Annotated in this window: 50 protein-coding genes and 1 tRNA gene (2 of these 51 cut by a window edge); 27 read left to right on the top strand and 24 right to left on the bottom strand. The window is 65.4% G+C overall.

Annotated features, from left to right (window positions below; genetic code table 11):
- The 4 genes from OPU69_RS01850 to OPU69_RS01835 all read right to left on the bottom strand — a co-directional run.
- Positions 1 to 354: the beginning of a VPS10 domain-containing protein gene (locus OPU69_RS01850; RefSeq protein ID WP_498509083.1), read on the bottom strand. It extends 2,868 nt beyond the left edge of the window; 354 of the gene's 3,222 nt are visible here — the first part of the coding sequence; the start codon lies at positions 352 to 354; its stop codon lies beyond the left edge, outside the window.
- A gap of 4 nt (positions 355 to 358) precedes the next feature.
- Positions 359 to 1,120, bottom strand: a complete 762-nt coding sequence (locus OPU69_RS01845) for a hypothetical protein (protein ID WP_498509082.1) — start codon at positions 1,118 to 1,120, stop codon at positions 359 to 361.
- Positions 1,121 to 1,238: 118 nt separating this feature from the next.
- A complete protein-coding gene (locus tag OPU69_RS01840) occupies positions 1,239 to 2,609 on the bottom strand; it encodes a sensor histidine kinase (RefSeq protein WP_498509081.1) in 1,371 nt (456 codons plus the stop codon).
- Positions 2,606 to 3,328, bottom strand: coding sequence for a response regulator (locus tag OPU69_RS01835; RefSeq protein ID WP_498509080.1), 723 nt, complete (start codon positions 3,326 to 3,328; stop codon positions 2,606 to 2,608). Before OPU69_RS01835 ends, OPU69_RS01840 begins: the two co-directional genes overlap by 4 nt.
- A 121-nt stretch (positions 3,329 to 3,449) precedes the next feature.
- On the opposite strand from OPU69_RS01835, the gene OPU69_RS01830 reads away from it, so the two are divergent.
- Together OPU69_RS01830 and asnB are read left to right on the top strand one after the other, a co-directional pair.
- The gene (locus tag OPU69_RS01830; RefSeq protein ID WP_498509079.1) at positions 3,450 to 6,065 is read left to right on the top strand and encodes a TonB-dependent receptor domain-containing protein; all 2,616 of its coding nucleotides are present in this window, start codon (positions 3,450 to 3,452) and stop codon (positions 6,063 to 6,065) included.
- 186 nt (positions 6,066 to 6,251) lie between these two features.
- Complete coding sequence (asnB, locus tag OPU69_RS01825; RefSeq protein ID WP_498509078.1) at positions 6,252 to 8,120, top strand: asparagine synthase (glutamine-hydrolyzing); 1,869 nt, start codon at positions 6,252 to 6,254, stop codon at positions 8,118 to 8,120.
- On the opposite strand, the gene OPU69_RS01820 is transcribed toward asnB, so the two are convergent.
- The 9 genes from OPU69_RS01820 to mutY form a co-directional block, all read right to left on the bottom strand.
- The gene (locus tag OPU69_RS01820) at positions 8,108 to 8,881 is read right to left on the bottom strand and encodes a formyltransferase family protein (protein WP_498509076.1); all 774 of its coding nucleotides are present in this window, start codon (positions 8,879 to 8,881) and stop codon (positions 8,108 to 8,110) included. The genes asnB and OPU69_RS01820 overlap by 13 nt on opposite strands.
- Complete coding sequence (locus OPU69_RS01815; protein ID WP_498509075.1) at positions 8,878 to 10,035, bottom strand: prenyltransferase/squalene oxidase repeat-containing protein; 1,158 nt, start codon at positions 10,033 to 10,035, stop codon at positions 8,878 to 8,880. Before OPU69_RS01815 ends, OPU69_RS01820 begins: the two co-directional genes overlap by 4 nt.
- A gap of 89 nt (positions 10,036 to 10,124) precedes the next feature.
- On the bottom strand, positions 10,125 to 11,399 hold the full coding sequence (locus OPU69_RS01810; RefSeq protein ID WP_498509074.1) for a glycosyltransferase: 1,275 nt from the start codon (positions 11,397 to 11,399) through the stop codon (positions 10,125 to 10,127).
- A 736-nt stretch (positions 11,400 to 12,135) separates the two neighbouring features.
- Positions 12,136 to 14,301 (bottom strand): catalase, encoded by a 2,166-nt coding sequence (locus OPU69_RS01805; RefSeq protein WP_498509073.1) that lies wholly within the window; start codon positions 14,299 to 14,301, stop codon positions 12,136 to 12,138.
- A gap of 91 nt (positions 14,302 to 14,392) precedes the next feature.
- A complete protein-coding gene (locus OPU69_RS01800) occupies positions 14,393 to 14,830 on the bottom strand; it encodes a PA2169 family four-helix-bundle protein (protein ID WP_498509071.1) in 438 nt (145 codons plus the stop codon).
- A gap of 297 nt (positions 14,831 to 15,127) precedes the next feature.
- Positions 15,128 to 15,201, bottom strand: a tRNA-Gly gene (locus tag OPU69_RS01795).
- 117 nt (positions 15,202 to 15,318) lie between these two features.
- Positions 15,319 to 16,203: an NAD(+) diphosphatase gene (nudC, locus tag OPU69_RS01790; RefSeq protein ID WP_498509070.1), complete on the bottom strand. Its 885-nt coding sequence runs from the start codon at positions 16,201 to 16,203 to the stop codon at positions 15,319 to 15,321.
- Between the two features lie 21 nt (positions 16,204 to 16,224).
- Positions 16,225 to 17,523, bottom strand: a complete 1,299-nt coding sequence (locus OPU69_RS01785; RefSeq protein ID WP_067511823.1) for a serine hydrolase domain-containing protein — start codon at positions 17,521 to 17,523, stop codon at positions 16,225 to 16,227.
- A gap of 45 nt (positions 17,524 to 17,568) precedes the next feature.
- The gene (gene mutY, locus OPU69_RS01780; RefSeq protein ID WP_498509069.1) at positions 17,569 to 18,666 is read right to left on the bottom strand and encodes an A/G-specific adenine glycosylase; all 1,098 of its coding nucleotides are present in this window, start codon (positions 18,664 to 18,666) and stop codon (positions 17,569 to 17,571) included.
- A gap of 14 nt (positions 18,667 to 18,680) precedes the next feature.
- Between mutY and OPU69_RS01775 the strand changes: the two genes are divergently transcribed.
- The 8 genes from OPU69_RS01775 to OPU69_RS01740 all read left to right on the top strand — a co-directional run bounded on the left by OPU69_RS01775 (position 18,681) and on the right by OPU69_RS01740 (position 27,986).
- Positions 18,681 to 19,346, top strand: coding sequence for a DUF721 domain-containing protein (locus OPU69_RS01775; RefSeq protein ID WP_060979921.1), 666 nt, complete (start codon positions 18,681 to 18,683; stop codon positions 19,344 to 19,346).
- The gene (locus OPU69_RS01770; protein ID WP_060979922.1) at positions 19,343 to 20,065 is read left to right on the top strand and encodes a thioredoxin domain-containing protein; all 723 of its coding nucleotides are present in this window, start codon (positions 19,343 to 19,345) and stop codon (positions 20,063 to 20,065) included. Before OPU69_RS01775 ends, OPU69_RS01770 begins: the two co-directional genes overlap by 4 nt.
- A 74-nt stretch (positions 20,066 to 20,139) precedes the next feature.
- Positions 20,140 to 20,886 (top strand): thioredoxin domain-containing protein, encoded by a 747-nt coding sequence (locus OPU69_RS01765; RefSeq protein WP_060979923.1) that lies wholly within the window; start codon positions 20,140 to 20,142, stop codon positions 20,884 to 20,886.
- A gap of 110 nt (positions 20,887 to 20,996) precedes the next feature.
- A complete protein-coding gene (gene smc, locus OPU69_RS01760; RefSeq protein WP_498509068.1) occupies positions 20,997 to 24,440 on the top strand; it encodes a chromosome segregation protein SMC in 3,444 nt (1,147 codons plus the stop codon).
- A gap of 148 nt (positions 24,441 to 24,588) precedes the next feature.
- Positions 24,589 to 24,861 (top strand): BrnT family toxin, encoded by a 273-nt coding sequence (locus tag OPU69_RS01755; RefSeq protein WP_081096893.1) that lies wholly within the window; start codon positions 24,589 to 24,591, stop codon positions 24,859 to 24,861.
- Positions 24,821 to 25,108 carry a BrnA antitoxin family protein gene (locus OPU69_RS01750; protein WP_060979947.1) on the top strand — a complete coding sequence of 96 codons (288 nt, stop codon included), beginning with the start codon at positions 24,821 to 24,823 and terminating at the stop codon, positions 25,106 to 25,108. The genes OPU69_RS01755 and OPU69_RS01750 overlap by 41 nt, the downstream gene beginning before the upstream one ends.
- 143 nt (positions 25,109 to 25,251) lie before the next feature.
- Positions 25,252 to 25,695, top strand: a complete 444-nt coding sequence (locus OPU69_RS01745) for a hypothetical protein (protein ID WP_498509067.1) — start codon at positions 25,252 to 25,254, stop codon at positions 25,693 to 25,695.
- Positions 25,695 to 27,986, top strand: coding sequence for a GAF domain-containing protein (locus OPU69_RS01740; protein WP_498509066.1), 2,292 nt, complete (start codon positions 25,695 to 25,697; stop codon positions 27,984 to 27,986). Before OPU69_RS01745 ends, OPU69_RS01740 begins: the two co-directional genes overlap by 1 nt.
- Before the next feature lie 50 nt (positions 27,987 to 28,036).
- Here the strand turns inward: OPU69_RS01740 and katG are convergent, their stop codons facing one another.
- The 6 genes from katG to OPU69_RS01710 form a co-directional block, all read right to left on the bottom strand.
- Positions 28,037 to 30,268, bottom strand: coding sequence for a catalase/peroxidase HPI (gene katG / locus OPU69_RS01735; protein ID WP_498509065.1), 2,232 nt, complete (start codon positions 30,266 to 30,268; stop codon positions 28,037 to 28,039).
- A gap of 111 nt (positions 30,269 to 30,379) precedes the next feature.
- Positions 30,380 to 31,426 carry a tRNA preQ1(34) S-adenosylmethionine ribosyltransferase-isomerase QueA gene (gene queA / locus OPU69_RS01730; protein ID WP_498509064.1) on the bottom strand — a complete coding sequence of 349 codons (1,047 nt, stop codon included), beginning with the start codon at positions 31,424 to 31,426 and terminating at the stop codon, positions 30,380 to 30,382.
- A 137-nt stretch (positions 31,427 to 31,563) separates the two neighbouring features.
- A complete protein-coding gene (locus tag OPU69_RS01725) occupies positions 31,564 to 32,184 on the bottom strand; it encodes a peptidylprolyl isomerase (RefSeq protein ID WP_060979950.1) in 621 nt (206 codons plus the stop codon).
- A 474-nt stretch (positions 32,185 to 32,658) separates the two neighbouring features.
- A complete protein-coding gene (gene coaD, locus OPU69_RS01720) occupies positions 32,659 to 33,159 on the bottom strand; it encodes a pantetheine-phosphate adenylyltransferase (RefSeq protein ID WP_060979926.1) in 501 nt (166 codons plus the stop codon).
- A gap of 34 nt (positions 33,160 to 33,193) precedes the next feature.
- Positions 33,194 to 34,099 (bottom strand): polyprenyl synthetase family protein, encoded by a 906-nt coding sequence (locus OPU69_RS01715; RefSeq protein ID WP_060979927.1) that lies wholly within the window; start codon positions 34,097 to 34,099, stop codon positions 33,194 to 33,196.
- Positions 34,100 to 34,162: 63 nt separating this feature from the next.
- The gene (locus tag OPU69_RS01710; RefSeq protein WP_498509063.1) at positions 34,163 to 34,411 is read right to left on the bottom strand and encodes an exodeoxyribonuclease VII small subunit; all 249 of its coding nucleotides are present in this window, start codon (positions 34,409 to 34,411) and stop codon (positions 34,163 to 34,165) included.
- Positions 34,412 to 34,612: 201 nt separating this feature from the next.
- Here OPU69_RS01710 and OPU69_RS01705 point away from each other — a divergent pair, with 201 nt between their 5' ends.
- From OPU69_RS01705 to eda, 9 genes are all read left to right on the top strand, one after another.
- Entirely contained in the window at positions 34,613 to 34,909 is a 297-nt protein-coding gene (locus OPU69_RS01705) for a hypothetical protein (protein WP_060979929.1), read from the top strand.
- A 120-nt stretch (positions 34,910 to 35,029) separates the two neighbouring features.
- Positions 35,030 to 37,255, top strand: coding sequence for a phosphoribosylformylglycinamidine synthase subunit PurL (gene purL, locus OPU69_RS01700; RefSeq protein ID WP_498509061.1), 2,226 nt, complete (start codon positions 35,030 to 35,032; stop codon positions 37,253 to 37,255).
- 33 nt (positions 37,256 to 37,288) lie between these two features.
- Positions 37,289 to 37,696: a hypothetical protein gene (locus OPU69_RS01695; protein ID WP_498509060.1), complete on the top strand. Its 408-nt coding sequence runs from the start codon at positions 37,289 to 37,291 to the stop codon at positions 37,694 to 37,696.
- Complete coding sequence (locus OPU69_RS01690; RefSeq protein ID WP_498509059.1) at positions 37,693 to 38,553, top strand: S1/P1 nuclease; 861 nt, start codon at positions 37,693 to 37,695, stop codon at positions 38,551 to 38,553. The genes OPU69_RS01695 and OPU69_RS01690 overlap by 4 nt, the downstream gene beginning before the upstream one ends.
- 184 nt (positions 38,554 to 38,737) lie before the next feature.
- Positions 38,738 to 40,186 carry a glucose-6-phosphate dehydrogenase gene (zwf, locus tag OPU69_RS01685; protein WP_060979933.1) on the top strand — a complete coding sequence of 483 codons (1,449 nt, stop codon included), beginning with the start codon at positions 38,738 to 38,740 and terminating at the stop codon, positions 40,184 to 40,186.
- Positions 40,179 to 40,817 carry a 6-phosphogluconolactonase gene (locus OPU69_RS01680; RefSeq protein WP_498509057.1) on the top strand — a complete coding sequence of 213 codons (639 nt, stop codon included), beginning with the start codon at positions 40,179 to 40,181 and terminating at the stop codon, positions 40,815 to 40,817. Before zwf ends, OPU69_RS01680 begins: the two co-directional genes overlap by 8 nt.
- The gene (gene edd / locus OPU69_RS01675; RefSeq protein WP_060979935.1) at positions 40,814 to 42,640 is read left to right on the top strand and encodes a phosphogluconate dehydratase; all 1,827 of its coding nucleotides are present in this window, start codon (positions 40,814 to 40,816) and stop codon (positions 42,638 to 42,640) included. The genes OPU69_RS01680 and edd overlap by 4 nt, the downstream gene beginning before the upstream one ends.
- Before the next feature lie 172 nt (positions 42,641 to 42,812).
- Positions 42,813 to 43,781 (top strand): glucokinase, encoded by a 969-nt coding sequence (gene glk, locus OPU69_RS01670; RefSeq protein ID WP_498509056.1) that lies wholly within the window; start codon positions 42,813 to 42,815, stop codon positions 43,779 to 43,781.
- Positions 43,778 to 44,395, top strand: coding sequence for a bifunctional 4-hydroxy-2-oxoglutarate aldolase/2-dehydro-3-deoxy-phosphogluconate aldolase (gene eda, locus OPU69_RS01665; RefSeq protein ID WP_060979937.1), 618 nt, complete (start codon positions 43,778 to 43,780; stop codon positions 44,393 to 44,395). Before glk ends, eda begins: the two co-directional genes overlap by 4 nt.
- A 2-nt stretch (positions 44,396 to 44,397) precedes the next feature.
- Here eda and OPU69_RS01660 read toward each other — a convergent pair whose 3' ends face one another.
- On the bottom strand, positions 44,398 to 45,624 hold the full coding sequence (locus OPU69_RS01660; RefSeq protein ID WP_060979938.1) for a pyridoxal-dependent decarboxylase, exosortase A system-associated: 1,227 nt from the start codon (positions 45,622 to 45,624) through the stop codon (positions 44,398 to 44,400).
- Positions 45,621 to 47,156: an acyl-CoA ligase (AMP-forming), exosortase A system-associated gene (locus OPU69_RS01655; RefSeq protein ID WP_498509055.1), complete on the bottom strand. Its 1,536-nt coding sequence runs from the start codon at positions 47,154 to 47,156 to the stop codon at positions 45,621 to 45,623. Before OPU69_RS01655 ends, OPU69_RS01660 begins: the two co-directional genes overlap by 4 nt.
- 45 nt (positions 47,157 to 47,201) lie before the next feature.
- On the opposite strand from OPU69_RS01655, the gene OPU69_RS01650 reads away from it, so the two are divergent.
- The 4 genes from OPU69_RS01650 to OPU69_RS01635 are packed head-to-tail and all read left to right on the top strand — an operon-like array spanning position 47,202 to position 50,097.
- On the top strand, positions 47,202 to 48,236 hold the full coding sequence (locus OPU69_RS01650; protein ID WP_498509054.1) for a GNAT family N-acetyltransferase: 1,035 nt from the start codon (positions 47,202 to 47,204) through the stop codon (positions 48,234 to 48,236).
- Positions 48,237 to 48,296: 60 nt separating this feature from the next.
- Positions 48,297 to 48,581, top strand: coding sequence for an acyl carrier protein (locus OPU69_RS01645; protein WP_023837935.1), 285 nt, complete (start codon positions 48,297 to 48,299; stop codon positions 48,579 to 48,581).
- The gene (locus tag OPU69_RS01640; RefSeq protein WP_498509052.1) at positions 48,578 to 49,273 is read left to right on the top strand and encodes an alpha/beta hydrolase family protein; all 696 of its coding nucleotides are present in this window, start codon (positions 48,578 to 48,580) and stop codon (positions 49,271 to 49,273) included. Before OPU69_RS01645 ends, OPU69_RS01640 begins: the two co-directional genes overlap by 4 nt.
- Positions 49,270 to 50,097, top strand: coding sequence for a hydrolase 1, exosortase A system-associated (locus OPU69_RS01635; protein WP_060979952.1), 828 nt, complete (start codon positions 49,270 to 49,272; stop codon positions 50,095 to 50,097). Before OPU69_RS01640 ends, OPU69_RS01635 begins: the two co-directional genes overlap by 4 nt.
- Before the next feature lie 177 nt (positions 50,098 to 50,274).
- Here OPU69_RS01635 and OPU69_RS01630 read toward each other — a convergent pair whose 3' ends face one another.
- The 3 genes from OPU69_RS01630 to trxB all read right to left on the bottom strand — a co-directional run bounded on the left by OPU69_RS01630 (position 50,275) and on the right by trxB (position 53,140).
- Complete coding sequence (locus tag OPU69_RS01630; protein WP_208598091.1) at positions 50,275 to 50,979, bottom strand: CPBP family intramembrane glutamic endopeptidase, BDIM_20840 family; 705 nt, start codon at positions 50,977 to 50,979, stop codon at positions 50,275 to 50,277.
- 82 nt (positions 50,980 to 51,061) lie between these two features.
- Complete coding sequence (locus tag OPU69_RS01625; RefSeq protein WP_498509051.1) at positions 51,062 to 52,150, bottom strand: AraC family transcriptional regulator; 1,089 nt, start codon at positions 52,148 to 52,150, stop codon at positions 51,062 to 51,064.
- A 24-nt stretch (positions 52,151 to 52,174) separates the two neighbouring features.
- Complete coding sequence (gene trxB, locus OPU69_RS01620; protein WP_498509049.1) at positions 52,175 to 53,140, bottom strand: thioredoxin-disulfide reductase; 966 nt, start codon at positions 53,138 to 53,140, stop codon at positions 52,175 to 52,177.
- Positions 53,141 to 53,334: 194 nt separating this feature from the next.
- On the opposite strand from trxB, the gene OPU69_RS01615 reads away from it, so the two are divergent.
- The 4 genes from OPU69_RS01615 to rpiB form a co-directional block, all read left to right on the top strand.
- Entirely contained in the window at positions 53,335 to 54,366 is a 1,032-nt protein-coding gene (locus OPU69_RS01615; RefSeq protein ID WP_498509048.1) for a type III polyketide synthase, read from the top strand.
- On the top strand, positions 54,363 to 54,920 hold the full coding sequence (locus OPU69_RS01610; protein ID WP_498509046.1) for an isoprenylcysteine carboxyl methyltransferase family protein: 558 nt from the start codon (positions 54,363 to 54,365) through the stop codon (positions 54,918 to 54,920). Before OPU69_RS01615 ends, OPU69_RS01610 begins: the two co-directional genes overlap by 4 nt.
- Before the next feature lie 56 nt (positions 54,921 to 54,976).
- On the top strand, positions 54,977 to 56,437 hold the full coding sequence (locus OPU69_RS01605) for a S41 family peptidase (RefSeq protein WP_498509045.1): 1,461 nt from the start codon (positions 54,977 to 54,979) through the stop codon (positions 56,435 to 56,437).
- A 307-nt stretch (positions 56,438 to 56,744) separates the two neighbouring features.
- Positions 56,745 to 57,110, top strand: partial view of a ribose 5-phosphate isomerase B gene (gene rpiB / locus OPU69_RS01600; RefSeq protein ID WP_060977534.1) — the 5' portion only. It continues 81 nt past the right edge of the window; the window shows 366 of its 447 coding nt (coding positions 1–366); the start codon lies at positions 56,745 to 56,747; its stop codon lies off the right edge, out of view.

Raw genomic sequence — 57,110 nt, 5'->3', positions numbered from 1 at the left:
GCGCGTCCAGCTCTCGCCGGTGCCGACCCAGATCGTGGCGGGGTTCGACGGATCGATCGCCACCGCGCCGATCGACTGGACCGGCTGCTTGTCGAAGATCGGACGGAACGTGGTGCCGCCGTCTTCGGACTTCCATACGCCGCCGGACGCGGCGCCGACATACATGGTGACCTTGCCGTCCTTGCCCTGCACGGCATCGATCGCGGCAATGCGACCCGACATTTCGGCCGAGCCGATATTGCGGATGCCAAGGCCCGAAATTCCCGAAGCGGCGGGAGGGGTGGCGGCGTCCTGGCCAAAGGCAGGAGCGGCGATTGCCAGCATGGTGCCGGCGAGAAGAAGGGTGCGGCGCATCGGATCAGTTCCCCTTCGGCGCGGCGGCCGGGCTGGCGGGCAGAGCGAAAAGGCTGGCAGGCGCAGGCACGTTGGCGGTGCCCGATGCGATGATCGTGCGTTGCCGGTTGTTGCCCTGCCCCGCCGCCCAGCTTTCGACCGACATAGGGAAATAGACCCCGGCCACCTTTTCATAGTCGCCGAATTCATATTCGAAGACTTGCTGCGCGCCCCGGATCCGGCGCGTCTCGACCATCTTCACCTCGAGCATGGTATCGGGGTCGAGCAGATAGACGAACTCGTCGCCATCCTTTTCGGTCACCTTGAGCTTGTAGGTATCGGTCCCGTCGAAATCCTCGCGCCCCAGATAGGTGACGGTCGAGCCCTGCGCCGCCGCGCGCTGCAGCGGCCCGCGGATCGAACCGGTATCGGCCAGCGAGCGCGCTTCATCATCGCTCATCCGCTCGGCGTCCTTGCGCCCTTCGAACGGATTGATCCGCCAGCCGGTCGTGCCGTCCCAGCCCTGCACCAGCGTCAGCCCCTGCAGCGCCATATCGACGCGAACGTCTCCTGCTTTGGTGCGGACCTCCTCATAGGTCAGCTGAAAATCACCGGGAAAGATGACCGTGCCGTCGAACTTGACCGATTGGATCGCATCGATCGCGGCGGCCCCGCCCCGCGCGGCGAGATTCTGCGCCACCAGTTCGTCGGCCGTCTGCGCGATTGCCGGTATCCCGGCCAACGACAGAATGCCCAGCATGACGGCTGCGGACCGAAGCTTGATCATCCGACGACTCCCCCCAAAACACCCTTTTGGCAGAGGTTATCAACCCGGTTTGCGAAGGCAATTCCGAAAGTCGCAAAGGGCATGATTCATCGACGAACTGCAATCTACCCGAAGCGGCTCAGACGCGCGGCAGGCGCAGGATTGCGATCACGCCGCCGCCGGGCGCATCGGACAGGGTGAAATCGCCGCGATTTTGCGCCACGAAGTCGCGCACGATGCTGAGGCCCAGGCCTGCCCCGCCTGTCCCCCGGTTGCGCGATGCATCGCCGCGCTCGAACGGGCGCATCAGCCGCTCGCGATCGGTCGCAGGGATGCCCGGGCCATTGTCGCTGACCGATATCCGCACTTGGCGCTCGTCCTGCTCCAGCGCGATCACGCCGCCGCCAGCATAGTCGATCGCATTGCGGACCAGATTCTCGATCGCGCGCCGGAAGGCGGGCTCAGGCACCCGGACGGTCGGAGTGTCGCTCGCCAGAAGCCGTATCGGGGCATCCGGCTGCGACATTTCCGCCGCGATGCTGGCGAGCAGCGGGCGGACATCCACGATCTCGGCAGGTGCAGCAGCGTCGCGCGCAAAGCTGAGGACTTCGTCGATCATCGCCTGCATCCGCTCGACATCCGCCACCATGCGCGCGCGCTGCGGCTCTGGCGCGGACTCGATGCGGAGGCGCAGACCGGTGAGCGGCGTGCGCAGGTCATGCGCGATGGCAGTCAGCATCCTGGCACGCTCCGCAGCCTCGATGGCGAGGCGGTTCTGCATCGCCGCGATCGCCGCCGCCGCTTCGCGCAATTCGCGGGGCCCCTCTTTGGGTATCTGCGCCGCATGATCCTCAAGCGCGCCTGCCAGCGCGCGGAACGGGCGCGTCAGCCGCCGCGCGAAGATCCATGCCAGCGGCGCAAGCAACAGCAGGCTGACGGCGAGCGCGATGAGGATGCTGCGCTGCCAGCCGCCCAGAAAGGGCTGAACCGGCTCGATCACGAGCCAGCGTCCGTCTGCCTGCCGCACGCTGGCGGTATAGGCCGGCAGTGGCATAGCCAGCAGGGCCGCACTCAACGCGCCATCGATCGCACCAGGATCGACGATCTCGATCTTTCCCGTCCGGCTCTGGCGCAGAATGAAAGGGGAAGGCAGATTGGTTGTCGCATTCGGCGCCTTGGAGGGTCGAGGCACCATCTGAAACCGGATCGATACCGGCTCGGCACTGTCGAGGCGCGTCACGCGCACATCGTGGGCGGGCTTGCCCAGGCGAGACGCGATCAGCAGCTCGACCATGGAGATGCGGGTGCCTGTCGGCGGGGCGGAATCGACCCTGCGTTCGAAGCCGTCAACCGGCTGGCGCAGCGCCGAGATCGCATCGATCGCCGTCATGCGTATCGATGGTGGTGGCGGAGCCGCCAGCACGATCGCGGCCGTGGTGGCCACGCTCAGCGCGGCGACGGCAACCCCGAAGCCGCCGATGGCCACCAGCGCGCTAGGTGCCCGCTTCATGCCGGACGCACCGCCGGAACGAACCGGTATCCCACACCGCGCACGGTTTCGATCAGCACCGTCTTGTCGGCCTCGGCCAGCTTGCGGCGCAGGCGGCTGACAGCAATATCGATCGCGCGGTCATAAGGCGCCGAATCAATTCCCCGTGTAAGGTCGAGCAGCGTATCGCGGCTGAGGATACGCCCCGGGCGGCGCACGAAGGCCGCGAGCAGCGCATGCTCGCCTTCGGTCAGCATCAGGGCCCGTCCTGCCGGGTCGCGCAGACGCCGCTGCTCGATATCGAGCCACCAGCCGGCAAAGGTCAGCCCCTGGGCCGTTTGGGGCTGGTCCGACCAATCGGCAGACGGCCGACGTAACAATGCCCGCACCCGCGCCAGCAATTCGCGCGGTTCGAAAGGCTTGGTCATGTAATCCCATGCGCCGACTTCCAGCCCGACGATCCGATCGGTCACGGCATCGAGCGCGCTCAGCATGAGGATCGGCGTGTCCCCACCGCCCAGGCGGCGGCACAGCGAAAGCCCGTCCTCGCCCGGCATCATGACATCCAGGATGATGAGATCGGCCGGTGCCTCGCCCAGCGCGCGATCGCAGGCAGCGGCATTCGCAGCGGCACGCACCGCATAGCCGTGCGCACCGAGAAAATCGGCAATCGCGTCGCGAATGCTGGCGTCGTCGTCGACGACCAGGATGCTGCTCATGGGATCGGTCAGTGGCTCCATCTCCGCGCTCCTAGCACGGCTTTGTAGCATTCGCGTATCAGCACCGGCTACGCGCGAGCCATCATCGCGTTACCCGGAGGTGCTTCTCCTCGCTCCTGCTTTGGCAAGCCGGAGAACCAACATGAAAGCACCCGCAACACCCCTTCTCGGCCTATGGGTCTGTACCCTCGCAGGCGCGCTCGCTGCGCAACCGATCAGCGCGAGCGACGCACTGAGCGCACCGCCTAGCGATGGGGCTCCATCCAAACCTGTCATCATGGGTGGTGACGGCAAGTCGCTTCCACCAGAGTTGCTGCGCCAGATCGAGGAGCAACTGAAAGCGGAAGCAGAAAAGAGGCCGGACGGCGCGAAGCCACCGGCACCTCAGATCAGGATTCTCGGTGCCGATGGCAAGCCGGTCCCTCCCGAGGTTGCGCGCCGGTTGCAGGAGCAATTCAAGGACCTGGTCCCGCCGGCGCCTGACAAGGACAGCGGGTCGGATCAGCTTTCTCCGAGAGAACCGGTCGACAAGCAGCCGATCGTCGTCTCCTCTCAGCGGCCTCGCGGTGCCATCGAAAGCGATGTTCCGGCGGAACGGACCTTCAACCAGCTGGATATCCGGGCGCTCGGCGCGGAGAACATCGCCGCCGTGCTCGACACGATCGGATCGCAAACGGCCAGCAACCGGGGTCGCGGGGACAGCGCGCCGGTGACCTTGCTGAACGGGCGCAGGGTTGCAGACTTTGCGGAAATCGCACGCATCCCGGCCGAAGCCATCGAGCGCATGGAGATCTTTCCGGAGGAAGTGGCGCTGCAATATGGCTTTCGGGCCGATCAGAAGGTCGTCAACATCGTCACCTTCGCGAATTTCCAGTCGCGCGTCGGCCAGGCCAGCGCGCTGGTCCCAGGCGAAGGCGGACGGGACAGCTGGATCGCGAATGCCGATTACCTGAAGCTTGCTGGCGACACGCGGATCGCGCTGGGCGCAACATACAGTCACGCCGAGCAACTGCTCGAAAGCCAGCGCGATATCCGCCAGTTTGCCGCCGCGCCGGACCTGGGAACAGCGCGCACCCTGCTGCCCGAGAGCGAGAGCCTTGCCCTGACGGGCGTTCTGAGCGGGCATGTGCTTTCCGATGTGGCGGCGACTCTCAATGGCCGGATTGATGTCAGCCGCAACGACAGCCTGCTCGGCGCAGACGGCACGCGGGCGCTGCAGCGCGACAGCGACCGCTCGCTCGTGCATTTCGGCACCACGATCAGTGGCCAGAGCGGCCGCTGGCAATGGTCGGCGCTCGGCAATTTCGACCGCATCGAGAGCGAGATAGTGACCGACAGGAGCGGCATCGGCTCCCGCCGCGATGCCGCACGATCGACCGATACGCTGGCCAATGTCGATCTGCTCGCCACCGGTCCGCTTGCAACCCTGCCTGCCGGGCCGTTCACCGCCAGTCTGCGTCTGGGGGCCGAATTCAGGGAGTTTTCGAGCCGGGCAGAATTCGCGGCAAACGAGGTTCGATCCGACCTTGCGCGCGATCGGGGGGCAGCGCAGATCAATCTTGGCCTGCCCTTGCTCGGCGATGCCGGTGGCAAGGCCTCGCCGCTCGGCCATCTCGCCCTGAACGGCAACGCCGCGTTCGAGCGCCTGTCCGACGCCGGGTCGCTATGGACCTATGGGTTCGGCCTGAACTGGTCGCCCGCGAAGGGGATAGACCTGGTGGCATCGGTGACGCACGAACAGGGCGCGCCCAGTCTTGAACAGCTGGGCGGCCCGGTTCTGGTGACGCCGAATGTCCGCACCTTCGACTTTGCCCGCCGCGAGGTCGTCGATCTCACCCGGATTTCGGGTGGCAACGCGGCACTGCGCAACGACGACCGGCGGCTTGTTCGGCTCGGCCTCAATCTGCACCCGCTCGCCAGAACCGATCTGACGTTCAGCATCGATTATGTCCGCACCCGCACCGACGATCCGATTGCCGCCTTCCCCATCGTCACCCCGCAGGTCGAGACCGCATTTCCCGAACGCTTTGCCCGGAGTAGCGATGGCCGATTGCTCGGCATCGATGCGCGTCCCGTCAATTATGCCGCCGCGCGCCAGCAGCAGCTGCGCTGGGGGGTGAACTTCACCCGTCCGCTCGGCGAGGTGCCCGACTTCATGCGCGATGCCCAGGTCCGCGTCGTCACCAGCGAGGCGGAGGCGCGGCGCCTGTTCCCCAATGCCGAAATGGTGCGCGCGCAGCCGGGAAGCGCCACGTTTCAGGGCGCCTCCAACCTTACCAGCCGCTTCTTTGTCAGCCTCTATTACAACTGGTATCTCGAGGACGAAATCGCGCTGCGGCCGGGTGTCCCGGTCCTCAACCTGCTGGAGGATGGCGCGGTCGACTTTCTGGGTGGTCGCCGTCGTCATGAGATCGATCTTCAGGCGGGTGTCTTCAAGCGCGGGCTCGGCGCACGCCTGACCGCAAGCTGGCGAAGCGGCACCCGCATTGCCCAACAGGGCTCGGCAGCGGGCGATCTGCGCTTCAATGATCTGGCGGTGGTCAATCTCGCCCTGTTCGCCAACCTTGCCGAGCGCTTCGGAGGCGAAACCGCACCGCGCTGGCTCAAGGGGATGCGGACGTCGATCGGGATAACCAACCTGTTCAACACCCGGCCGCAAGTCCGCGATGCTGCCTGGACAGTGCCGCTCAGCTACCAGCCGGCCTATCTCGATCCTCTGGGCCGGACATTCAGCTTCAGCCTGCGGAAACTGTTCTGATCCGGCGCATGCTTTGCCGGGCGAACCGTCGTCCAAAGGCGTCTGACTTGCCAACGACAGCCAACTGCGTCGCGGCTGCGAGATAACGGATCGGCTATCATTGCCAGGTGCACATTCCTATTTGAGCCGCGCGGGACATCGATGGAATAGCGCTTTGCTAACTCTTTCTGTGGTATTTTCCGGACGATGTGCGGCATTGTTGGACTGATTTGCGCTGACCCTCCCGAGCAACTGGCGCGGCGCGTGGCAGCCATGAACGGAGCGATCCTGCATCGCGGTCCCGACGATGATGGTGTGCATCTCGCGCCCGGGCTGGCGCTCGCGATGCGGCGGCTGGCGATCATCGATCTGAGCACCGGGCACCAGCCGATGAAGACCCCCGATGGCGTCACCATCGTGTTCAACGGCGAGATCTACAATTACCGGGCATTGCGCGCCGAGCTTGAAGCCAAAGGCTATGCCTTCCACACGCGTTCGGACACCGAGGTGATCCTGAACCTCTATCATGCCGAAGGCACCGCGGCCTTTGCGCGCCTTAACGGCATGTTCGCGGTGGCCATCCACGATGCGCGCAGCGACGAGCTCATCCTCGCGCGCGATCAGATCGGCATCAAGCCGCTCTATATCGCGGAGCATCAGGGCGAATTCCTGTTTGCCAGCGAGATCAAGGCGATCCTGGCCGCCCTGCCCGGCCGCCCCGCAATCGACCCGCAGGCGCTGTGGGATTATCTCTCGATGCGCTTCATGGCGCCCGACCGCACGATCTGGGCCGGCATCGGCAAGCTGGGGCCGGGGCAGCTGCTGCGCCGCAAGCTTAGCGATGGCCACCAGACCATCGAGACCTACTGGCGTGCCGACCTGACCCCTGGCGTCTTCGATCCGTCGCGCGATTATGCGCGAGAATTTGCCGACCAGTTCCTCGCGGCGGTCGACAGCCATATCGTGGCCGCCGACGTGCCCGTTGGCGCATTTCTTTCGGGCGGGCTCGATTCCGGGGCGATCGTGGCTGCGGCGAGCGAGCTTGGCCATCGCGATCTGCACAGCTTCTCGATCAGCGGCGATGGCGCTGGCGCCGATGACGAACTGCCGCTGGCGCGCGCCGTGGCCGAGCGCTTCGGCACCCGGCATCATGAAATCCGCATGGCGCAGGCCGATTATTTCGACGCGCTGGACGATGTGGTACGCGCCTTTGACGAGCCCTATGGCGATGCGACCGGCGCTGCGCTGTATCTGCTGTCGCGCAAGGCCAGCGAGCATGTGAAGGTGGCTATGTCGGGCGAAGGGTCGGACGAGCTGCTGCTAGGCTATACCCGGCCAGCCGATCTAGCGACCCTGGCCAAGGTCGCGCGCCGTTATGGTCATGTGCCCCGTCCGCTGCTGCGGCTGGCCGCGCGGCTCGTTTCGTCCGATCGCGCCTCGATCTTTCGCGCCATGGCCGAAGGCGGACCGGGCGCCTATCGCCGGGGCATGGCCGCGCATATCGGCTGGACGATCAGCGACGCGGAAAAGGCTGCGTTCTGGCGCGGGCCGGACATGGTACCCAGCTACGATCTGGTGCAGGGCTGGTACACGCTTGCCGACTCCGTCAACCCGCTGGCGCAGAGCCAGCAGGCCGATTTCGGCACCTGGCTGGTCGAGGACCTGCTGATGAAGGCCGACAAGATGGCGATGGCAGCGTCGCTGGAAACGCGCGTGCCCTTTCTGCACCTGCCACTGGTCGAATGGTGCCAGTCGACCCCGATCGAGGCCCGGATCGGCCTGCCGGGACAGTTCCGCACCAAGGCGGTGCTGCGCGATTTTGTCGCCACCCGCCTGCCCGATGCGGTGCTGAAGGCGCCCAAGCGGGGCTTCCCGCTGCCGATCTTCCCCTGGTTTGCCGAGCGGCTGCGCGATGCAGGCGGTTATGTTCCGGTCAGCCGCGAATTCCACAACTGGATATCGCTGGAAGGCCTGCAGCCGATCGTCGCGCGCGCCTGCAGGAACGAGCGGCGCGCGCTGGAGCAGCTCTGGGGCATCGCGATGTTCGACCGCTGGTGCGCGGTCTATGCCGATTGAGCGAGCCGCTGCTCGAGCAGCTGTGCGATTTGCGGGTGCATGGTGAAATACTGGCGGCCATCCTCGCGCCGCTGCGGTTCGGCCGTCGGTGCCTGACCGCTCGCCACCATCTCCGCGACCAGGTCGGCTAGAGCGGCTGCCTGCGCCTCGTCCACTGCCTTGCGCAGGGCAGCAATATTGCCGATGCCCTGGCGCGCCACCGGGACGATGCGGATGATCCGCCCGGTATCGATGCCCGGGTCGATCCAGTGCAATGTCGCCCCCAGCGGGCCGCCCTCCCAGGCCGCCCATTCGGCGACATTCATCCCGCGATAGCGCGGCAGCACCCCCATATGCGCATTGAGCACGCCGAGGCGCGGGATGCCGAGCAGCGGCGCGCGCAAGATGCCAGCGCCAGCATGGATCATCAGGTCGATGGCTTCGCCGCGCAGCCGGTCGAGCGAGGCGGCGGAAACCAGATCGGGCAGGTCGAGACACACGATTCCGTGCTGCGCCGCATAGCCTGCGGCATCGCGCATTAGGCCCGATGCGCTCGCCTGCGGCTGCTCTGCTTGGGGCTTGCCGCCCAGCCTGGAGAGCAGCTTGTCGGTCAGCGCCCCGGGCCCGCGCTCCAGGATCAGCGCGCGCAGCCGCGCCGTGGCTGGCGCAATCTGGGGCTGCTCGCAGACGATCAGCGCTGGCCGAATTCCGCGCGCCGCCAGCGCCGAGGCGACCACCGCGCCCTTGCGCGAGTGCCGGTGGGTGAGCAGCGCGATCCTCACGGGTTCGAAGCGGCCTCCTGAAGAAGCCTGCGCTTTTCGAGCAGGCCGTCGATGAAATATTTCGCGGCCCAATTGGGCAGCGCCTTGGGAATATAGCTGCCCCAGACCGGGTCCGATCCGCCGATCCCACCGGCAAGGCCAGGGTTTACATTGTCGCGAAGCTGCGCATGCTTGACCAGGTCGAGCGCCTTGAACCCGGCATTGGCAAAGCGCCAGTCGCCGTCAGCCCTTGTCAGCGCAAACCAGATCAGCGCCATCTGGGCGTTGCCGGTCAGGCATTGCGGATGTTCGACCTCGCGCCAGCGCCAGTCGAGCACGCCGGGCAGCCGCCGCGACAGTTCCAGCCGGCGCATGATCCCTTCGGCGGCCTGTCGCGCCGCGGCGATGCCGTCTTCGCGCTTCAGGATCAGGCTGGTCGTCAGCACGCCAGCCACCGTATAGGCGATGGTGTGGGTATAGGCGTTGCGGTCGCGATGCTGGTCCTCGGTAAAGCCCGCCAGATCGAACCAGCCGGTCGCCTTGTCCTGCCGTGCGAGCACCCAGTCCAGGTGCCGTTCCGCGCTGGCCAGCGCCGCGCTGTCGCCAAAGGCATCGCCATATTCGGCGAGCCAGCAGCTCAGGTGCGCGGCATAGGTTGCAGCGACATCGAGATAGAAATGGCGGCGATAGGCACCATCCGCATCCTGCACCGATATCAGCCACGCCGCGCAGCGGGCAGCGGCGGCAGCAGCCCGGCCGTCGCCTGTGCTGCGCGCCCAATGGGTGAGGCCATGCAGGATCTGCGCGCTGTTGAAGGGCGATGGTCTGGAGCGGTTCTCCAGCACCTCGCCTCCGGGAAAGGCTCCATCGGCCAGTTGCAGGCCGAGCAGAAAATCGATCGCGCGCGCAGCACGATCACGCCATTGCGGCTCGCCCCAATGGTCTGCCAGCTTGAGCAGCGTGGGGATGATATAGCCCGTGGTTTCGGGATAGCTGGACGACCATCCGCTCGCCAGCTTGTACCGCCCGGAAAAGCCACCATCACCCTGGCTGTCCTGCGCGGCGGCGAGCCAGCCGGCGGCAGCGCGCAGCGCCGCATCGTCCAGTGCTCCGGCCTCGTCGAGCGGACCTCTGCCGCTCACCTGATGCAGCAGATAGGCGCCATGCCCGGCCATCCAGGGCCGGCAATCCAGAGCGTGACGGGCAGCGATCTTCACCGAGGCAAGCATGGTCCTGTCCATAAGGCGGGCGACTTAAAGCCGGGCTAACGCAGGATGTCGGCTATGGCCGCGTCGACCTGCTGGAACTGGGTTTCGCGAAGATAGGCGCGGGTCGGCTCCTCCAGCAGATCCGGCAGTCGGCCGCCATGGGCGTCCTTCTGCGCCAGCCAGGCGAGAAGTTGGCGCGCGATGTCGTCCGGATCGGTCATCACCACGCCAAAGGGACCTGCACGCACGATGTCCGCGGCCTCGCCGGTGAGCGAGCCGATTGAAAGGATCGGCCGGCGGGCACCGATATATTCGAACAGCTTGCCCGGGATGATCGCATCCTCGGCGGGGTCGTTCCAGCGACACAGCAGCAGCGCATCGGCCTCGCGCTCCAGCTTCAGGATTTCGGGGCGCGGAACGGGGTCTCGCATTTCGATACAGTCCGAAACGCCGTGATGCGCAGCGCCCGACAGCACGGCCGATTCCTCGTCGTGAAAGAAGATCACCCGAATTCGCGCCCGGGCCGAAGCGTCAAGCTTTGCAAGTGCGGCCAGCAACATCGTCGGTTCGCGCTGCCCGGCATAGATTATCCCGGCATGGACCAGGGTCAGCCGGTGCGGATCATGCGCAGATACACTGTCGAGCGAGGCGAAATCGTCTGCACCGAAACCGTTATAGCTGAGCGTCACCGGCCGACCGAGCGCGCGGCCAACACGCTTGGCCGAGCCGCGAGTGAGCACCACATGCCCCGCTGCTTTCGCCAGCGTGGTCCAGGCATAGCGACGCGCGATCGGCTCGAACAGCGGGTGGCCGTCATTATACGGGTTGTCCGCCCAGAGGTCGCGAAGCTCGGCCACCCATCGGCACCGCAACCGCCGGGCAATCTGGCAGGCAACGACATGGCCGGAATGGGGCGGAGCAGTGGAATAGATCAGGTCCGGCTGCCATTGCCCTGCCATCGCCACCGCGTGCTCGACGGCAGGCTTGATCCATTTGCGGTACCGGTCGGGGAAGTGGACCACCTGACGATACAGCGTCTTGCAGCTCTCTATATGGGGCTTGAAGCGGCTATCTGGCTTCGCGAGCAGGACCTTGGCACTGTCTGCAGCCTGGCGCAGCACCGGCGCGGGGGGGCTGAACGGAATGTAGCGAACCGCCTCGGGCGCCAGACAGTGCTCAAGCTGTCCGGCAACCGCCGGATTCTCGAGCGCAATGACCCGCACGTCATGGCCCTGCTGCGACCACCAGCGCGCAAGCATGGGGGCACGCACCGCACCCAGCGGAGAATAAGGCGGAAAAAAACCCGCAACGAGCAGGATGCGATGCTGCATGATTTTGCGTCCGCTCAGCAATCGGCGGCCAGGATGGCAATCTGGCGTTTGCGGGCAAAAGCGGGGAACAGGCCTGGTTCGATGTGCATGTCAGCCTTTGCTTTTTCCTGGCACGTCTGGTGTCCGGCCTCGCTCGCCCCGACCTGGCGGCGTGATCGGCGGTGAAAACCCAAATCATGCGGCGCAGACAGGTGCATCTGAGGGATGGATAATGCCCCGGATTGCTCCAGCTGCGACCCGGCAACACCGGGGCATCACCATGGATCTGCTCCAATTCGCGCTCCGGGATCCTGTGCTGCCATATCAAGCTACACGATATCCCTCCCGGCACGCAGGAACCGGATTATATTCCATGATAATTGGCAAAAAGAAATTAGAAATCATTCCATGGCCTGCATAGAAAAAACCTATCAGGTGACTGCAGTCCCACAATTATTGTGCAATTTAATATCCACGTATCTGCGGATATTCGATAATACTCGATCAAAAGGCGCGGCCTGCACAGCTGATGCGTACGCAGGAACAGTGCTGCACAGCTGCCGAGAGAACATACGGGGCAAGCGCAGTTCTTCTGGAAATCCGCTTGCCCTCAGGCTGCGCCGCAACGCGCAATCGGCAGAGCCTGGCGCATGAAACCATTGCTGGGCTCATGCGCCAAATTTCTCCTGCGGCGACCTGCTGCCAGACGATCTCCAGCCCGCCATGGCCGTCAGGTTGCCGCCAGAATCAGCGAAAGTCAGGCGAGGTCGCGAACCTTCGGCTCTCGCGCCCAGTGTCGGACGGGCCCGATCGCCATAAAGGCTTCAGGATCCACGACCCCGTCATCGGGCTCGATATTGGCCTTGGGCAGCAGGTGCTCACGTGTACCTGCACAGGCACCGATGGTCTTGCAGTGATACCAGGCATCGGCGAACCAGGCCACCGCACCGACATCCTTCGCCAGTTTCTCGGCGCGCTCCGGCAACAGCATGGCAACCACTGCGTCAAAGAGCACCGAAGGGGAACCTGCGAGCTGGCCATTGGCTTTGAGTTCCCCACCCTTCAACTTTAGCGGACCGATTTTCGGCGCTACCAGAAACGCCGTGCCGCCAGCGGTTTGGATGTCGGACACCAGCTGCGTGATCGCCTGGCGATCCGATCCCTCGTCGAACAGGATACCAATCTTGCGGCCCTTGAAGGTCTGCTTGGCCTGTTTCTGGATCGACAGGGCATCGGAAGTGCCAAGATCGACCGGCGCCTTGGCTGCAGCCGCCCGTCCGGGAAGCTCGATACCCAACCCGTCGGCGACCCGCTTGGCGAGGTCCTCGTCGACATTCCGAAGCCGCGCGATCAGCCGCGGCGGAACATGTTCGATCTCCACCTTCGAGAGCTCGAAAACGAGCGCGGATGCAATATGCGCCTGCTCGTTTTCGGTCTGCGACCGGTAGAACAACCTCGCCTGGCTGTAGTGATCGGCAAAGGCTTCCGCGCGTACCCGCAGCTTCTCGGCGGGATCGTTGCGCTCCGCATTCTCCCTGAAGGAGGTGAACCCGGTTTCGGGGCATGCACGCGGACCGCCATGCTCGCCTGCCTCGGCAAGGCTGTTGGGTTCGTAATTGGCGCGCCCGGTCGGAACGAGGGTCTGCATCAGACCATCGCGCTGAAAATTATGGAACGGGCATTTGGGCGCGTTGATCGGAATCTGGTGGAAATTGGTCGTCCCCAGCCGCGACTTCTGCGTGTCGAGATAGCTGAACAGCCGCCCCTGAAGCAGCGGATCGTTGGAAAAGTCGATTCCCGGCAGAATGTTGGTCGGCAGGAATGCCGCCTGCTCGGTTTCCGCGAAGAAATTGTCGACATTGCGGTTCAGTGTCATCCGACCGATGACCTCGACCGGGATTTCCTCCTCGGGGATCAGCTTGGTCGCATCGAGCACGTCATAGGGCTGTTGCGAGGCCCAGGCTTCGTCGAACACCTGAACGCCGAGGTCCCATTGCGGGAAATTGCCGGAATCGATCGCCTCCCACAGGTCGCGACGATGAAAGTCGGGATCGGCGCCCGCAATCTTGACCGCCTCGTCCCAGGTGGTGCTCTCCAGCCCCAGCACGGGCTTCCAATGGAACTTCACGAACTTACCTTCGCCCTTGGCATTGACGAAGCGGAAGGTGTGGACGCCGAAGCCTTCGATCATGCGCAACGATCGCGGAATGCCCCGGTCCGACATGGCCCACATGATCATGTGCATGGCCTCGGGCATCAGGCTGATAAAGTCCCAGAACGTATCATGGGCGCTGGCGGCCTGCGGATAGCCCCGGTCGGCCTCCATCTTCACGCTATGGACCAGATCGGGAAATTTCATCGCATCCTGGATGAAGAAGACGGGGATATTGTTGCCGACCAGGTCCCAATTGCCTTGCTCGGTGTACAGTTTGACAGCAAATCCGCGTACATCGCGCGGCGTGTCTACGCTGCCCGACCCTCCCGCGACGGTCGAAAAGCGCACGAAGACGGGGCAGCTATTGCCCTTCTTTTGAAACAGCGCCGCCTTGGTCCACTCGGGAATCGCCTTGCTCACCTCGAACGTTCCGTGCGCGCCCGAACCGCGCGCATGCACGATACGTTCGGGAATTCGCTCATGATCGAAGTGAAATATCTTTTCGCGGAGCACGAAATCTTCGAGCAAGGTCGGCCCGCGTTCGCCGGCCTTCAGCGAATTTTGATTGTCAGCAATCCGGTGGCCGAAATTATCGGTCAGATGGTCCTGCCCGGCAGAGTGGTCAGCCTCTGGGGGAACATTCTGGTGGAGCTCGCCGGCATTGCCCTCGGCTTCGGAAATGGGCGAGGCCCCTGCCCCGGGCTGATGGTCGGCAAGAGCATTGCGGGTAGCGGGCGAAGGAAGGTCTTTTGCGTCAGGTGCCGACATTGTGAGCACTCCTGTCAGGGGAGAACACGACACACCCCGCGGTCCCGCTCGGGACACCGCCGGGTGTGCGATGGTAGAAGGGCGGTTGGGATCAGTCGTACTGGCGCGCCAGCTGATCGGTCAGACGCTCGCCTTCCCTCACTTCGCGAGACGCCTTCTCGATCACGGCCCGTGAGGCCGGATCGAGATCGCGCTCCTCAAGGGCTGCCTCGAATTTCTTGACGAGATAATCCTCGCCCTCTTCGGCACGCTCGGCGGCAGCTTCGTCGCCTTTTTCGAACAGCGACGTGATGTCCGCCCAAAGCCGATGCAGGCCGCCAGCGGTCGTCCCGCTCGTCACGCGATCGCCACCGACGCGTACCAGTTCCTGATTGAGCGCATCGAGCGTCGACTGACGCTTCTGCGCCTGCTGGGTCAGGACAGCCTTGAGCTGCGGCGACTTCGCGGTCTCAGCCGCCTTGCGATAACCTTCGACCGAATCAAAGGTCGTCTCGACCAGTGATTTCATGGTGCTGCGGGTCGCTTCCATATCTGTCTCCATCCTGTTTTATTGCTGCGCCAAATCGGCGGGCACTTGCAGCAATAAGCAGGGCTCGGCAGATCGTTCCCAGGCAGGCGACAGCGTTACAGGCCGCCGCCCCAACACATCGCCCCATGGGCCGCTATCTGGCGGGGAGGCGTAAGCTCATTTCATCGTTGCTGCTTCCATGCTGACCATAGCAGCGACGATGATGCTTTGGATTTACGCCGATGGAAGGTGCGTAAGGACAGGATCAAAAACGCTGATGAGCGCGTCGTAGCGCAAGCATTCCAAAACCTGCGGCCCTGGAGCGGGTAGCGGGAATCGAACCCGCCTAGCCAGCTTGGAAGGCTGGAGCTTTACCACTAAGCTATACCCGCGCGCCTGGCGCCGTGTGGCGTGGTCGGGCGCACATGCCACCGGATGCGGGGCGCGTCAATATCTGGCGTGATGCGCCGCGACCGGCTGAGCCCCTGGCCCCAGCGCTATCCCCGCCCCTATTGCTGCGCCAGCCAGTGTTTCAGCAGATCATGCGCGATCGCGAAGGGCGGCGGCGCGATGAAGGGGGCGCTTTCGTCTCCCGCCATCGCGGCGCGGACCTCATCGGCGCTGAACCAGCCTGCCTCCTCGATCTCGGTGGTATCGAGCGTCAGTTCATCGCTCAGAGCCTCGCTGGTGCACGCGATCATCAGCGACGAGGGGAACGGCCAGGGCTGGCTGGCGACATAGCGCACGTTCCTCACGCGCACGCCCGCTTCTTCCCACAGCTCGCGCGCGACCGCTTCCTCGATGCCCTCGCCCGGTTCGACGAACCCGGCCAGCGCGGAAAAGCGGCGCGCCGGGAAGCGCGGTTGGCGGCCGAGCAGCACCTTGCCCTGATATTCGGAGAGCATGATCGTTACCGGATCGACGCGCGGGAAATGCTCCGCGCCGCAGCCGGTGCACGTGCGCGACCAGCCGCCCTTGCTCATCGCACTCGCCGCGCCGCACAGCGAGCAGAAGCGGTGTCGGGCATGCCAGTGGACAAGTGTGCGCGCGCCGCCATAGAGCGCCAGCTCGTCGGCGGGCAGCCCTGCGAGCATCTGCCAGACACGCGGATTGTATTGCAGCCCAGACCCGCGTTCGCCGCGTTTCAGCTCGGCAAAATGCGCCTTATCGTCGATCAGGCCAAGGAAGATGAACTCGCTGTCAGGCGCGGCATCGGCCAGGCTGCGCCAGACCAGCCGGCCTTCGAAATCCACCTCGGGCTCGAGCCCGTTGAGGGTAAGCAGCTTCGCCTTCCAGTTCATGTATCCGGCGAGCCGGTCCGGATCGACGCGCACCTTGTCGGCACGGTCGATGCGGTTGCCGGTCAGTGCCGGTGCAATCAGCGACAGACTCATGACGATGCCCCCGGCCCGCGCTCAGCCCATCGCCTTGAGCTGCTCGTACACCATCTGCGGGAATTCGCGCTGGAACGGATAGGTATCGGACGGCATGTACTGGGTATAGCCCGATGCGCGAATGCCGCGGACATGATCGACAAAAGCCACGGTCCCCGCAGCGCCGCCCCAGCCATAGGTACCCGCCGGCCCCTTGTCGTTGCCGAGGCCAACGCGTCCGCCCGCGCCAAAGCCCTGGTTTTCGACCCAGGTCCCCTTGGTCACCGCGGTCTGCGGCAACAGGTTGGACATGCCCATCAAGGCCGTTTGCTCGGACATGATCCGGGTGCCGTTCAGCTGCCCCTTGCCGACCAGCATCGCGAGAAAGCGGTCATAATCCGCCGCGCTGCTGACCAGCCCTGCCCCGCCGAACGGGAAGGCGGGCGGCACGGTGAAGATGCTGTCCTGCGCCGGATCGATCGGGATCAGCGCACCGGCAAACGGCGCGTAATTCGTGCTGAGCCGCGCGACCTCGCTCTGGGGCACGGTCCAGTAACTGCTCGTCATGCCAAGCGGATCGAAGATGTTCTTCTGCAGGAACGCGCCGAATTCCATGCCCGATGCGATCTGGATGACATAGCCGAGCAGGTCGAGCCCGATCGAATAGCTCCAGATCGTGCCAGGCTCGGCAATCAGCGGCAGCGCAGCGACACGGCGCGCGAATTCGTCGATTGGCGGGGTCGGCGCGGGTACCGGGAAGCCGGGGATCGGCGTCTTGCTGACCGCACCGGGATTGATGCCCTGCTTCAGATATTCCTCGAGCAGCGGTCCCTTGGTGACGATGCTATAGCCGAGCCCCGCCGTGTGCGTCATCAGGTGGCGCGGGGTGATCAGCGTCTTGGCGGGTACCGAATCGAGGTTCTTGGCCGGATCGGTCAGCACCTTCATGTTGGCGAATTCGGGGATGAAATCGGCGATCGGCTGGTCGAGCTTCAATTTGCCCTGTTCGATCAGCATCATCGCGGCCATGCCGGTGATCGGCTTGGTCATCGAATAGACGCGCCAGAGCGAATTGGCATCGACAGGGGTCGGGATGTCGAGCGCAAGATTGCCCGCGCCGATCAGAGCCGCCGGCTGCGCGCCAAAGCCGAGCGAGACCAGCATGCCCGCCACTTTCTTGGTCGCGACATAATCCTCCACCTGCTTGCGGATCAGGCTGAAATCCCCGCTCGCCATCGCCCGGGCATAGCCGGGCATCGCAGCGAACAGGCCCAGCAGACCCGCCGAACCCAGCATGTGGCGGCGACTCATCTGCGGCATCTGGCTCATAAGCTTCGACATGTGTTTCTCCCGTTCATCGGATCTGCGCCTTTGGCCAGTCCGGCTTTATCGATACTGAATGGCCACGGCCGCCGCCTTGGCGAACAGCGTAGGAAGCCCGGCTTGCGCAATATGTTCCACCGGCCACCAGATGCCATTCAGGTTTTCAATGGCAACCTTATCGATTTGAGGGCCACGATAAAGCGCCAATGCAAGCTCGAGCGAAAAATGCGTGAAGACATGCACGACCGCACCGTCGAGGATCTGCCACTGGCCGGAGACGGGCGGCTCGGCAGTTCCGTCGCGGCCCGCAGCCCAGCCATCGTCGGGCAGCGCGCGCATCCCGCCGAGCATCCCCTTGCCGGGCCGCTGGACGAGCAGCACCTGGCGGTCCTGTTCGATCCAGAACGCGGTGCCGGTGCGCTGCGGCTTGGCCTTTTTCGGCGGCTTGACCGGCAGCGATTCGGCGATGCCCTGCGCGCGCGCTGCACAGTGCGGCGCGAGCGGGCAGAGCAGGCACGAGGGGTTGCGCACCGTGCAGATGGTCGCGCCCAGGTCCATCATCGCCTGCGCGAAGTCGCCAGGACGCTCGCGCGGGGTGATTTCGGCGGTGCGCATCCGGATTTCGGTCCGAGCTGCGGGCAGCGGTGTGGTGATCGCGAACAGCCGTGCGACCACTCGCTCGACATTGGCATCGACAACCGCCGCAGGTTCGTCGAACGCAATCGCTGCGATAGCCGCTGCGGTATAATCGCCGATCCCCGGCAAGGCACGCAGGCCCGCCTCGCTATCGGGAAAACGCCCGCAATGCTCGTTCGTCACCGCGTTGGCACAGGCGATGAGATTGCGGGCGCGGGCATAATAGCCCAGCCCTGCCCAGGCGGCGAGCACGTCTTCCTGCGGCGCGGCGGCGAGCGCCTCGACCGTCGGCCAACGAGTCGTGAAGCGCTGGAAATAGCCGGTCACTGCGGCGACCGTGGTCTGTTGCAGCATCACCTCGGACAGCCAGACGCGATAGGGATCGGGCTTCGAACCGGCGCGGCGCGCGGCGGGAGAAACACGCCACGGAAGATCACGGGCATGCACATCATAATGCGCAAGCAGCGCTTCAGCGACCGCGCCGGTGCCGGTTTCCACAATATCATCGCGACACTCGACGGACATGGGGGCGCTATGCCATGGTCGTACGCGAAATGGAAAGCGATAAGCCCGTCACCACCAAGCCGCGCAAGACAGCGCAGCCTGCCCCGGCACCCCGGCGCAGGCGCGGCGGCGATGCGCGCGGTATTGCCGACCTGATTCCGTCGATCGGCGATACCAGCTTTCGCAAGTTCGGTTTCATCCAGAGCTCGCTGGTCAGCCGCTGGGCCGAGATTGCAGGGCCGCGCTATGCCGCGATGGCCAGCCCGGAATCTATCGCCTTTGCCCGCGGCAAGAAGGCCGACGGCACGCTGCATCTCGTCGTGACCAGCGCCACCGCGATCTTCATGCAGCATGCCGAGCCCGAGATCATCGCACGGGTGAACCGGTTCTTCGGTTATGCAGCGGTGGCGCGCGTCAGATATCGCCACGGCACGCTTACGGCGCCCAAACGGCCCGAGCCGCGCCCTGCCCCCCCACCTTCGCTGCGGCCAATCAGCATTGCGCCCGCCGACGGCCTCAAGCCCATTGCCGACCCCGAGCTGCAGTCCGTGCTCGAATCGCTGGCGCGCAGCCTGGAGGAAAAGGAAGCGCGCGAGGCCGCTGCAAGGGCTCCCCGGCAAGCCCCGGTTCAGCTAAGGAGCGACAATCTGAAACCCGTGCGCCTGTTTGCGCCGCCCCTGCCTGATGAGGTCGATCGATGATTGCGCCGTTGCGCCCGCTTCTTGCCGTTTCCGCCATCGCGCTTGCTGCCGCCGCGAGCCTGTTCGCCGTATCGCCCGGTACCGCGCAAAAGGCCGCAGCGCCGGCCGACTGGTCCAACCGCGTGAGCCAGAGCCAGGTCGGCGGGCATGTTCTGGGCAACCCGGCGGCAACGCAGAAGATCGTCGAGTATATGAGCTATACCTGTCCGCATTGCGCGGCGTTCGATCAGGAATCGGATCCCGCGCTGGCCGATGGCTTCATCGCCAAGGGCAAGACCAGCCTGGAGGTGCGCAACTTCATCCGCGATCCGCTCGACATGACCGTCGCACTGCTTGCACGTTGCGGCGAACCGCGCAGCTTCTTCCGCCGCCATCACGGCCTGCTTGCCAGCCAGCGCACCTGGATGACCAAGGCGGGCAGCCTGGGCCGCGACGGCCAGGCCGCCTGGTATCAGGGCGACATCAACGCCCGGTTGAAGCGCATTGCCAGCGATCTCGGCCTGTATGACGAGCTGCGGCGCCATTCGCCGCTCGCCACCAATGCCCAGATCGATGCGTGCCTGGCCAACAAGGCCGAACAGGGCAAGGTGCTGGCGATGACCAAGTTTGCCAGCGAGACCGTCAAGATCGAGGGAACGCCCAGCTTCACCATCAACGGCAAGCTGCAGGCCAATGTCTATGACTGGAAAAGTCTGGAACCGCTGCTGGCCAGCCGCTAGAGCAGAACCCACGCAATTGCCGACCCGCGGGGTCGAACTTCCCCCATGTTTCCGATGACAAGGACCAAGCCTTTATGAAGCGTTTTGCCAGCCTGATCGCCCTGCCCCTGATGCTCTCGATCGCCGCATGCAGCGGTGAAGCCGACAAGGCTGCGGAAGGCGCGCCCTCCGGCGAGCCGATTGCCGCCATCCCCGCGCCTGCTGGCAAGAACTGGACCGAAACCGTCACCAAGACCGACAAGGGCTATTATGTGATGGGCAATCCCGATGCGCCGATCAAGCTGGTCGAATATGCATCGCTCACCTGCAGCCATTGCGCCGAATTTGCCGAACAGGCCTTTGCCACCATCCGTGACAAATATGTCGCCAGCGGCCGGGTCAGCTATGAATTCCGCAATTTCGTGCGCGAACCGCTCGATCTCACCGCATCGATGCTGACCCGTTGCGGACCCAACGAAAGCTTCTTCGCGCTCAGCGAGCAGGTGCTGGCCAACCAGGCGGACATCTTCACCAAGGCGCAGGCCATGGGCCAGCAGCGCTTCGAGGCAGCGCTCGCGCTGCCCGACAATCAGCGCTTCGTCGCACTGGCCGAAGGCACCGGCCTGATCGACTTCTTCGCCCAGCGCGGCATCTCGCGCGATCAGGCGCTGCAGTGCCTGACCAATGTCGAAACCGCGCAGAAGCTGGCCGAAGCAACCCAGACCGCGACCAAGGAAGACGATATCCAGGGCACGCCGACCTTCTATATCAACGGTCGCAAGGTCGATTTCACTGGCTGGCCGGCGCTGGAAACCGAAATCCAGGCAATGGGGGCGCGCTGACCCCCAGCCGCGAAAGGGGTTGAATGGACCAAGGGGGGTTGATTGCTGACGGAGCCGATCAGGGGGAAGCCTCTGGTCAGCCCGTCGGTGCGCCCGCCTTCACCGCCCCCATGCGATTCAAGCGGCTGAAGCTCAGCGGGTTCAAGAGCTTTGTCGAGCCCGCAGAACTGCGCATCGAACCCGGGCTGACCGGCATCGTCGGGCCCAATGGTTGCGGCAAATCCAACCTGCTCGAGGCGATCCGCTGGGTGATGGGCGAAAGCTCCGCCAAGTCGATGCGCGGCGGCGGCATGGAAGACGTGATCTTCGCCGGCACCGCCACCCGCCCGGCGCGCAATTTCGCCGAAGTGGCGCTGCTCACCGAGGTCAGTCAGCCCGTGCTCGCCGCGGTCACGGTCGAGGATGGCGAACTCGAGGTCGTCCGCCGGATCGAGCGCGGCGCAGGCAGCGCCTATCGCGCCAATGGCCGCGATGTGCGCGCCAAGGATGTCGCGCTGCTCTTCGCCGATGCCGCGACTGGTGCGCACAGTCCGGCGCTGGTCAGCCAGGGGCGGATCGCCGCCGTCATCTCCGCACGCCCTGTCGAGCGGCGGCAGATGCTCGAAGAAGCAGCAGGCATTGCCGGGCTGCACGTGCGCCGCAAGGATGCCGAACAGAAGCTGCGCGCGACCGAGGCGAATCTCGAGCGACTGCAGCAGGTGCTCACCGATATGGAGGCGCGCGCCGCGAACCTTTCGCGCCAGGCCAAGGCAGCGGAACGCTATCGCGCCCTGAGCCAGCAGATCGCCGTGGCCGAGGCGCGTGCGCTGTTCGCACGCTGGCGCACGGCTGCCGAGGCGGCGAAGCAGGCGCGGGCAGAGGCTGCGGCGGCAGAGGCCGCCGTGGTCGCCGCTCAGACGGCGCAGAACGAGGCCCAGACCGGGCAACGATCGGCAATCGAAACGCTGGCCGAGACCCGCGCTGCGCTGCAATCGGCGCGCGATGCCGCCCAGGATCTGGCGTTTCGGCTCTCGTCGCTGACCGCAGAGCGCGATGCCGCCGTGCAGCGCCTGGCCGATCTCGACCGGCAGCAGACGCGCATCGCCGAAGACAGCGCGCGCGAGGACCGGCTCACGCACGATGCCACCGCCGCGCTCGAACGGCTGGAAGCTGAAAACGCCCGCGTGCAGGCCGATCTCGCGGCCGAGGATGCGCGCGGACCGGTGCTGGCGCATGCGCAGGACAATGCCGAACGCGCCGTGCGCGAGGCCGAGCTGGCGCTGGCCGAAGCGAGGGCCGAGCTCGCGCGCACCGATGCCGATATCAAGGTCGCCGATGCCGCGCTCGCGACCGCACTGGCGCGCCACCGCCGCGCCGATGAGGAATTGCAGCGGACGCGGGCACAGCTGGCCGGGCTGGGCGATGCGACCGAGCTGGCACGGCTGCGCGACGATGCGCTGGCCGAATGCGAACAGGCTGCGCAGGCCAAGGCGGCGGCAAGCGCCGCGCTGGCCAAGGCGCAATCGGATCGCGATGCGGTCGTTCCGGCGCGCGATGCGGCGCAGAGCGAGCTTGCGACGCTGCGCGCCGAGCTGAACGCGATGACGCGCGAGATCGACGCCTTGACGCGTGATCTGGCCAAGAAGCCGGGCGGAGGCGAGCGCGCACTCGACCAGGTTCAGGCCGACAGGGGTTTTGAAAAGGCGCTCGCCGCCGCGCTGGGGGATGACCTTGGCGCGCCGATTGCCGAGGCCAAGGGCGATGGGCGCTTCTGGACCGGGGCCGATATGCCCGCCGGTCGCCCTGCCCTGCCCGATGGCTGCACCTGGCTTGCCGACCATGTCCGCGCGCCGGAGGCTCTCGCCGCGCGGCTGTCGCTGGTCATGGTTGCGCAGATCGATGCCGGACAAACGCTCGATCCCGGGCTGCGGCTCGTCACACGCGATGGCCGCGTGCGTCGTTGGGACGGATTCGTTTCGAGCGGTGACGGTGCGGCGGCGGCAGAGCGGCTGGAGCGGCGCACCCGGCTGACCGAGCTCGAGGCGGCTCGGCCTGCGCTGGCCGAGCGGCTGGAAGGCGCAGAGACGGCTCTGGCGCTGGCGCAACAGCAACTCGCCGATCTGCAGGCGCGGATGGCCGAGCATAGCCGCGCGCTGGGCACAGCCGAAGCTGCCGAACGCCAGGCGCTGCGCGATCGCGACCAGACCGAGCACGCGTTGCAGCGCGATGCCGAGCGCCGTGATGACCTCGCAGAGCGAATCGAACGTCTGACGGCCGACGCCGACGCTGCCGCGCAGGATCGCCAGGCCGCCCAAGCCGCGCGCGCGATGCTGCCGGATGGCACGGCACAGCGCGAACAGGTGACGCTGCTGGGCGAGCGCAATCAAGCTGCGCAGACGGGGCTGCGCTCCGCAATGGCGGCGCTGGCGGCGCAGGCCCAGGCGGTTTCCGCGCTCCGCGAGCGCCGCGCCACCGTGCGCGCCGAGATCAAGGGTTGGCAGGGCCGATCGGGCGAGGCCGCACAGCGGCTGCGCGAGATGCAGGTTCGCGCCGCCGAGCTGGCGCAAGAGCGTGCTGGCATCGCCGACAAGCCCGAGAGGCTCGGCGAGACGATAACAGCGCTCCAGGCCTCGCTCGCCGAGGCACGCCAAGCGCAAGCTCTGACCGAAGCGGCGTCGCAAGCCGCGGAAAAGGCGCTGGCCGAGGCCGAGCGTCTCGCTGCGGCGACATCCGAAACGCTCGCCCTCGCCCGCGAGCAGCGCGCCGGCGCCACCGCCCGCGCCGAGCATCAGGACCAGCGCCGGATCGAACTCGCACAGGGCTGCGGCGAGCGCTTCCAATGCCCGCCCCCGCTGCTGCCCGAACGCTTCGCCTTCGATCCGGCTCAGATCATGGCGGCCGAGACCGAAGCCGCCGAGCACGAGCGACTGCATCAGGCGCGCGAGCGGCTGGGCGCGGTCAATCTGATCGCCGCCGACGAGCTTGCCGCGCTCAAAACCGAAATGACGACGATCCGGGCCGAGCATGATGAACTGGTCGAGGCGATCGCAAGATTGCGCGGATCGATCGGCGCGCTCAACCGCGAAGGTCGCCAGCGTCTGCTCGCCGCGTTCGAAACGGTCGATGGCCATTTCCGCACGCTGTTCGCGCGGCTGTTCAACGGCGGCAAGGCGCATCTCGAACTCATCGACAGCGACGACCCACTCGAAGCCGGGCTCGAGATCATGGCCCAGCCGCCAGGCAAGCGCCTGTCGTCGCTCACACTGCTGTCCGGCGGCGAGCAGGCACTGACGGCGGTGGCGCTGATCTTCGGCCTGTTCCTCACCAACCCGGCGCCGATCTGCGTGCTCGACGAAGTCGATGCGCCGCTCGACGACGCCAATATCGACCGCTTCTGCGACCTGCTCGATCACATGGCGGTGGTCACCGACACCCGTTACCTGATCGTCACCCACAATGCCGTGACGATGAGCCGCATGCACCGCCTGTTCGGCGTCACCATGGTCGAACGCGGGGTGAGCCGCCTGGTCTCGGTCGATCTGGACGGTGCCGAGCGGCTGCTGGCGATGGAATAGGTTGACGGGGCGGCTTTTTGTAGTTACATAAATATCTGCCGGTGAAGGATGGCCATCTTCCCAAGTCAGGCAGGCCAAGAAAAGGACGCGAAAGTCATGACGAGATTTATGCTCTGAGGGACTTGGCCCTCATCCATCGGGGGCGGCTGTGAAGATTAGCTTTGATGAAGCCAAACGGTTGAAGACGCTGAATGAGCGCGGATTGGATTTTCGAGACGCGCCGAAAGTGTTTGAAGGTGTCTGGTTGGTGATCCCAGATGATCGCTTCGAATACGGCGAAGAACGGTTCATTAGCTATGGTGAACTCAATGGCCGGGCGATCGCGATGGTATGGACTTGGCGGGGTGACGCTCGCCGCATAATTTCAATGAGACATGTGCATGCCGAAGAGCTTGAAAACCGCCGAAGAGCCCTGGATTGATCCGGACGATGCTCCCGAATGGACGGAAGACATGTTCCGCCGCGCCGCCGTGTGGCATGGCGACAAGCTCATCCGCCCCGCTGACGGTACGCTCACCAAGCCTGGCCGCCCCAAGTCTGACAATCCCAAGCAGCAGGTGACGTTGCGGCTCGATCGGGCGGTGCTCGAAGGGTTTCGTGCCACCGGCCCCGGCTGGCAGAGCCGGATCAATGCCGAGTTGCGCAAGGTCTTGAAGCTCAAGGATTAACTTCGCGCAATCGGCTGATTGCAACAAATGACCGGGCGCGTGCGCGCTGTCACAGATTATTGTCCCCCTTATGGCAAATCAGCGGTTAACCGTGCTTGACATGCGCCGTTACCAATAGGACCAGTTTGGCGGGGACGATCGGCATGACATCAGATTCCATTCCGGACGCGCTTTCGGAAATGCGCGCCGCCAACCTGCACCTTCAGGCGACGATCGACGGGCTGCGCCAGGCACTGGAAGCCGCCGCCAACGACGCCGACCTGCAGATCACGCGCGCCCGGTCCGAGGAGGCGGCGCGCATCGCCGATCTTACCACGACAATCCAGCAGATGCGCAACCAGATGGAAGCGCAGCAACGTGCGTCCGACCACGCTCTGCAGGCCGAGCGCGCGGCGGCGCAGGCCGAGATCGTGCAGCTCAAGGGCAGCATCGATGCGCTGCGCCAGACGCTGGATGCCGAGCGCACCGCCGCCGACCAGGCACGGGCTCGCCAGGAATCGGATCATGCGCTCGAACGACAGGCGCTGCAGCAACAGATCCAGGCGCTGCGCGAGCGGATGGAAGAGATGACGAGGGAAAAGGCCTGATGAGCGTGGGCACCGATACCCTGGCGCGTCCCATGACCGAGAGCCAGCGCGCCGCCGCGCTGCGCCGCACCGAGGTGCTGCTGGAGGTCACCCGCAAATGCGCGACGATGACGCAGATCGATGGCGTGCTGGCGATGCTGGTCGAGCTCACCTCGCGCGAGCTCGATTGCGATCGTGGCACGCTGTTCCTCAACGATCCCAAGACGGGCGAGCTTTATTCGCGCTTCGCCCAGGGCAGCCAGAGCCTGGAAATCCGGATTCTCAACAATTCAGGCATTGCGGGCCATGTCTTTCAGACCGGCGAGCCCCTGCTCGTCGACGATGCCTATGCCGATCCGCGTTTCAACAGCACCGTCGACCAACGCACCGGCTACAAGACGCGCAACATCGTCTGCGTGCCCGTGCGCACGCCGCTGGGCCAGATCATCGGCGTGATGCAGAACATCAACAAGCATGACGGCAACTTCACCACCGATGACGTTGCGCTGCTCGAGGAGATGACCAGCCAGGCGACCGTTTTCCTGCAGAGCCTTCAATCAATCGAGGAGATCGAGCAGGTCCGCGCCAAGGAACTCGCGTTCCTGTCGATGATCTCGGAGATCAGCTCGGAGGTGGATCTCACCCGGCTGCTCCAGCGCGTGGTGGCAGAGACGGTGCGGATGTTCGAGGCCGAGCGCGCGACGATCTTCATCCACGACAAGGCGACCGAAACCCTGTTCTCGCTTTTCTCGGCGGGCGGCAAGGTCAACGAGATCCGCTTCCCGTCCAATGTCGGCATCGCGGGCACGGTGTTCACGACCGGTCAGAGCCTCAACATTCCGCACGCCTATGCGGACCTGCGCTTCAATCCCAGCTTCGACCGGCAGACCGGCTTCTTCACCCGCTGCATCCTGTGCGTGCCGATCATCAACAAGCAGGGCGAGGTCATCGGCGTCACCCAGGTGCTCAACAAGAAGACCGGTGCATTCACCGACAAGGACGAGCAGCAACTCAAGACCTTTACCGGGCAGATCGCCATCGCGCTCGAGAATTCCAAGCTGTTCGACGATGTGCAGCGGATGAAGCTGTACAATGAATCGGTGCTGCAGAGCATGTCGAACGGCGTGCTGACGCTCGACCCGCTGGGCAAGATCATCACCTGCAACCAGGCTATCGAGCGCATCTGGTCGTGCAAGGCTTCCGATCTGCAGGGACGGCTGCTGTCTGATCTGCTCGACGAACGCGGCAGCTGGATCCTGGACCGCATCGAGAAGGTGAAGGAAGAACGCAGCAGCGACATCTTCCCCGATGCCGAGGTGGCGCTTTCCGGCGTCGTCAAGTCGGTCAACCTCACAGTCATGCCGCTCGTCTCCGAAAGCGACGACAGCAAGCTCGGCTCGATGCTGATGGTCGAGGACATCAGCAGCGAAAAACGCATGAAGTCCACCATGTCGCGCTATATGGACCCGGTGATCGCCGCGCAGATGATGGACGATGACACGCTCGACCTCTTGGGCGGGGTCAGCGCCGAGGCGACGATCATGTTCACTGACGTGCGCGGGTTCACGACCATCACCGAGGAATATGGCGCGCAAGGCACCGTCTCGTTCCTCAACGAATATTTCAGCCTGATGGTCGATTGCATCACCGCGCAGGGCGGCATGCTCGACAAGTTCATCGGCGATGCGATCATGGCCTGTTTCGGCCTGCCCGTCCGCCACGACGACGATCCGGACCGCGCCGCGCGCGCCGCGATAAACATGATCCGCACCCTGTGGGAATGGAATGCCCAGCGCCGCGACCGGGGCCTCAAGACCGTCGACATGGGCGTCGGCATCCATACCGACCATATCGTCTCCGGGAATATCGGCAGCCCCAAGCGGATGGACTATACCGTCATCGGCGATGGCGTGAACCTGGCCAGCAGGCTGGAAAGCGCGTGCAAGGCCTATTCCGCGCGCATCCTGGCGAGCGAGAACACCGTTTCGCGCTTCAACGGCACGTACCGGATGCGCGACATCGACCTGGTCGTGGTCAAGGGCAAGACCGCGCCGGTGCGCGTCTATGAACTGCTCGACTATCACGACGCGCAGACCTTCCCGGCGATGCGCGACGTGCTCGGCCATTTCGAGGACGGCATTGCCGCCTATCGCGCGGCGCGCTGGGACGAGGCGATCACGCGCTTCGAGAAATGCGTGTCGCTCAACCCCGGCGACGGCCTGTCACGCACCTATGTCGAGCGCTGCCGCATCCTCAAAGCGACCCCGCCCCATGGGGAGTGGGACGGGGTCTGGGTGATGAAGGACAAATAGGCCTACAGCCGGTGGCGGCATGTGGGCCGCCGCCACCGGGGCGGGGAAGCTTATTGCAGGCCGAGGTTCATCACCTTGGTCCAGGCAGCCACGAAGTCCTGAGCGAACTTCTTTTCGCCATCGCTGGCGGCATAGACTTCCGCGACCGCGCGCAGTTCCGAGTTCGATCCGAAGATCAGGTCGACCGGGGTCGCGGTCCACTTCAGCTGGCCCGACTTAATATCACGACCTTCGTACAGACCCGCTTCGCTCGGCGACTTGGTCCACTTGTTGCCCATGTCGAGCAGGTTGACGAAGAACGCGTTGTTGAGCTGGCCCGGCGTGCTGGTGAACACACCATGCTTCGCGCCGCCGGTATTGGCATCGAGCGCGCGCAGGCCACCAACCAGCACGGTCATTTCCGGCACGGTGAGGCTCAGCATGTTCGCACGATCGACCAGCATGTCGACCGGCGACATCACGCTGCCCGCGCCGTAATAGTTGCGGAAGCCGTCAGCGGTCGGCTCGAGCGGTTCGAACGCGGCCACGTCGGTCTGCGCCTGGCTGGCATCGCCGCGGCCCGGCTTGAACGGCACGGTCAGGCTGTGGCCGGCCTTGCGCGCGGCCTCCTCGATGCCAGCATTGCCTGCAAGCACGATAGTGTCAGCGAGCGAGATCTTCTTGCCGCCCTTCTGCGCCTTGTTGAAGCCGGTCTGGATCGCTTCCAGCTTGGCGACGACCTTGGTGATTTCCGCCGGGTTGTTGACTGCCCAGTCCTTTTGCGGGGCGAGCCGCAGGCGTGCCCCATTGGTGCCGCCACGCATGTCGGTGTCGCGATAGCTTGCCGCTGCTGCCCAGGCGGTGCGCACCAGTTCCTGCGTGGTCAGTCCAGAGGCCAGGATCTGCGCCTTGAGCGACGCCACATCCTGCGCATCGACCAGCGGGTGATCGACCGCCGGAACCGGGTCCTGCCAGATCAGATCGACCTTGGGCGCGTCAGCGCCCAGATAGCGCCAGCGCGGGCCCATGTCGCGATGGGTCAGCTTGAACCAGGCACGGGCAAAGGCATCGGCAAACGCATCCGGGTCCTTGTGGAAGCGCTCGGACACCTTGCGATATTCCGGGTCCATCTTCAGCGCGAGGTCGGTGGTGAACATGATCGGCGCGTGACGCTTGGTCTTGTCATGCGCGTCAGGGACCAGGTTCGCGGCGCTCTTGTCGCTGGGGATCCACTGGATCGCGCCGCCAGGGCTGCGCGTCTGCACCCAGTCGAAGCCGAACAGATTGTCGAGATACTGGGTGGTCCAGGCGATCGGGTTGACCGACCAGGCGCCTTCCAGCCCGCTGGTCACCGCATCGACACCCTTGCCGGTGCCGCACTTGTTGACCCAGCCGATACCCTGCTGTTCGGTCGGCGAACCCGCCGGATCGGCACCGATGCACTCTTCGGCCTTGTGCGCGCCATGCGCCTTGCCGAAGGTGTGGCCGCCCGCGATCAGCGCGACGGTTTCCTCGTCATTCATCGCCATACGGCCGAAGGTTTCGCGAATGTCCTTGGCAGCGGCCAGCGGATCGGGATTGCCGTTCGGGCCTTCAGGATTGACGTAGATCAGGCCCATCTGCACCGCAGCGAGCGGCTTTTCGAGCTTGCGATCACCATGATAGCGATCGGCGGCGAGGAACTTCTTCTCACGGCCCCAATAGACCTTGTCCGCTTCCCAGTCGTCGGTGCGACCGCCGGCAAAGCCGAAGGTCTTGAAGCCCATCGATTCGAGCGCGACGTTACCGGTCAGCACCATCAGGTCCGCCCAGCTGAGCTTGCGGCCGTACTTCGCCTTGATCGGCCAGAGCAGACGGCGCGCGCGATCGAGATTGGCGTTGTCGGGCCAGCTGTTGAGCGGTTCGAACCGCTGCTGACCGCCGCCAGCGCCGCCGCGACCATCGGCGGTGCGATAGGTGCCCGCGCTGTGCCAGGCCATGCGGATGAAGAACGGACCGTAATGGCCGTAATCCGCCGGCCACCAGTCCTGCGAGGTGGTCATCAGCGTCTTGATGTCGGCCTTGACCGCCGCGAGGTCGAGCGTCTGGAACTCCTTCGCATAGTCGAAATCGTCACCCATCGGGTTCGACTCGCGCGCATGCTGGCGCAGCGGCGACAGGTCGAGCCGCTCGGGCCACCAGTACTGGTTCGAATTGGCCGCAGCGGGATTGACCTGCGGCTGGGTGGCGGGCTGCGCAAAGGCGGCAGGCGCCGAAAGCGTGAAAGCCAGCAAGGCCATCACGGAAACGGAGGTGCGACTCATCGGGTTGATCTCCTGCAATGGGACGGCGCATTCGCCGTTCACTGGAGATTAATCCGGGACGAGTTGATCGGGAAAACCGAAAATACTGATCTATGTTAGTGACGGACTAGATCAGCTGATCGTGTCTCCGGGCAGCAGCAGCGAGGAATCGCCATAGGAATAGAAGCGGTACTCGTTCGCGATCGCGTGGGCGTAAACGGCCTTCATAACATCGAGCCCCATCAGCGCCGAGACCAGCATGAACAGGGTCGAGCGCGGCAGGTGGAAGTTGGTCATCAGCCCGTCAATGCCCTTGAAGCGATAGCCCGGCGTGATGAAGATCGAGGTGTCGCCCTCGAATGGGCGGATGATATTGTCGTCGCCCGCGGCGCTTTCGATCAGGCGCAGCACGGTGGTCCCCACCGCGATCACGCGGTTGCCGCGCGCGCGGATGGCGTTGAGGCGGTCGGCGGTTTCGGCGTCGATGCGGCCCCATTCGGCGTGCATCTGGTGGTCGTTGGTATCGTCCGCCTTGACCGGCAGGAAGGTGCCTGCGCCGACATGCAGCGTCAGCATGGCATGCTCGATCCCGGCTTCGCCAAGTTCGGCCATCAGCCGGTCGGTGAAGTGCAGCGAGGCCGTGGGCGCGGCGACCGCACCGTCCTTTTGCGCAAAGCGGGTCTGGTAATCCTCGCGATCGGCCTCGTCGATCTCGCGCTTGCTCGCGATATAGGGCGGAAGCGGCATTGTACCTGCCCGCTCGAGCAGGATCTCGACGGGCTCGTCGCCCTGAAAGGCGAACACGATCGAGCCATCCTCCGCCTTGCTCTCGACCCCGGCCATCACGCCCGCGCCGAAATGCACGACATCGCCCTCGCGCAGCCGCTTGGCGTTGCGCACGAACGCCTGCCAGCGGCGCAGATCGATCCGCTTGTGCAGCGTAGCGCCGATGCGCGCCTGGCTGCCCAGCTTCACCCCCTCGAGCTGCGCGGGGATGACGCGGGTATCGTTGAACACCAGGCAGTCGCCAGGGTTCAGCAGGCGCGGCAGATCGCGCACCGTCGCGTCGGTCATGCTGCTGCCCTGCACATGCAGCATTTTCGCCGCATCGCGCGGGCGAACAGGGCGCAGGGCTATCCGTTCCTGGGGAAGGTCGAAGTCGAATTTGTCAACGCGCATCGTCGGGTGCAATCCATCCAGCAAGGTTCGTCACCCCGCGCAGGCGGGGGTCCCGCTTTCTGTTCACCCTCAGGTGCCGAGCGGGATTCCCGCTTTCGCGGGAATGACGATGGATTGCAAGATTGGCTGGAGAGCGATCAGTTGCTGATCGGCGCGTTCAGCTCGTCGACCGAAATCGCGCGCTCGGCAGGCTGGGCCTGGGCTGCGTAATTGGGCTCGGGCTTGTTCTGCGACTTGAGCGAAGCCTGCAGGATGCGCGCCGGAGTGCTCGGCGGCTCGCCGCGCGGCACGGCGTCGACATATTGCATGCCCGAGATCACCCGGCCGAAATTGGTGTAGCTGTTGTCGAGCGAGAAGCGCGGATAGAAGACGATGAAGAACTGGCTATTGGCGCTGTTCGGGTCCTGCGCGCGCGCCATCGACACGCTGCCGCGCAGATGCGGGAACTTGTTGAACTCGGCCGCGACATCGGGAAGGTCCGAACCGCCGGTGCCGGTGCCCGTGGGATCGCCGGTCTGCGCCATGAAGCCTTCGATCACGCGGTGGAAGATGATGCCGTCGTAAAAGCCCTGGCGGGTCAGCGTCTTGATCCGCTCGACATGGTTGGGGGCAATTTCCGGGTAAAGCTGGATGGTCACCCGGCCACCGGTCGACAGGTCGAGATACAGGATATTGTCGGGATCGGCCTTGTCGGGCGTCGGCACCAGCGATGCGCCGACAGCCGAAGCGTCGGCAGCGTTGTTATCACGCTTTTCCAACGATTCCTTTTCGGCATCGCGCGCCGCCTTGCGGGCTTCCTTGTCCTTGTCTTCGGACGCCTCTTCCTGCTCCTTGGCAGCCTTACGCGCTTCCTTTTCGGCAGCCTTGGCCTTCTTGTCCTCTTCCTTCTGCGCCTGCTTGGCCGCCTTTTCGGCTTCCTCCTGCTGTTGCTTGCGAACCCTGGCCGCTTCCTTCTCGGCCTCGCGGGCAGCGCGCGCGGCGGCCCTGTCGGCCTCGATCTGCGACTGTTCGGTCGGCGCGGAATCCTGCGCCTGGGCAGCGATGGGGGCGAGCAGCATCGGGATGAACGACAGGGCAGCAAGCGATTTCAAGATATTGGGCATATAACCGGGCATTCCTGTTCCATTCATCCGGGGCGGCGTGGCAAAGCCTGCCCCATTTCGGGCACGGCTATAGCCAAAGCATCTGAGCCTGTCATGAATGAACTTGGGCAGCGCGTGCTGTGCGCAGCCTCACCCCTTGAGGCCGGTTTCGCGCACCCGTTTCTCGACATCGATCCGCACCGCATCGGTCACGAAACGGTGGATCGCGCCACCATAGAGCGCGATTTCCTTGACCAGCCGCGATGCGATCGGCTGCAGCGCGACGTCCGCCATCAGGAAGACGGTCTCGATCCGGTCGTTGAGCTGGCGGTTCATGCCCGTGAGCTGATACTCGTACTCGAAATCGGTGACCCCGCGAATGCCGCGGATGACCACCGATGCGCCCTGCGCCTCGGCAAAGTCCATCAGCAACGAGCTGAACCCGACCACACTGATATTGGCACCCGGAATCTGCGCGACCTCGCGGCGCACCATCTCCATGCGCTCCTCGTCGGAGAACATCGGGCTCTTGGCGATATTGGTGGTGACGCCGACGATCAGATGATCGACCAGCTGCGCCCCGCGCTGGATGATGTCCATATGACCCAGCGTGATGGGATCGAACGTCCCCGGGTAAACGCCAATCCGCATGATCTTCTTCCCCTTTGCGATGCCGCTTTTGCGGTCAGTTGTCGCGTTCGACAATGTAGCGCGCCAGCGCGCGCAGGGTATCCGCCTCGCGCCCGTAGCTGGCGAGGTGACCGACCGCCTGATCGACGAGGAAGAACGCCTGCTCGCGCGCACGCTCCAGCCCCAGCAGCGACAGGAAGGTTTCCTTGCCCGCCGCTGCATCCTTGTGCAGCGCCTTGCCGGCCTTGGCCTCGTCGCCGGTCTCGTCCATGATGTCGTCGGCAATCTGGAAGGCGAGGCCGATATCGCGGGCATAGGCGCGCAAGGGATTGCGCCCCTCGACGGGCACATTGCCCAGGATCGCGCCCATTTCCACCGATGCGGCGATCAGCGCGCCGGTCTTGAGCCGCTGGAGCTTGGTGACGGTAGGCAGGTCGAACTTCGCCTTTTCCGCTTCCAGGTCCATCATCTGGCCGCCGGCCATGCCATTGGGGCCGCTCGCTTCGGCCAGCGTGTAGATCAACTCGGAGCGGATGAACGGATCGGGATGCGATTGCGGCCCGGCAAGAATCTCGAACGCGAGCGCGTGGAGCGAATCGCCCGCCAGCACCGCGACGGCATCGTTGAACGCCTTGTGCACGGTGGGCTTGCCGCGGCGCATGTCGTCATTGTCCATGCAGGGCATGTCGTCGTGGATCAGTGAATAGACATGGATCGCCTCGACCGCGCAGGCGACACGAACCGAAAGCCCCCGATCGACATTGAACATCGCGGCCGTCGCGGTCAGCAGCAGCGGACGCACCCGCTTGCCGCCGCCGATCGCGGCATGGCGCATGGCCTGGTAGAGGACCGCGCGCGGATCGTCCGGCACCGCCAGCAGCGCATCGAAACAGCCATCCACGTCAGCGGAAATCTGGCGAAAGGCATCGGCCAGCGCGGTTTCGCTGATGGCGGTGGTCATGTCTGTTGCTCCCCTGCCCCGGTCTGCCCGCCGGTTTGATTGAATGCGCGCATCGTGCAGCCGTCAGCCCGCATCGAACGGCATGGTGCCCGCCGCCTGGCCATCGGCCCCGACGCGAATCTTCTCGATCCGCGCCTGCGCCGCATCGAGCCGCTTCTGGCAATGGCCGCGCAAGAGATCGCCGCGCTCGTACAGGCTGATCGAGGCGTCGAGCGGGACATCGCCCGATTCCAGCTGGCGGACGATGACCTCCAGCTCCTTCAGGGCATCTTCGAACGACAGATCGGCAGCTATGGCTTGGACTTTACTCATGCGCACAGCTTTGACCGCTGGCCTGCGCCCGGTCAAGGCGATTGCACAGCGTCGCCTGTGCCGGACTTGCGCGATTGATTATGTTGCAACTGCGAAGGCCACAATTGCATTTGCCAGTTTACCGACGTTTGGACATGCTGCATCGCACAATAACAGAGGATGATGACGGCAGTTCAATTCAACAGAACAGGGACCACCATCATGAAAAAGCTCAGCCTTGCCGCCCTTCCGCTCACCCTGCTGGCGATACCCGCAGCGGCCCAGACCGCTCAGCCCGAGCAGGTCACGTTCGAACATGACGGTTCGCGTTATGTCTATACGGTCAAGATGGTGGGCGACACCAAGATCATCGACGGCACCGAAACCCGCTCGGGCAAGCGCTTTAATCTGCGCGTGTCGGACAAGCGGGTCACCGGCACGGTGGGCGACAGCCAGATTCGCTTCAAGCGGAGCGACGTCACCCCGCTCGCGCAGACTGAAACCACCAGCGACCGCTGACACCTGACGGGCGGGCTCGCATGCCGTGGCGAGCCCGCCATTGACACTTTGGCGCGGCGTTCATTTTCCGCGCATTCTCCCCCTTCCTAATGCGCGCTCAGCCGCGTAAAGCGCGGGGCCATGAGCGACACTCTTGCAGCGCCCAAGGGCACCATCACCCCGGAAATCGTGGCCGAGCACGGCCTGAAGCCGGATGAATATCAGCGCATCCTGGCCGCGCTGGGGCGCGAGCCCAATCTGGTGGAGCTGGGCATCTTCTCGGTCATGTGGTCCGAGCATTGCAGCTACAAGAGCTCGCGCGTGCATCTGAAGACGCTGCCGACCACCGGCCCGCAGGTCATCTGCGGCCCTGGCGAGAATGCGGGCGTGGTCGATATCGGCCCCGGCCCCGACGGCAAGCCGCTCGCCGCCATCTTCAAGATGGAGAGCCACAACCACCCGAGCTATATCGAGCCCTATCAGGGCGCGGCCACCGGGGTCGGCGGCATCCTGCGCGACGTGTTCACCATGGGCGCGCGGCCCGTGGCGCTTATGAACGCGCTGCGCTTCGGTCGGCCTGACCATCCCAAGATGAAGCATCTGGTGCAGGGCGTGGTCGCAGGCATCGGCGGATACGGCAATTGCGTCGGCGTGCCGACCGTGGGCGGCGAGACCAATTTCGACCCGGCCTATGACGGCAATATCCTGGTCAACGCCATGGCCGTTGGCATCGCCGAGCAGGACAAGATCTTCTATTCCGCCGCTTCCGGCCCCGGCAATTCGATCGTCTATGTCGGATCGAAGACCGGACGCGACGGCATCCATGGCGCGACCATGGCCTCGGCCGAATTCGGCGAGGACAGTGAGGAAAAGCGCCCGACCGTGCAGGTTGGCGATCCGTTCACCGAAAAGCTGCTGATCGAGGCGTGCCTTGAACTCATGGCGTCGGACGCGATCGTGGCGATCCAGGACATGGGCGCAGCGGGCCTCACCAGCTCCAGCGTCGAGATGGCGAGCAAGGGCGGCGTCGGCATCGAGCTCAACCTCGACAACGTCCCCCAGCGCGAGACCAATATGACCGCGTACGAGATGATGCTGTCGGAAAGCCAGGAGCGCATGCTCATGGTCTTGAAGCCCGGCCGCGAGGATTTCGCCGAGGCGATCTTCCGCAAATGGGAGCTCGATTTCGCGGTCATCGGCCATGTTACCGAGACCGGCCATATGGTGCTCAAGCACAAGGGCGAGACGGTGTGCGACATTCCGCTCGCACCGCTGGCCGACGATGCACCGAGCTATAACCGGCCCTATGTCACCACGCCGCCGCCTCCGCCGCTGGCGAATGTGCCCGCCAGCACCGATCTGGCAGCTGATCTGACCGCGCTGATGGCCTCGCCCGCGCTCGCCAGCCGCAGCTGGATCTGGCAGCAATATGATCACATGGTGATGGCCGATACGGTGCAGATTCCCGGCGGCGATGCCGGTGTGGTGCGCATCCACGGCACCAACCGGGGCCTGGCCGTCACCACCGATTGCACCCCGCGCTACTGCTTTGCCGATCCGTTCGAAGGCGGCAAGCAGGCGATCGCCGAATGCTATCGCAACCTTGTCAGCACCGGCGCGCGTCCGCTTGCGACCACCGACTGCATGAACTTCGGCAATCCCGAGCGTCCAGAGATCATGGGCCAGTTCGTCGGCTGTATCGAGGGCATGGGCAAGGCGTGCAAGGCGCTCGACATGCCGATCGTCAGCGGCAATGTGAGCCTTTACAACGAGACCACCGGCCCCGATGGCATTGCCCGTGCAATCCTGCCAACGCCCGCGATCGGCGGGATCGGGCTGATCGAGGACCTCGGCCAGATGATGACGCTGGCGTTCAAGGCAGCGGGCGAGACCATCGTCGTAATCGGGGGCAACGGCACCGCCGAACTTGGCCAGTCGCTCTGGCTCGACGTGCTGCACGGTCGCCGCGAGGGCGCGCCGCCGCAGGTGGATCTCAAGGGCGAGCTGGAATCGGGCGGTGTCATCGCGACGCTGATCGCCGGGGGCAAGGTGAGCGCAGTGCACGACATTTCGGACGGCGGCCTCGCGGTCGCGGTCGCCGAAATGGCGCTGGCATCGGGCATCGGAGCTGCGCTTTCGGCTGATGGCGATGCGGGCTTCTGGTTCGGCGAGGGCCAGGCGCGCTATGTCGTGGCGACGGCGGATGCTGACGCGGTGGTCGCGGCAGCCGAGGCTGCGGGCGTGCGCGCGCAGGTCATCGGTACTACGGGCGGGGATGCCGTGGCATTTGCGTCCGGGGCCAACGTTTCGGTCGCCGAGCTTCGCGAGCGCAATCTCGCCTTCTTCCGGCAGTGGATGGAAGGCTAAGCCACACGCAACCTGAGCAGGGGGGCAGTGCCAATGACCACAGGCTATTCCGGCACCCCCCTCGCCCGCAAGCTGGGCCTGAAGCCCGGGATGCGTGTGTGGTTCGATGGCATGCCCGATACCGCGCGGGCGGAAATCGCAGCCGAGGTCGAGGCGCTCGAAGCCGTGGGTGATCCCGCAAAAGGCTTTGCCGCCGCGCACCTGTTCACCACCAAACGCGCGGTGCTCGAGCGCGAACTCGCCCGGCTGATGAAAGCCATGGACCGCGACGGCATGATCTGGGTCAGCTGGCCGAAAAAGGCGGCGAAGATGGATACCGACATCACCGAGGACGTTATCCGCAGCGTGGCCCTGCCGATGGGGCTCGTCGATGTGAAGGTCTGCGCGGTCGATGCGACCTGGTCGGGGCTGAAGCTGTTGATCCGCAAGGAATTGAGATGACATTTCTGCTTCGATTGGCAATGGTCGCCGCGCTCGCGGTGACGGCATTCGCTGCGCGCCCCGCGCTCGCCTGGGGCGATTATGGCCACCGCGTCATCGCGCAGATTGCCGAGGCCAATGTCTCGCCGAAGGTGCGCGCGCGGATCCGCGCGCTACTGGCGCAGGAAAAGCAGCTTGCAACCCCCGAATGTCCGCTGAAGACGATCGAGGATGCCAGTGTCTGGGCCGATTGCATCCGCCGCGATGACCTGCGCTGGGGCTATACCGCGCCCTGGCATTACGTAAACATCGACATCTGCAAGCCATTCGACATCAAGGCCAATTGCCCCAACGGCAGCTGCGTGCCGGCGCAGGTCACGCGCAACGAGGCACTGCTGGCCGACCGCAAATTGCCGACGCATGTCCGGCTCGAGGCGCTGGCCTTTCTGCTGCACACGGTGGGCGACATGCACCAGCCGATGCACGCAGGCGATCGGGGCGATCTGGGCGGCAACCGGGTGAGCGCGGCCTATGGCATTGTCGAAGGGCGGATGAATCTGCACCGGCTATGGGACGGCCCGATTGCCGAGCGCGCGATCACCCAAGGCCTGCCGCTGGTGCGCGCCTATTCGGCCAAAGAGCGCGCCGCTGTCACCGGCGGCACTGTCGAAGACTGGGCGCGCGAGGCCTGGGAGCTGTCGCGCGATGTCGCCTATCCCACCGCGCAGCATGGCCCCGCTTGCGGCCCTGCTTTGGGCAAGGACGAGCGTGCGCGGCACAGCGATGCCGATATCGAGGCATTGATCCCGGTGGTGCGCACCCAGGTGCTGCGCGCGGGGTTGCGGCTCGCCGCAGCGCTCGAGCGGGCGCTCGGCTGACACGCAACAAAAGTCGCGTTCCCTAGCGGCAGATGACCGATCCATGATACGGCAAGGGCAATTGCAATCGATTGCAAAACAATGCATAGCTATACATCGGGTTTGACCGGTGGACACCGGCGCGACCCGACCCTAACAGATGACCCGCTGCGGCTGCGGTCACGAAAAAGGATAGGATTCAAACATGGCGAATGCGCAATCCCGGACGCTCCTTCTCTTTGGCGCGACGGGGGACCTGTCCAAGCGCATGCTGCTGCCCTCGCTCTATGCGCTGCATTGCGACGGGCTGATCGCCGCCGATCTGCGCATCATGGGCACGGCGCGCAGCGAGCTCGACGACGAAGCTTTCCGCGCGATGGCGGGCGAAGCGCTGGCGCAATTCCTGCCCGAAGCGCGCAAGGATGACGCCAAGATCGCGAGCTTCCTCAAGCAGCTGAGCTACCAACCTCTCGACGCGTCGAAGATCGAGGGCTTTGCGGCGCTGGCGGAACGGCTGGGCGACATCTCGGGCGGCATGTCGATCTTCCTGTCGACCGCGCCCTTCCTGTTCACCCCGACCATCCAGGGCCTCAAGTCCGCTGGCCTGGCAGGCGAGATGGTGCGCATCGGGCTCGAGAAGCCGCTGGGCAACGACCTCGCCTCATCCTGCGCGATCAACGATGCCGTCGCGCACGCCTTTCCCGAGGACCGGACCTTCCGCATCGACCATTATCTTGGCAAGGAGACGGTGCAGAACCTGATGGCGCTGCGCTTTGCCAACATGATGTTCGAGCCGCTGTGGAACGCCAACGGCATCGAGCATATCCAGATCACCGTGTCCGAGACCGTGGGCCTCGAAGGCCGCCACGGCTTTTACGACGATACCGGCGCGCTGCGCGATATGGTGCAGAACCATATCCTGCAGCTGGTCGCGCTGACCGCAATGGAGCCCCCTGCCGAGTTCGATGCGACCTCGATCCGCGACGAGAAGGTCAAGGTGCTGCGCTCGCTGCGCCCCGTCGCACCCAACGAAGTGGTGCGCGGCCAGTACGGCGCGGGTGCGGTCGGCGGCCATTCGGTGAACAGCTATGCCGACGATCTCGGCAAGCCATCGGACACCGAGACCTTTGTCGCAATCAAGGCGCATGTCGACAACTGGCGCTGGCAGGGCGTGCCCTTTTACCTCCGCACCGGCAAGCGGCTGGCCGAACGGCGCAGCGAGATCGTGATCCAGTTCAAGCAGGTGCCGCACAATATCTTCGCACAGCGCGGCGGCAGGCTTTCGGCCAATCGCCTCGTCATCCGTCTGCAGCCCGAGGAATATGTCCGCCTGCTGGTCATGGCCAAGGAGCCAGGGCTCGACCGGGGAGGCCTGATCCTGCGCGAGGTGCCGCTCGACCTGTCGCTCACCGCCGCCTTTTCCAAGGCACAGCGCCGCATTGCGTACGAGCGCCTGCTGCTCGACCTCATCGATGGCGAGCCCACCCTGTTCGTCCGCCGCGACGAGGTGGAGGCGCAGTGGCGCTGGATCGATGCGATCCGCAAGACCTGGGCGGACCATGCGATTGAGCCCAAATCCTATGGATCGGGCAGCTGGGGGCCAAGCGCCGCGATCGCGCTGACCGAACGCGATGGGGTGAGCTGGAATGACTGACGCCGCCACCTCCGCCGCCGGTGCGAGCTACGCGCCCGATGCCTCGATCGAGGCGATCGCCGATTTCATCGCCGGCATGCTGGCGGGCGGCAAGCCGCGCGCGATCGCGGTGCCCGGCGGCAGCACGCCCGGGCCGATCCTCGCCGCTCTGGCCGAACGCGAAGACATCGCCTGGGCCGATGTCGCGGTCTGGCTGACCGACGACCGCTGCGTGCCGACCGACCACGCGGCGAGCAATTTCGGCCTGCTCGAACGCTCGCTCGCCGCCACCGGCGCGGCCTTGGTGCCGCTAGAAGAGGGCGCGACCCCGCCGCCCTTCGATCTGGTCTGGCTGGGCATGGGCGCAGACGGGCATATCGCCTCGCTCTTTCCCAATACCGATCCGCATGCCGATGGTGCGCTCGAGGTGGCGCGACTGACCCCCGATCCGCTGCCGCCCGAAGCGCCGTTCGACCGGCTGTCGCTGACCCTGTCGGCGCTGGTGCGCGCGCGCCATATCATGTTGGTGCTGAAGGGTGCGGACAAGCGCAAGGTGCTCGACGATGCCCTGTCCGGGGCGAACGACCTGCCGATCGCGCGGCTGCTCAAGGCTGCGCACGCACCGGTCACCATCTTCTGGAGCGAAACATGACCAGCCTTCATCCCGAGCTCGAACGGATCACCCAGCGGATCATCGAACGCTCGCGTCCCGGCCGTCAGGCCTATCTCGATTTCATCGCGCGCGAACGCGACAAGGGCGTCCACCGCCCCACCCTTTCGTGCGGCAACCTGGCGCACGGCTTCGCCGCATCGGGCGAGGACAAGCCCGTCATCCGCTCGGGCAAGGCGATGAACATCGGCATCGTCACCGCCTATAACGACATGCTCTCGGCGCATCAGCCCTATGGCCGCTATCCCGAGCAGATCAAGATCTTCGCGCGCGAGGTCGGCGCGACCGCGCAGGTGGCGGGCGGCGTGCCCGCGATGTGCGATGGCGTGACGCAGGGCCAGCTCGGCATGGAGCTGTCGCTGTTCAGCCGCGACACGATCGCGCTGTCGAGCGCCGTCGCGATGAGCCATGGCATGTTCGAAGGCGCGTTGGTGCTGGGTATCTGCGACAAGATCGTGCCCGGCCAGTTCATCGCCGCCGCGCGCTTCGGCCATATCCCGACGATCTTCGTGCCCGCAGGCCCGATGCCCTCTGGCCTTGCCAACAAGGAGAAGCAACGCGTCCGCCAGCTCTATGCCGAGGGCAAGGTGGGGCGCGAGGAGCTGCTGGAAGCCGAGGCCGCGAGCTATCACGGCGCGGGCACCTGCACCTTCTACGGCACCGCCAATTCCAACCAGATGATGATGGAGATGATGGGGCTGCACGTCCCCGCCTCCGCCTTCATCAACCCCGGCACCAAGCTGCGGCAGGAGCTCACGCGCGCCGCCACGCACCGCGTCACCCAGATCGGCTGGGATGGCGAGGATTACCGCCCGTTCGGCCATTGCGTCGACGAGAAGGCGATCATCAACGCGTGCATAGGGCTGCTCGCTACCGGCGGATCGACCAACCACGCGATCCACCTGCCCGCGATGGCGCGCGCGGCGGGCATCCATATCGACTGGCAGGACCTGAGCGAGCTTTCCGCGATCATCCCGCTGCTCGCACGCGTCTATCCCAACGGATCGGGCGATGTGAACCATTTCCATGCCGCCGGTGGCATCGGCTTTGTCATCCGCGAACTGGCGGGCGCGGGGCTGCTGCACACCGATATCCTCACCGTATCTGGCCAGTCGCTGCTCGATTATGCCGTCGATCCCGTGCTCGATGATGCAGGGGCGCTGGCGTTTGTGCCCTCGCCCGAGGCGACGCGCGACGAGGCGATGCTGCGTCCGGTCGCCCAGGCGTTCCAGCCCGATGGCGGGATGCGGCTGGTCGAGGGCAATCTGGGGCGCGGCATCGTCAAGACAAGTGCGGTCGATCCCTCGCGCTGGGTGATCGAGGCCACCGCGCGCGTGTTCGACGATCAGGATGCGGTGATCGCCGCGTTCAAGGCGGGCGAACTCGATCGCGATGTCGTCGTGGTCGTCCGCTTCCAGGGCCCCCGCGCCAACGGCATGCCCGAGCTGCACAAGCTCACCCCCTCGCTCGGCGTGCTGCAGGATCGCGGGTTCAAGGTCGCGCTGGTCACCGATGGCCGTATGTCGGGCGCATCGGGCAAGGTGCCCGCGGCGATCCATCTGTGGCCCGAGGCGTGCGACGGCGGCCCGCTGGCGCGGATCAGGGATGGCGATATCGTGCGGCTCGATGCGGTCGCAGGCACGATCAGCGTTGTGACGGACGGCGCGGACTGGGAGAGCCGCCCGACCGCAAGCCAGCCCGCGCAGCCGATGGGCACCGGCCGCGAGCTGTTCGCGCTGATGCGGGCGAGCAGCGACAATGCCGAGGCTGGCGCGAGCGCGATGCTCGCGGTGGCGGGGTTGTGATCGCTTGATCTCGCAACCTCCCCGCATCACGTCCCTCGACTTCGCTCGGGAACTCGGAAAGTTTTGCTATGACCCCAAGCTAACCCCCCTTCCGTTTGTCCCGAGCGCAGTCGAGGGACGTTGCACCGGACCCATGCGGCTATCTGTTCTCGACATTCTGAGGTAACTCATCATGCACATCGTCACCGCAGACATAGGCGGCACCCATGCGCGCTTTGCGCTGGCCACGATCGAGGATGGCCGCGTCACCCATCTGGGCGAACCGGTCACACTGAAATGCGCCGAATATGCCAGCCTGCAGACCGCCTGGGAAGCCTTCGGCCAGGCGATCGGACAGCCCCTGCCCCGCGCGGCGGCCATCGCGCTCGCCACGCCGATCCGCGGCGAAGTGCTAAAGATGACCAACAACCCCTGGGTCATCCGCCCCGCTTTGGTGCGCGAGAAGCTGAATGTCGACGACTATATCCTGATCAACGATTTCGGCGCGGTGGCGCATGCGGTGCAGCATTGCGGCACCGACCATTATTCGCACCTCTGCGGCCCGACAGGCGACCTGCCGGAAAAGGGCGTGATCACCGTGATCGGCCCCGGCACCGGCCTCGGCGTCGCCTATGTCGTGCGGAGCCCCGACGGCTATCGCGCGGTCGAGACCGAGGGCGGGCATATCGACTATTCGCCGCTCGATTCGATCGAGGACGCGATCCTCAACCGGCTGCGCCGCCAGCACCGCCGTGTCTCGGTCGAGCGCGTGTGCTCCGGCCCCGGGCTCGCCGCGATCTATGAGACACTCGCGAGCATCGAAGGCCGCGCGGTGGTCAGCATGGAAGACAAGGCGCTGTGGCAGCTCGCGCTGTCAGGTGAGGACAGTCTGGCTGCCGCCGCGTTCGACCGGTTCTGCCTCAGCCTTGGCGCTGCGGCGGGCGATTTTGCGCTGGCACAGGGCGCGGGCGCAGTGGTAATCGCGGGCGGCCTTGGTCAGCGGATCGCCGACCGTCTGCCGCAGTCCGGGTTCGAGGAGCGCTTTGTCGCCAAGGGCCGGTTCCAGCAGCTGATGGAGACGATCCCCGTCAAGCTGATCGATCATCCCCAGCCCGGCCTGTTCGGGGCCGCCGCCGCCTTTGCCCAGGAGAATGCCGCATGACTGCACCCGCGATCGAAACCATCATGCTGACCGCGCCGGTCATTCCGGTGATCGTCATCAACGATGTCGCCGACGCGGTGCCGATGGCCGAGGCGTTGGTCGCAGGCGGATTGAAGGTGCTCGAGGTGACTTTGCGCACTCCTGCTGCGCTCGAAGCGATCGCCGCGATGAAGCAGGTCGAGGGCGCGATCGTCGGCGCCGGTACGGTGATCGATCCCAAGACGCTCGACGCGGCGCTCAAGGCGGGGTCGGAATTCATCGTCTCACCCGGCCTTACCGAGAACCTGGGCAAGGCGGCGATCGAGAGCGGCATTCCCTTCCTGCCCGGCATCGCCAATGCGGGCGATATCATGCGCGGGCTCGACATGGGTCTCACCCATTTCAAGTTCTTCCCGGCGATGGCGGCAGGCGGGATCCCCGCGCTCAAGTCACTCGCCGCGCCGTTCGGCCAGTGCAAGTTCTGCCCCACCGGCGGCGTGACGCTGGAGACCGCGGGCAACTGGCTGGCGATCGATCCGGTGCTGTGCGTCGGCGGCAGCTGGATGATCCCGGCAGGGCCGATCGATACCGCCGCGATCCAGCGCAACGCTGCCGCAGCCCGCGCGCTCGCCTGAAACTAGACGAGCAATTCCGCCGCCTTGCCATGGCCGAGGAAATCGGCTGGGCTGGCGGTGGCGCCATAGGCCCCGGCGCAGAACACCGCGACCAGATCGCCGACCTCCGCGCGCGGCAGATACGCCTTGTCGGCGAGCCGGTCGAGCGGGGTGCACAGGCAGCCGACGACATTGGCCTCTTCTTCCGGCTCGGCATCGAAGCGGCTGGCAATCGCGACCGGATAGTTGCGCCGCACGACGGTGCCGAAATTGCCGCTGGCGGCGAGCTGGTGGTGCAGCCCGCCGTCGGTGACCAGGTACAGCTCGCCATGGCTGGTCTTCCGGTCGACAATGCGCGTCAGATACACCCCCGCCTCGCCCACCAGCCAGCGGCCCAGCTCCATCGCGAAATGCGTTGATTTGAGTGCGTCCGGCAGCGCCGCGAACCGCTCGCCCAGCGCCAAGCCCACCTTGGCAATGTCCACCGGCATGTCGCCCGGAAAATAGGGAATGCCCATGCCGCCGCCGAGATTGACATGCTCCGGCACTGCGCCCGCCTCTTCGGCGAGCTGCGCGGCGAGGTCGAGCGTCTTGCCCTGGGTCTCGATGATCGCATCGGCATCGAGCGCCTGCGAACCGGCAAATATATGAAAGCCGCGCCAGTGCGCGCCCTCGGCCAGAATGTGCCGGACCAGCGCGGGCACCCGAGCCTGATCGATGCCAAAAGGCTTGGCGCCGCCCCCCATGCGCATCCCCGACCCACGCAGATCGAAATCCGGATTGACCCTGACTGCGACGCGCGGCTGCACGCCGATCCGCTGTCCAATCGCCAGCGCGCGCTCGCCTTCGCCTTCGGATTCGAGGTTGAGCGTGACGCCTGCGGCAATCGCGGCCTCAAGGTCGCGGTCGCGCTTGCCCGGTCCGGCAAAGCTGATGCGCGCGGCATCCATCCCCGCCGCCTGCGCCAGCGCCAGCTCGCCCGCCGAGGCGATGTCGATGCCATCGACCAGCGAGGCCATCAGTTTGAGCACCGGCGCGAAGGGATTGGCCTTCATCGCATAATGAATCGAAAGGGGCTCGGGCATGGCCGCACGCAGCGAGGCGACGCGCGCGCGCAGCATGTCCGACGAATAGACGAAGCACGGGCTGTCCCCGGCCATGTCGACCAGTTCGCTGGCCTTGAGGCCCTGCACCGCCAGCTCACCGTCGATTGCCGCAAAACCGGCGGGTATCGGCCCCAAAGGCTTCATGCGTCACGTTCCTCGATCTCGGCGACCAGCAGCGCGCGGTCGATCTTGCCATTGGGGTTCTTGGGAAATTCGTCGCGCAATTCGACCACCTTCGGCAGCATGAACGCGGGCAGATCGCGCTTCATCGCGATCACCAGATCGTCGACAATTTGCTCGGGCTGCGGCACGGCAGCGGGGCGGACGAGCAGCAGGATCGCCTGGCCAAGCTGCGGATCGGGAATGCCCAATGCCACGGCTTCCGCCGCAAGCCCGGTCGAGGTCGCCGCATCCTCGATCTCTGCCGGGCTGATGCGGTTGCCCGAGGACTTGATCATCGCATCGCGCCGACCGACGAAATAGAGCAGCCCCTGTTCGTCGCGCCGCACCCGGTCGCCCGACCAGACCGCCATGCCGCCATAGGTCGAGAAGGCCGGCGCCGGCTTATATCGCTCCGCCGTGCGTACGGCATCCTGCCAATAGCCCTGCGCGACCAGCGGCCCTGCATGCACCAGCTCGCCCTCCTCGCCCGGCGCGGCATCCTCGCCCGCATCGTTGACCACCAGAATCTCGGCAAAGGGGATGGCCTTGCCGATGCTGGTCGGGTTGCCGTCGATCAGATCGGGGTCGAGATAGGTCGAGCGGAACGCTTCGGTCAGGCCGTACATCGCGAAAATGCGGGTCGCGGGGAATATCCCGCGCAGTTGCTTGACCAGCGCAGGGCTGAGTGCGCCGCCGCTGTTGGTGAGCCGCCGCATCGTCGCGGTCGCTTCAACCGGCCATTCAATCTCGACCAGCTGCGTCCAGAGCGGCGGGACCGCAGCGAGCGTGGTGATGCCGTACCGCACGCAGGATTTCACCACATCGCGCGGCATCAGATAATCGAGCGGAACCGCCGTGCCGCCTGCCGCCCAGGTCGAAAGCAGCTGGTTCTGTCCATAGTCGAAGCTCAGCGGCAGCACGCACAAGGTCTTGTCGTCGCTCTCCAGCCCGAGATAGTTCGCGACGCTGATCGCGCCGAGCCACATATTGGCATGGCTGAGCATTACCCCCTTGGGCTTGCCGGTCGAACCCGAAGTGTAAAGGATCGCCGCCAGGTCGTTGGGATCATGCGATGATGCAGTCAGGCTGGTCTCGCCCGCCTTCCACGCCGCCATCGCCTCGTCATCGTCGAGCGTCCGGCAGCCTTGCGGAACATCTCCCTCGATGAGGGTTGTCAGCCGGGTGCGATTGGCGATCAGCAGCTTCGCGCCGCTATCGGCCAGGATATGCGCGACCTGCGCGCGCTTGAGCACCGGGTTGATCGGCACATGCACCATCCCGGCACGCGCCGCCGCCAGTGGCATCAGGCAAGTGGTCTCGTTCTTCGGCAGCCAGGTCGCGACCCGGTCGCCATGTTCCAGCCCCATCGTGGTTAACCAGGCCGCAAGCAATCCGATACGCAAGTTTAACGTGTCGTAGCTAAGAGAGCCTTCACGCAATATCAGCGCGTTCGCGGGGCCCTCGCCCCTCAGTACCAGATGATCGAGCGGCTGCGGAGTGGGATCGAGAGACATCACGAACGGTTTGGCTCATAAGGAAGACGCGGCATCATGGGGTTCATGACGTTGAATGATGAATATCATGATAACCGGAAGGCTGCGTGCGCGCACCGGCTTTCTGCGCTCGACGATCCGGGCCGGGTCGGGCTGTTCGACCGCGCGCTCTGGTTCGACGGGCTGCACCGCCACTGCCTTGCCGATCACGCCCCGCACATCGCCTATGCCGCCGATCGTGGCGATGCGGTGAAGCTGCACCTGATCGACAACGGCCGGTCGGGCCTTGGCTCGATGGCCAACTGGTACAGCTTCATCTGGCGCCCCGTTTTCGGCGGCACGCCCGATGCGCAGCGTCGGCGCGCACTCATGCTGTCGGTCGCCCAGAAGCTGAGCAAGACGACGCATCGGCTGATCCTCTCCCCCGTGCCCGACGAATGCGGCTCTGCAACGCTGATCGAGGAGACTTTCGCCGCGACCGGCTGGACGGTCCGCCGCGAGCGCTGCGACGAGAATCATGTGCTGCACCTGAAAGGGCGCAGCTTTGCCGAATACTGGCAGGATCGGCCGGGCCAGCTGCGCTCCACCGTCAAGCGCAAGGGCAGCAAGGGCGTGGTCTCGCTCCGCGTCGAACATCGCTTCGATGCGCAGGACTGGGCCGATTACGAAGCAATCTATGCGCGCAGCTGGAAGCCCGAGGAGGGCAATCCCGAATTCCTGCGCTGGCTCGCCGAGCGCGAATCCGAAGCCGGACGGCTGCGGATGGGCATGGCGAGCATCGACGGCCAGGCGGTCGCCGCGCAGTTCTGGACGGTGGAAAACGGCACCGCTTATATCCACAAGCTGGCGCATGACGAGCGGCATATCCAGGCTTCGCCCGGCACGCTGCTGACGCACGCGCTGTTCGCACATGTCATAGATACGGATGGCGTCGATCTCGTCGATTTCGGCACCGGCAGCGACGCTTACAAGCGCGACTGGATGGAAGACATGCGCCCGCGCAATCGGCTCGAACTGATCTGGCCCCGGTCGCCAAAGGCCTGGCCCTATATGGCGAAGAGCCGCGTCGCAGGGCTTGCCGCCCGTTTTGCGAAAGACTAAGGCCGCCAGCACGCAGTCCGGGGGGAGGACTGTCCAAGGCGACAAGCCAGCGAGGGATATGTGAGCGAGATCGAGACCAGCGGAGCGAGCGACGCGATCGAAACCGTGGTGCGCCAGGTGCTGCGCGACATTCTGGGCCTGTCCGAAGCGCAGGTCGCGGGGTTCGACCGCGATACCGAGCTGTTCGGCGCGCTGCCCGAGCTCGATTCGATGGCGGTGGCCGGCCTGCTGACCGAGATGGAGGATCGCCTCGGCATCCTGATCGAGGATGACGAGGTCGATGGCGAGCTGTTCGAGAATTTCGGCAATCTTGTCGATTTCGCGCGGGCCAAGGCCGCCGCGTGATCCGCGCTTACCGGTTCGACGGCAACGACGAACTGTGCCTTTGCCATGGGCCCGATACCGGCCCGGCGCTGCTGATCCTGCCGCCGCTGTTCGATGAAGCAAACCGGGTGCGCCACCTGATGGTGGAGACTGCGCGGGCACTGGCGGGCAACGGCGTCGCCAGCCTGTTGCCCGATCTTCCCGGCTGCAACGAAAGCCTCGTCCCGCTCGACCGCGCCAGCATCAGCCTGTGGCAGGCGGCGCTGATCGCCTGCGCCGAGCAACTGGGGCCGGTGACCCATGTCGCCGCGATCCGCGGCGGCGCGCTGCTCGATGGCGCGCTGGGCGATCTGCCGCGCTGGCGGCTCGCGCCGGTCAAGGGCGGGCAACTGCTCCGCACGATGCTGCGCACCCGCATTGCCAGCGACCGCGAGGCAGGGATCTCCAGCAGCAGCGAGGCGCTGATGGAACTGGCGCGCACCCAAGGTATCGAACTGGCAGGCAACAGCCTGTCGCCCTGCATGATCCGCGAACTCGATGCCGCCGCGCCTTCCGAAGGCAAAGGGGTGCGGCTCGCGCGCTTTGCCGACGATCCGCTCGAGGCCGATGCGCGGATCACGGGCGCGCCGCTCTGGCTGCGCGCCGAACCCGCGCACGATTCCGCGATGGCCGCGTCGATCGCCGCCGATATTGCCGCATGGATGCGCGGATGAGGCAGCATTTCACCTTTGCTTGCGCGGGCGAGACGCTGGCCGCGACGCTCGACAGCGCCACCGGCAGCACCGGGCTGCTGATCGTCAGTGGCGGCAACGAGATCCGCTCGGGTGCGCATGCCGGAATGGCGGCGCTCGCGGCTTCGGTCGCTGCATCAGGCCATCCGGTGCTGCGCTATGACCGGCGCGGTATCGGCGACAGCACGGGCGAGAACGCCGGTTTCGAATCGAGCGCCGAGGACATCGCCGCCGCGGCCCGCGCGTTTCGCGAACGCTGCCCGCAGCTCACCCGGCTGGTCGCATTCGGCAATTGTGATGCGGCGAGCGCCCTCGCCTTGTTCGGCCCGGCGGCGGGCATCGACGCGCTGATCCTCGCCAATTTGTGGACGATCGAGAGCGACACGGAAAGCGAAACCGACGAGGCCGAGGCCGCGAGCACGATGACCGCCAGCGCGATCCGCAGCCGCTATCTTGCCAAGCTCAAGGACCCGCGCGAGCTCTGGCGGCTGGCGAGCGGCGGGGTGAATATCGGCAAGCTGCTGCGCGGGCTGAAACAGGCGACCGCAAAGACCGAAGTCACCGGCCTGGTCGCCCGCCTCGGCGAGGCACTCGCCACGCTCGACCGCCCCACCACACTGCTCGTCGCCGAACACGACCGCACCGCAATGTGGTTCCTCGAACATTGGGCCAGCGACGCCTTCGCCAAGGCGCGTGCCAACCCGCATCTGTCGCTCCACCGCCTCGACAGCGGCTCGCACAGCTTCGCGAGCGCGGCCGACAAGGCGTGGCTCAAGGAGCGAATTATGGCGGAATTGCGCACTTAAAGCCTCTCCCCTTCAGGGGATGGGTAGGGTTGGGGGCGATTGCATCTCTGCCATCGCTGGCGCAGCCATAAGACGCAACCGAAGCCCCCCACCCCAACCCTTCCCCTGGGTCGCAGACGAGCGAAGCTCAACGAGAGGGGCTTTTGATGGCAACCAGGGCCAGGCCGCCTCTCCCTCTCAAACCAGAAACGAGAACGCGTTGCCGAAATTGTGCAGCGCCACCGGCAGCACCAGACTCCCCGTGCGGAGGCGCAGCCATACGGCGATCAGCGAGGGGATGGCGGTAAGCGCCATGATCGCAGGCTCGAACGAGAAGCTGCCATCGGAATAGCCGAACGCATGCGCCATGCCGAACAGCCAGCAGGACAGCAGCGCGCCCCAGCCCCAGTCGACCCCGAGCAGGCGCTTGCGGCCCTGAAACGCCTGGTCGAGCGCAAACAGCAGCAGGCCGCGATAGAAGGGTTCTTCCTCGAGCCCTGGCATGGTCAGCTGGAAGCCGATCGCTTCCGCATCGGCCTTGTCTCCGCCGAACACCAGCGCAATCGCAACGAAGAACGCGCAATAGGCGGCGGCGACGGGCAGCGCGGCCTTCAGGCTGCCGGGAGTCTGCGCCAGGGTCAGGCCGATCCGGTGCCAGCCGAGCGCGGGCAGGCCGGCGAGAACGAGCGTGGCTGCGAGCGCCATGAGCTTGCCCTGCCAGTTCCATTCCCCGCCGATCAGATCGGGAAGCCATCCGTAGAACCGCGTGAGGCAGGCGTCATTGACCGCGATCAGCAGCGCGGCGATCAGCAGCCAGCGGGGCGAGAAATTCCGGCGATCCGCCAAGCCCATAGCCGTACCAAGCATGAGCAGTATCGTCAGGGTGGCTGCCAGTCCGATCACGCCTTTGCCTTTCGTTGATATTGCGTGCCGGGATTAGCCTTGGGCGGATCGCAAGGCTCCTCAAAAGACGGCAGATCGTTGCTCAGAACCCGGATTTTGCGGGATTTGGCGCAGCTTCGGCGAGAAGCGCGGCGCGGCTGCGATAGTCGCTCGGAGTGCAGCTCATGATCGCGCGAAAGGCGCGGTTGAAGCTCGCGAGCGAGGCAAAGCCGCTGTCGAGCGCGATGGCGATTAGTTTATCGTCGTGCCCGCGCGTTTCGAGCAAACGGCACGCCTCAATGACCCGATAATGGTTCAGGAAAGCGCGGAAATGGTCATGGCCCAGCTGCTGATTGACCAGCGTCCGGACGGTGCGCTCGGGCGCGCCCATCAGTTCGACGAACCGGGCAAAGCCGAGTTCGGGGTCGAGATGCACCCGCTCCACCTCGATCAGGTCGCGCAATCGGCTAATCAGCGCTGCATTTTGACCGGTATTGGCAGGCGGGGCCGCGCCTGCATTCGTGGCACCCGCGCCAAAGGTCAGCACATCAGTCCGGATGGTCAGCAGCTTGCCCGCGAGCCATAGTCCGAAGGCAAGGATCATCGCGTTCTGCGTCATCGAAAAGGCGAGCGGGCGCCAGGCGAAGCCGAACAAGGCGTCAGCGGCGAGGTCGATGAGCAGCATACCGCCGAGCAGCGCCGCGACCAGCACGCGCGCTTCGTGGCGGCGCTGGATCAGGTCGTCCTGACGCTCGGCCAGCAGCCGCCAGACGAGGTGTCCGACGATTCCAAAACCCATCACCACCAGCACGCGCGAAAGCCCGAGCTGATCAAGCCATGCCCCGAACAGCCCGCGATCTGCCGCCGCGATTAGCGCCCAGGCGATGCCCGTCACCAGCACCCCGCCTTTCAGCCGAAACCGGCGGTCAAAGCAGGAGAGCGAGAACCACCACAGGAAGATGACGGCAAAGCCGCTCAGGCCATGGGCAATGTCGCCCGGCACTCCGAGCGGCACGGCGAACGACAGCGGCGTGTTGCCGAGGACAAAACTGGCAAGACAGATCGCGAGCGGAGCGAACAGCAGCGATGACTGTCCGAGCTGCCGCCAGTACGCTAGCATCAGCCAAGTGAGCAGCAGGCAGGTGCACGCTGCCCCGGCGCGAAGGGCGGCGTCGAGTTGCTCGACGATCATCGCCGGGAGTGCGCGCCCGCCCCCTTATTCCGCCGCAATCGCCTCGAAATCCGCTTCTGCCAGGAACCGCTCGACATCCAACGCGGCCATGCAGCCGGTGCCGGCCGCCGTCACCGCCTGGCGGTAGACCTTGTCCATCACGTCGCCGCACGCGAACACGCCGGGGATGGTGGTGTACGGCGTGCCGGGCTTCACCTCGATATAGCCGTCCCGGTCGAGCGGCAAATGGCCCTTGAACAATTCGGTCGCGGGCGCGTGGCCGATGGCGACGAAGCCGCCGTCGACCGCGAGGTGCGAGGTTTCTCCGGTGACCGTATCCTTGAGATCGATGCCGACCAGCCCGTGCGGCTCGCCGCCGCCAATGAAGCGTTCGACGCCCTTGTTCCACAGCACCGTGATCTTGGGGTTGGCGAACAGCCGTTCCTGCAGGATCTTTTCCGCGCGCAGCGAATCGCGGCGGTGGATCAGCGTCACATTGTCCGAATGGTTGGTGAGGTACAGCGCCTCTTCGACCGCGGTATTGCCGCCGCCGATCACCGCGACCTTCTTGCCGCGATAGAAAAAGCCGTCGCAGGTCGCACAGGCCGATACGCCCTTGCCGCCCAGCTCCTGCTCACCCGGAACGCCGAGCCATTTCGCCTGCGCGCCGGTGGCGATCACCAGCGTTTCCGCCTCGTACACCTGGCCGCCATCGCCGGTCAGGCGGAACGGACGGCGCGACAGGTCCACCGAGACGATGGTGTCGTAGATCATCTGGGTGCCGACATGCTCGGCCTGGGCCTGCATTTCCTGCATCAGCCACGGACCCTGGATCACGTCGCGAAAGCCGGGATAATTCTCGACATCGGTGGTGATGGTGAGCTGCCCGCCCGGCTGCAGACCCTGCACCACGATGGGCTTGAGGCCTGCACGCGCGCCATAGATCGCGGCGGAAAGGCCGGCGGGGCCGGAGCCCAGGATCAGCATGCGGGTCTTGATCGTTTCGGTCATGGTCTGGCTTTCTCGAACGGATGCGGCGGATGTGGACAGGGCCGGGCCTGGCCGCAAGGGCAACAGGCGGTGAGTCCCGCGCAACATTAACTTGTGGGCCGCTAAAGCAGATTTGGGCCCGCCCTGCCAAGCGCGATTCACCGGCTCGTGGGAATCGCTTGCCAAGCGCTGCGCACTGTGACCACCTTATGCCAATGCTTCCCCGCATCCAGTCCATCACCACCGTCGTTCCCGACCACAGGATCAGCCAGCCGCAGGTCCGTGATTTCGTGGGGCAAGCGACCGAAAAGGGCCTGCCGGAGCGCATCGCGGCGATCTATGACAGCACCGGCGTCGAATGCCGCGCCATTGCGCAGCCGCCCGAATTCTACCTGGGCCGCGCCGATTTTCCGCAGCGCAATGCCGTGTATCTCGCCGAAGGGCAGAGACTGCTCGAGGGCGCCGCTGCGCAGGCGCTGGCCGATGCGCGGCTGGAACCGGGACAGATCGACGCCATCGTCTGCGTCTCTTCCACCGGCATCGCGACGCCCTCGATTGCGAGCCAGATGATTGCACCGATGGGCTTTCGCGCCGATGCGCTGACGGTGCCGCTGTTCGGCTATGGCTGTGCGGGCGGCGTGCTGGGCCTTCAGGTGGCGGGCGATCTGGTGCGTGCCGATCCTGCGCGCCGCGTGCTGCTGCTAACAGTGGAATTGTGTTCGCTCGCGTTCCGCTTCGGCGACCTCACCAAAAAGGCGATCATCGCCTCGACGCTATTCGCCGATGGCGCGAGCGCGGTGGTGCTGTCGGCGGCAAGCGATGGCCCGGCGCTGGGGGCTTTCGCGCAGCATACCTGGCCAGACAGCCGCGCGATGATGGGCTGGGACGTCGACGAGCTGGGCCTCGGCCTCATCCTCTCGCGCGACTTGCCGAGCTTCGTGCGCGAGCGTTTCGCGCCGGTGGTCGACGGCTTTCTCGCGCGCGAAGGGCTGGACAAGGCGGCGCTCACCGAACCGGCGTGCCATCCCGGCGGGCGCAAGGTCATCGATGCGCTGGAACGCTGTTTTGCGCACCTGCCGCGCGGATTGGCGGAAACCCGCGCGGTGCTGGCTGACCATGGCAACATGTCGTCGCCCACCGTGCATTTCGTGCTGAAGCGCATCCTGGCACGGGGGCAGACCGGCCCCTTGCTGATGACGGCTTTGGGGCCCGGTTTTACGGGCGCGATGGGGGTGCTGCACCGATGATCGCAAGCCCTGCCCTCGCCCCGTTGATCTGGTCACCCGCCTGGCCTGCCGCATGGGCGGTGCTGGCGTTCCTCACCGCGCAGCGATTGCTCGAACTGGTATACGCGCAGAAGAACACCAGGGCCCTGCTGGCGCGCGGTGCGGTGGAGCATGGGCGCGGGCATTACCCGGCGATGGTCGCCATCCATGCGAGCTTCCTCGGCGCGCTGTGGTTTTCGACGGCAGCGTATGCGCCGATGCTCTGGCCGCTGCTGATCGCCTTCGCACTGCTGCAGGCCGCAAGGCTATGGGTCCTGGCCACGCTCGGGCCATATTGGACGACGCGGATCATCTCCTCGCCGGATTTTCCGCGGATCACCGGTGGTCCCTACCGGCTGGTCCGCCATCCCAATTACTGGGTGGTGACGCTCGAAATCCTCACCATTCCGCTGATCTTCGGGCATCTGCCGATTGCGATCCTCTGGACCTTGCTCAACGCAGGCATATTGTTCATCCGCATCCGCACCGAAAATGCGGCGTTGCAGATGCGATCGCTGCAAAAACCTGTCGCCTGATCGTCGCTGTCTGCCTAGATTGCGGCCCATCGTTCTCGCTTCGGATTCTTCGCTCCATGCGCCATTTGATCGGCCTGCTGGCCAGTTCCGCTCTGCTCCTGACCGGTTGTGGCGGAGGCGGGGGATCGTCCACGCCCACGCCAGCCCCGGTCGCGAGCGCACCAGCGCCCACGCCCGGCCCGACGCCCAGCCCCACCTGCTCGCTCGCCAACCGCCAGGCCTTCGCCCGCGACGTGCTCGACGAATGGTATCTCTTCCCCGAACTGCTGGTGACCAGCACCAATCCGGCCAGCTTCACCACGGTGCAGGGCTATATCGACGCACTCACCGCGACCGCGCGGCAGCAGGGCAAGGACAGGTTCTTCACCTTCATCACCTCGATTGCCGAAGAAAATGCGTTCCTCGCGAGCGGCGAGAGCGCCGGAATCGGCATACGGCTGTCGATCGATGCACCGGCGCGCCGGGTGTTCGTCAGCGAGGCGTTCGAAGGCGCGCCGGGCCTCGCCGCCGGAGTCGACCGCGGCGACGAGATCACCGCAATCGGCACCAGCAGCGCGAGCCTGAGGAGCGTCAGCGACATCATCGCGGCAGAAGGTTCTGCCGGAATCACCAATGCGCTGGGGCCGAACACGGCGGGGCTCACCCGCGTGCTCAGGGTTACGCGCGGAAGCGCATCGCGCGAGGTCAGCGTGACCAAGGCGGTGTTCGATCTGCCCGCCGTCTCCGGCCGCTATGGTTCGCGGATCATCCAGGACGGCAACCGCCAGATCGGCTATATCAATTTGCGCACCTTCATCTCGTCCGCCGATACGCCGCTGCGCGAGGCCTTTGCCAGCTTCCGTGCAGCCGGCATTACCGAATTCATCATCGATTTCCGTTATAATGGCGGCGGGCTGGTTTCGACCGCAGAATTGATGGGCGATCTGCTCGGCGGCAACCGCAGCAGCAACGAACTCTTTTCGGGCGTGCGCTTCCGCGCCTCGAAATCTTCGCGCAATGAAAACCGCCTGTTTGCGCCGCGCGCGGAATCGGTGAGCCCGGTCAAGATCGCGTTCATCGGCACCGGCGCCACCGCCTCTGCCAGCGAACTGGTGATCAACTCAATGGCCCCCTATCTCGGCCGCAACCTGGCGCTGATCGGCGCGAACACCTTCGGCAAGCCGGTAGGCCAGATCGCGCTCGACCGCAGCGCGTGCGACGACCGGGTCCGCGTCGTCGCGTTCAGCTCGGTCAACAGCCGCAACCAGGGCGAATATTTTAACGGCCTGGCCAGCACGCTCGACGTCACCTGCCAGGCACCCGACGACCTCACCCGGCCGCTCGGCGATCCGCAGGAAGCCTCGATCCGCGGCGCGCTCGATTTCCTCGCCGGGCGCAGCTGCACCGCGATTGCGCTCAGCGGCCCATCGGGCAACATCGCCGGCCAGTCGCAGCGCGGCCTGATCGCCAGCGACCGAGAACTGCTGGTGCCGGATGCGCCCAGCCCGGCGCAGCGCGAAGTGCCAGGGCTGTTTTGAGCCCCGCGTAAAACCCCTCCCCCTCGATGGGGTAGGGTTGGGTGGGGGTGATGGTGCCGGATTGAGCCTGGCTAGCGATGCCTCACCCAGCCCGACGATCACCCTCACCGCTGCGACCAGGCTCCTTCGTCGCCAAGTCTCGCTGCCTCTCCCATCCAGGGAGAGGCGTCTCGTGATCGCAATGCCTCGAGTCACAAAACTGCCACCGATCCACAATCACTGGTGGCATCGGACGCCTCGCTCGCCTAGATAGCGCGCGAGGCGGGATTCGGCCCGCACCCTGGCTTCAACTGGATCGCACCGCCCGATGACCGCTACGCCCGTCAAGATCGCCCTGGCATCGGACCATGCCGCCGTCGCGCTCAAGGCGGAACTCGCCGCATGGCTGCGCGAGCAGGGCCACGTCGTGACCGATCTGGGCCCGGACAGCACCGACAGCGTCGATTATCCCGATTACGGCTTCAAGCTCGCCGCGCATGTCGCCAGCGGCGCGGCAGAATTCGGCGTCGCCTTGTGCGGATCGGGCATCGGCATCTCGATCGCGGTCAACCGCAACCCCGCCTGCCGTTGCGCGCTGGTTTCGGACAGTCTCTCCGCGCGCCTTTCGCGCCAGCACAATAACGCCAATGTCATCGCCATGGGCGCGCGGCTCATCGGCATCGATGCCGCCAAG

Source organism: Blastomonas sp. 34TW, assembly GCF_059803595.1.
The sequence above is the reverse complement of the archived record's forward strand: the minus strand, read 5'-3'. Positions and strand labels throughout refer to the sequence as shown.

What these genes read in the sequence shown, in the direction of transcription:
- OPU69_RS01840 (WP_498509081.1), bottom strand. Translation starts at nt 2,609, where the DNA reads ATGAAGCGGGCACCTAGCGCGCTGGTGGCCATCGGCGGCTTCGGGGTT.
- asnB (WP_498509078.1), top strand. Translation starts at nt 6,252, where the DNA reads ATGTGCGGCATTGTTGGACTGATTTGCGCTGACCCTCCCGAGCAACTG.
- glk (WP_498509056.1), top strand. Translation starts at nt 42,813, where the DNA reads ATGCACATCGTCACCGCAGACATAGGCGGCACCCATGCGCGCTTTGCG.
- OPU69_RS01750 (WP_060979947.1), top strand. Translation starts at nt 24,821, where the DNA reads ATGCCGAAGAGCTTGAAAACCGCCGAAGAGCCCTGGATTGATCCGGAC.
- edd (WP_060979935.1), top strand. Translation starts at nt 40,814, where the DNA reads ATGACCAGCCTTCATCCCGAGCTCGAACGGATCACCCAGCGGATCATC.
- OPU69_RS01610 (WP_498509046.1), top strand. Translation starts at nt 54,363, where the DNA reads ATGATCGCAAGCCCTGCCCTCGCCCCGTTGATCTGGTCACCCGCCTGG.
- zwf (WP_060979933.1), top strand. Translation starts at nt 38,738, where the DNA reads ATGGCGAATGCGCAATCCCGGACGCTCCTTCTCTTTGGCGCGACGGGG.
- purL (WP_498509061.1), top strand. Translation starts at nt 35,030, where the DNA reads ATGAGCGACACTCTTGCAGCGCCCAAGGGCACCATCACCCCGGAAATC.
- OPU69_RS01690 (WP_498509059.1), top strand. Translation starts at nt 37,693, where the DNA reads ATGACATTTCTGCTTCGATTGGCAATGGTCGCCGCGCTCGCGGTGACG.
- OPU69_RS01705 (WP_060979929.1), top strand. Translation starts at nt 34,613, where the DNA reads ATGAAAAAGCTCAGCCTTGCCGCCCTTCCGCTCACCCTGCTGGCGATA.
- coaD (WP_060979926.1), bottom strand. Translation starts at nt 33,159, where the DNA reads ATGCGGATTGGCGTTTACCCGGGGACGTTCGATCCCATCACGCTGGGT.
- OPU69_RS01615 (WP_498509048.1), top strand. Translation starts at nt 53,335, where the DNA reads ATGCTTCCCCGCATCCAGTCCATCACCACCGTCGTTCCCGACCACAGG.
- OPU69_RS01715 (WP_060979927.1), bottom strand. Translation starts at nt 34,099, where the DNA reads ATGACCACCGCCATCAGCGAAACCGCGCTGGCCGATGCCTTTCGCCAG.
- OPU69_RS01660 (WP_060979938.1), bottom strand. Translation starts at nt 45,624, where the DNA reads ATGAAGCCTTTGGGGCCGATACCCGCCGGTTTTGCGGCAATCGACGGT.
- OPU69_RS01835 (WP_498509080.1), bottom strand. Translation starts at nt 3,328, where the DNA reads ATGGAGCCACTGACCGATCCCATGAGCAGCATCCTGGTCGTCGACGAC.
- katG (WP_498509065.1), bottom strand. Translation starts at nt 30,268, where the DNA reads ATGAGTCGCACCTCCGTTTCCGTGATGGCCTTGCTGGCTTTCACGCTT.
- OPU69_RS01655 (WP_498509055.1), bottom strand. Translation starts at nt 47,156, where the DNA reads ATGTCTCTCGATCCCACTCCGCAGCCGCTCGATCATCTGGTACTGAGG.
- OPU69_RS01680 (WP_498509057.1), top strand. Translation starts at nt 40,179, where the DNA reads ATGACTGACGCCGCCACCTCCGCCGCCGGTGCGAGCTACGCGCCCGAT.
- smc (WP_498509068.1), top strand. Translation starts at nt 20,997, where the DNA reads ATGCGATTCAAGCGGCTGAAGCTCAGCGGGTTCAAGAGCTTTGTCGAG.
- OPU69_RS01775 (WP_060979921.1), top strand. Translation starts at nt 18,681, where the DNA reads ATGGTCGTACGCGAAATGGAAAGCGATAAGCCCGTCACCACCAAGCCG.
- OPU69_RS01745 (WP_498509067.1), top strand. Translation starts at nt 25,252, where the DNA reads ATGACATCAGATTCCATTCCGGACGCGCTTTCGGAAATGCGCGCCGCC.
- nudC (WP_498509070.1), bottom strand. Translation starts at nt 16,203, where the DNA reads ATGAGTCTGTCGCTGATTGCACCGGCACTGACCGGCAACCGCATCGAC.
- OPU69_RS01625 (WP_498509051.1), bottom strand. Translation starts at nt 52,150, where the DNA reads ATGATCGTCGAGCAACTCGACGCCGCCCTTCGCGCCGGGGCAGCGTGC.
- OPU69_RS01710 (WP_498509063.1), bottom strand. Translation starts at nt 34,411, where the DNA reads ATGAGTAAAGTCCAAGCCATAGCTGCCGATCTGTCGTTCGAAGATGCC.
- OPU69_RS01650 (WP_498509054.1), top strand. Translation starts at nt 47,202, where the DNA reads ATGACGTTGAATGATGAATATCATGATAACCGGAAGGCTGCGTGCGCG.
- trxB (WP_498509049.1), bottom strand. Translation starts at nt 53,140, where the DNA reads ATGACCGAAACGATCAAGACCCGCATGCTGATCCTGGGCTCCGGCCCC.
- OPU69_RS01800 (WP_498509071.1), bottom strand. Translation starts at nt 14,830, where the DNA reads ATGGAAGCGACCCGCAGCACCATGAAATCACTGGTCGAGACGACCTTT.
- OPU69_RS01785 (WP_067511823.1), bottom strand. Translation starts at nt 17,523, where the DNA reads ATGTCGAAGCTTATGAGCCAGATGCCGCAGATGAGTCGCCGCCACATG.
- OPU69_RS01845 (WP_498509082.1), bottom strand. Translation starts at nt 1,120, where the DNA reads ATGATCAAGCTTCGGTCCGCAGCCGTCATGCTGGGCATTCTGTCGTTG.
- mutY (WP_498509069.1), bottom strand. Translation starts at nt 18,666, where the DNA reads ATGTCCGTCGAGTGTCGCGATGATATTGTGGAAACCGGCACCGGCGCG.
- OPU69_RS01765 (WP_060979923.1), top strand. Translation starts at nt 20,140, where the DNA reads ATGAAGCGTTTTGCCAGCCTGATCGCCCTGCCCCTGATGCTCTCGATC.
- OPU69_RS01635 (WP_060979952.1), top strand. Translation starts at nt 49,270, where the DNA reads ATGAGGCAGCATTTCACCTTTGCTTGCGCGGGCGAGACGCTGGCCGCG.
- OPU69_RS01810 (WP_498509074.1), bottom strand. Translation starts at nt 11,399, where the DNA reads ATGCAGCATCGCATCCTGCTCGTTGCGGGTTTTTTTCCGCCTTATTCT.
- OPU69_RS01805 (WP_498509073.1), bottom strand. Translation starts at nt 14,301, where the DNA reads ATGTCGGCACCTGACGCAAAAGACCTTCCTTCGCCCGCTACCCGCAAT.
- OPU69_RS01605 (WP_498509045.1), top strand. Translation starts at nt 54,977, where the DNA reads ATGCGCCATTTGATCGGCCTGCTGGCCAGTTCCGCTCTGCTCCTGACC.
- OPU69_RS01815 (WP_498509075.1), bottom strand. Translation starts at nt 10,035, where the DNA reads ATGGCCGGGCATGGCGCCTATCTGCTGCATCAGGTGAGCGGCAGAGGT.
- eda (WP_060979937.1), top strand. Translation starts at nt 43,778, where the DNA reads ATGACTGCACCCGCGATCGAAACCATCATGCTGACCGCGCCGGTCATT.
- OPU69_RS01695 (WP_498509060.1), top strand. Translation starts at nt 37,289, where the DNA reads ATGACCACAGGCTATTCCGGCACCCCCCTCGCCCGCAAGCTGGGCCTG.
- OPU69_RS01770 (WP_060979922.1), top strand. Translation starts at nt 19,343, where the DNA reads ATGATTGCGCCGTTGCGCCCGCTTCTTGCCGTTTCCGCCATCGCGCTT.
- OPU69_RS01830 (WP_498509079.1), top strand. Translation starts at nt 3,450, where the DNA reads ATGAAAGCACCCGCAACACCCCTTCTCGGCCTATGGGTCTGTACCCTC.
- OPU69_RS01740 (WP_498509066.1), top strand. Translation starts at nt 25,695, where the DNA reads ATGAGCGTGGGCACCGATACCCTGGCGCGTCCCATGACCGAGAGCCAG.
- queA (WP_498509064.1), bottom strand. Translation starts at nt 31,426, where the DNA reads ATGCGCGTTGACAAATTCGACTTCGACCTTCCCCAGGAACGGATAGCC.